The 40,579-nt window shown below is 33.7% G+C and carries 40 protein-coding genes, 3 tRNA genes and 1 pseudogene; 20 read left to right on the plus strand and 24 right to left on the minus strand.

Annotated features, from left to right (window positions below; genetic code table 11):
• The coding region (locus PWP26_RS08200) for a PAS domain-containing protein (RefSeq protein ID WP_367652118.1) at positions 1-174 on the minus strand (174 nt) is incomplete at its 3' end.
• Between the two features lie 149 nt (positions 175-323).
• Here PWP26_RS08200 and PWP26_RS04740 point away from each other — a divergent pair.
• On the plus strand, positions 324-3,776 hold the full coding sequence (locus PWP26_RS04740) for an AAA family ATPase (RefSeq protein ID WP_301399067.1): 3,453 nt from the start codon (positions 324-326) through the stop codon (positions 3,774-3,776).
• Here the strand turns inward: PWP26_RS04740 and PWP26_RS04745 are convergent.
• The 8 genes from PWP26_RS04745 to PWP26_RS04780 all read right to left on the minus strand — a co-directional run bounded on the left by PWP26_RS04745 (position 3,727) and on the right by PWP26_RS04780 (position 13,301).
• Positions 3,727-4,080, minus strand: coding sequence for a PilZ domain-containing protein (locus PWP26_RS04745; RefSeq protein ID WP_301399069.1), 354 nt, complete (start codon positions 4,078-4,080; stop codon positions 3,727-3,729). The two genes, PWP26_RS04740 and PWP26_RS04745, sit on opposite strands and share 50 nt — an antisense overlap.
• Before the next feature lie 12 nt (positions 4,081-4,092).
• Positions 4,093-6,741: a valine--tRNA ligase gene (locus PWP26_RS04750; protein WP_301399070.1), complete on the minus strand. Its 2,649-nt coding sequence runs from the start codon at positions 6,739-6,741 to the stop codon at positions 4,093-4,095.
• 51 nt (positions 6,742-6,792) lie between these two features.
• Positions 6,793-7,680, minus strand: a complete 888-nt coding sequence (gene argB, locus PWP26_RS04755; protein ID WP_273019006.1) for an acetylglutamate kinase — start codon at positions 7,678-7,680, stop codon at positions 6,793-6,795.
• Positions 7,681-7,698: 18 nt separating this feature from the next.
• Positions 7,699-8,040, minus strand: coding sequence for a cupin domain-containing protein (locus PWP26_RS04760; RefSeq protein WP_301399071.1), 342 nt, complete (start codon positions 8,038-8,040; stop codon positions 7,699-7,701).
• Positions 8,041-8,054: 14 nt separating this feature from the next.
• Entirely contained in the window at positions 8,055-10,136 is a 2,082-nt protein-coding gene (locus PWP26_RS04765) for an STT3 domain-containing protein (protein ID WP_301399072.1), read from the minus strand.
• A gap of 81 nt (positions 10,137-10,217) precedes the next feature.
• Positions 10,218-11,414, minus strand: a complete 1,197-nt coding sequence (locus PWP26_RS04770; RefSeq protein WP_051754465.1) for a lytic transglycosylase domain-containing protein — start codon at positions 11,412-11,414, stop codon at positions 10,218-10,220.
• Positions 11,389-12,168, minus strand: a complete 780-nt coding sequence (locus tag PWP26_RS04775; protein WP_273019004.1) for a sugar phosphate isomerase/epimerase — start codon at positions 12,166-12,168, stop codon at positions 11,389-11,391. The genes PWP26_RS04770 and PWP26_RS04775 overlap by 26 nt, the downstream gene beginning before the upstream one ends.
• 2 nt (positions 12,169-12,170) lie before the next feature.
• On the minus strand, positions 12,171-13,301 hold the full coding sequence (locus PWP26_RS04780; RefSeq protein ID WP_273010398.1) for a DegT/DnrJ/EryC1/StrS aminotransferase family protein: 1,131 nt from the start codon (positions 13,299-13,301) through the stop codon (positions 12,171-12,173).
• A 98-nt stretch (positions 13,302-13,399) separates the two neighbouring features.
• Here PWP26_RS04780 and PWP26_RS04785 point away from each other — a divergent pair, with 98 nt between their 5' ends.
• The 10 genes from PWP26_RS04785 (at position 13,400) to PWP26_RS04830 (ending at position 19,541) form a co-directional block, all read left to right on the plus strand.
• Entirely contained in the window at positions 13,400-14,194 is a 795-nt protein-coding gene (locus tag PWP26_RS04785; RefSeq protein WP_301399073.1) for a glycosyltransferase family 9 protein, read from the plus strand.
• A 97-nt stretch (positions 14,195-14,291) separates the two neighbouring features.
• The gene (gene yedF / locus PWP26_RS04790; protein WP_051754466.1) at positions 14,292-14,909 is read left to right on the plus strand and encodes a sulfurtransferase-like selenium metabolism protein YedF; all 618 of its coding nucleotides are present in this window, start codon (positions 14,292-14,294) and stop codon (positions 14,907-14,909) included.
• A gap of 69 nt (positions 14,910-14,978) precedes the next feature.
• A tRNA-Met gene (locus PWP26_RS04795) sits at positions 14,979-15,052 on the plus strand.
• 27 nt (positions 15,053-15,079) lie between these two features.
• On the plus strand, positions 15,080-15,286 hold the full coding sequence (locus PWP26_RS04800; protein ID WP_038061802.1) for an amphi-Trp domain-containing protein: 207 nt from the start codon (positions 15,080-15,082) through the stop codon (positions 15,284-15,286).
• A gap of 9 nt (positions 15,287-15,295) precedes the next feature.
• Positions 15,296-15,367: transfer RNA gene (locus PWP26_RS04805), tRNA-Cys, on the plus strand.
• A 24-nt stretch (positions 15,368-15,391) separates the two neighbouring features.
• On the plus strand, positions 15,392-15,766 hold the full coding sequence (gene queD / locus PWP26_RS04810) for a 6-carboxytetrahydropterin synthase QueD (protein WP_301399075.1): 375 nt from the start codon (positions 15,392-15,394) through the stop codon (positions 15,764-15,766).
• Complete coding sequence (locus PWP26_RS04815) at positions 15,726-16,394, plus strand: radical SAM protein (RefSeq protein WP_235181311.1); 669 nt, start codon at positions 15,726-15,728, stop codon at positions 16,392-16,394. Before queD ends, PWP26_RS04815 begins: the two co-directional genes overlap by 41 nt.
• A gap of 52 nt (positions 16,395-16,446) precedes the next feature.
• Positions 16,447-17,400 (plus strand): RNA polymerase factor sigma-32, encoded by a 954-nt coding sequence (locus tag PWP26_RS04820; protein ID WP_287568298.1) that lies wholly within the window; start codon positions 16,447-16,449, stop codon positions 17,398-17,400.
• On the plus strand, positions 17,360-18,946 hold the full coding sequence (locus PWP26_RS04825) for a lipopolysaccharide assembly protein LapB (protein ID WP_287568299.1): 1,587 nt from the start codon (positions 17,360-17,362) through the stop codon (positions 18,944-18,946). Before PWP26_RS04820 ends, PWP26_RS04825 begins: the two co-directional genes overlap by 41 nt.
• Complete coding sequence (locus tag PWP26_RS04830; RefSeq protein ID WP_038061790.1) at positions 18,939-19,541, plus strand: hypothetical protein; 603 nt, start codon at positions 18,939-18,941, stop codon at positions 19,539-19,541. The genes PWP26_RS04825 and PWP26_RS04830 overlap by 8 nt, the downstream gene beginning before the upstream one ends.
• Here the strand turns inward: PWP26_RS04830 and PWP26_RS04835 are convergent.
• The 6 genes from PWP26_RS04835 to PWP26_RS04860 form a co-directional block, all read right to left on the minus strand.
• Positions 19,527-20,768: a hemolysin family protein gene (locus PWP26_RS04835; protein WP_273010478.1), complete on the minus strand. Its 1,242-nt coding sequence runs from the start codon at positions 20,766-20,768 to the stop codon at positions 19,527-19,529. The genes PWP26_RS04830 and PWP26_RS04835 overlap by 15 nt on opposite strands.
• Positions 20,768-22,033: a hemolysin family protein gene (locus PWP26_RS04840; RefSeq protein ID WP_287568300.1), complete on the minus strand. Its 1,266-nt coding sequence runs from the start codon at positions 22,031-22,033 to the stop codon at positions 20,768-20,770. Before PWP26_RS04840 ends, PWP26_RS04835 begins: the two co-directional genes overlap by 1 nt.
• Complete coding sequence (locus PWP26_RS04845) at positions 22,034-22,864, minus strand: hypothetical protein (protein WP_038062913.1); 831 nt, start codon at positions 22,862-22,864, stop codon at positions 22,034-22,036. It abuts the gene before it with no gap.
• 12 nt (positions 22,865-22,876) lie between these two features.
• A complete protein-coding gene (locus tag PWP26_RS04850) occupies positions 22,877-23,479 on the minus strand; it encodes a DUF6657 family protein (protein ID WP_038062915.1) in 603 nt (200 codons plus the stop codon).
• A gap of 99 nt (positions 23,480-23,578) precedes the next feature.
• Positions 23,579-23,758 carry a universal stress protein gene (locus PWP26_RS04855; protein WP_353735822.1) on the minus strand — a complete coding sequence of 60 codons (180 nt, stop codon included), beginning with the start codon at positions 23,756-23,758 and terminating at the stop codon, positions 23,579-23,581.
• 67 nt (positions 23,759-23,825) lie between these two features.
• Positions 23,826-24,536 (minus strand): prenyltransferase/squalene oxidase repeat-containing protein, encoded by a 711-nt coding sequence (locus tag PWP26_RS04860; protein WP_287568301.1) that lies wholly within the window; start codon positions 24,534-24,536, stop codon positions 23,826-23,828.
• A 251-nt stretch (positions 24,537-24,787) separates the two neighbouring features.
• On the opposite strand from PWP26_RS04860, the gene nikR reads away from it, so the two are divergent.
• Positions 24,788-25,210, plus strand: a complete 423-nt coding sequence (gene nikR / locus PWP26_RS04865; protein ID WP_287568302.1) for a nickel-responsive transcriptional regulator NikR — start codon at positions 24,788-24,790, stop codon at positions 25,208-25,210.
• Positions 25,211-25,319: 109 nt separating this feature from the next.
• The gene (locus PWP26_RS04870; RefSeq protein ID WP_287568303.1) at positions 25,320-26,936 is read left to right on the plus strand and encodes an acyl--CoA ligase; all 1,617 of its coding nucleotides are present in this window, start codon (positions 25,320-25,322) and stop codon (positions 26,934-26,936) included.
• 39 nt (positions 26,937-26,975) lie between these two features.
• On the opposite strand, the gene rnr is transcribed toward PWP26_RS04870, so the two are convergent.
• Positions 26,976-29,072 carry a ribonuclease R gene (gene rnr, locus PWP26_RS04875; RefSeq protein ID WP_273010365.1) on the minus strand — a complete coding sequence of 699 codons (2,097 nt, stop codon included), beginning with the start codon at positions 29,070-29,072 and terminating at the stop codon, positions 26,976-26,978.
• 56 nt (positions 29,073-29,128) lie between these two features.
• Positions 29,129-29,410: a hypothetical protein gene (locus PWP26_RS04880; RefSeq protein ID WP_038060422.1), complete on the minus strand. Its 282-nt coding sequence runs from the start codon at positions 29,408-29,410 to the stop codon at positions 29,129-29,131.
• Positions 29,411-29,779: 369 nt separating this feature from the next.
• Between PWP26_RS04880 and gatB the strand changes: the two genes are divergently transcribed.
• The 5 genes from gatB to PWP26_RS04905 are packed head-to-tail and all read left to right on the plus strand — an operon-like array spanning position 29,780 to position 34,367.
• Positions 29,780-31,210: an Asp-tRNA(Asn)/Glu-tRNA(Gln) amidotransferase subunit GatB gene (gene gatB, locus PWP26_RS04885; protein ID WP_038060420.1), complete on the plus strand. Its 1,431-nt coding sequence runs from the start codon at positions 29,780-29,782 to the stop codon at positions 31,208-31,210.
• Positions 31,207-32,337 (plus strand): S-methyl-5-thioribose-1-phosphate isomerase, encoded by a 1,131-nt coding sequence (mtnA, locus tag PWP26_RS04890; protein WP_287568304.1) that lies wholly within the window; start codon positions 31,207-31,209, stop codon positions 32,335-32,337. The genes gatB and mtnA overlap by 4 nt, the downstream gene beginning before the upstream one ends.
• Complete coding sequence (locus PWP26_RS04895) at positions 32,327-32,950, plus strand: redox-sensing transcriptional repressor Rex (protein ID WP_038060418.1); 624 nt, start codon at positions 32,327-32,329, stop codon at positions 32,948-32,950. Before mtnA ends, PWP26_RS04895 begins: the two co-directional genes overlap by 11 nt.
• Before the next feature lie 32 nt (positions 32,951-32,982).
• A complete protein-coding gene (dut, locus tag PWP26_RS04900) occupies positions 32,983-33,423 on the plus strand; it encodes a dUTP diphosphatase (RefSeq protein WP_038060416.1) in 441 nt (146 codons plus the stop codon).
• Positions 33,420-34,367 (plus strand): FAD-dependent thymidylate synthase, encoded by a 948-nt coding sequence (locus PWP26_RS04905; protein ID WP_038060414.1) that lies wholly within the window; start codon positions 33,420-33,422, stop codon positions 34,365-34,367. Before dut ends, PWP26_RS04905 begins: the two co-directional genes overlap by 4 nt.
• On the opposite strand, the gene PWP26_RS04910 is transcribed toward PWP26_RS04905, so the two are convergent.
• From PWP26_RS04910 to PWP26_RS04925, 4 genes are all read right to left on the minus strand, one after another.
• The gene (locus PWP26_RS04910; protein WP_038060413.1) at positions 34,362-34,604 is read right to left on the minus strand and encodes an FmdB family zinc ribbon protein; all 243 of its coding nucleotides are present in this window, start codon (positions 34,602-34,604) and stop codon (positions 34,362-34,364) included. The two genes, PWP26_RS04905 and PWP26_RS04910, sit on opposite strands and share 6 nt — an antisense overlap.
• Before the next feature lie 122 nt (positions 34,605-34,726).
• On the minus strand, positions 34,727-35,254 hold the full coding sequence (gene infC / locus PWP26_RS04915; RefSeq protein ID WP_038060411.1) for a translation initiation factor IF-3: 528 nt from the start codon (positions 35,252-35,254) through the stop codon (positions 34,727-34,729).
• A gap of 74 nt (positions 35,255-35,328) precedes the next feature.
• A complete protein-coding gene (thrS, locus tag PWP26_RS04920; RefSeq protein ID WP_038060409.1) occupies positions 35,329-37,272 on the minus strand; it encodes a threonine--tRNA ligase in 1,944 nt (647 codons plus the stop codon).
• A gap of 36 nt (positions 37,273-37,308) precedes the next feature.
• Positions 37,309-37,383 (minus strand) — tRNA-Val (locus tag PWP26_RS04925).
• Between the two features lie 163 nt (positions 37,384-37,546).
• Between PWP26_RS04925 and lpxD the strand changes: the two genes are divergently transcribed.
• Positions 37,547-38,569: a UDP-3-O-(3-hydroxymyristoyl)glucosamine N-acyltransferase gene (gene lpxD / locus PWP26_RS04930; protein ID WP_038060407.1), complete on the plus strand. Its 1,023-nt coding sequence runs from the start codon at positions 37,547-37,549 to the stop codon at positions 38,567-38,569.
• Between the two features lie 34 nt (positions 38,570-38,603).
• On the opposite strand, the gene PWP26_RS04935 is transcribed toward lpxD, so the two are convergent.
• Together PWP26_RS04935 and PWP26_RS04940 are read right to left on the minus strand one after the other, a co-directional pair.
• Entirely contained in the window at positions 38,604-38,762 is a 159-nt protein-coding gene (locus PWP26_RS04935) for a hypothetical protein (protein WP_038060405.1), read from the minus strand.
• 24 nt (positions 38,763-38,786) lie between these two features.
• Positions 38,787-39,305 carry a flavin reductase family protein gene (locus tag PWP26_RS04940; protein WP_051754469.1) on the minus strand — a complete coding sequence of 173 codons (519 nt, stop codon included), beginning with the start codon at positions 39,303-39,305 and terminating at the stop codon, positions 38,787-38,789.
• A 192-nt stretch (positions 39,306-39,497) separates the two neighbouring features.
• On the opposite strand from PWP26_RS04940, the gene PWP26_RS04945 reads away from it, so the two are divergent.
• Positions 39,498-40,400: a GGDEF domain-containing protein gene (locus PWP26_RS04945; RefSeq protein WP_051754470.1), complete on the plus strand. Its 903-nt coding sequence runs from the start codon at positions 39,498-39,500 to the stop codon at positions 40,398-40,400.
• Here PWP26_RS04945 and PWP26_RS04950 read toward each other — a convergent pair.
• Positions 40,390-40,579 (minus strand): annotated as a pseudogene (locus PWP26_RS04950) (tRNA-specific adenosine deaminase); the annotation flags it as partial. The gene PWP26_RS04945 and the pseudogene PWP26_RS04950 overlap by 11 nt on opposite strands.

The raw sequence follows: 40,579 nt of genomic DNA on the forward strand, positions 1-40,579 counted from the left end.
AATATCCAAAATACTCATCCTGTTTAACTCTTCTAAGGAATATCCGGTAAGTTCTAAGAAAAACTTATTAGCATAAACTATGTTTTCCTGATAAATCAGCACCCCTACCGAAGGAGCCTCTAAAATAGCCTCGGCGATATCTTTTAAATGAACCTCTTTTTCATTTACAACCATGAAACCTCCTATTTACTTCTTTAAACCTATCCTTCATCTATTCTTTAATGTACTCTTTCTTGAAAATTTTGTAAACATTTAAGCAGAAAAACTAATGAACCAATCAAGATAGATGGTGCAATTTCTTAAATCGATGATATAATACACCTGTGTTTCTAAAGAAAATAGAAATCTACGGTTTTAAGTCCTTCCCTTATAAAGTTACCATTCCATTTTCACCAGGAATTACAGGGATAGTAGGGCCAAACGGAGCTGGAAAAAGTAACGTCCTTGATGCAATTAAATGGGTCTTAGGGGAACAAAGTCCTAAAAAACTCAGGGTTAAAGAGCTTTCAGACCTTATCTTCGCAGGTAATGAAGACAAAAAAAAGGTGGATTTTGCTGAAGTAAGGATGACCATAAACCATGACCCTCCAGTATGGGAAAAATACAAAGATTTTCCGGAGGTAGTCATTACCAGAAGATTTTACCGAAACGGAGAAAGTGAATTTTTTATTAATCAAAAGCCTTGCCGACTTAAAGACATCCAGTTTTTGTTTTTAGAATTAGGGATCAACACCCAATCTTATAGTATCATAGACCAGGGAGAAGTATCTAAGTTTATAGAACTTTCACCTAAAGAAAGAAGAATATTTTTAGAAGACTTGGCAGGGGTTTCTAAGTTTAAAATCACCGAAGAAGAAACCAAAAAAAACCTAAAACTTACTGAAGAAAACCTAATCAGATTAAACGATGTGTTAAAGGAGGTAGAAAATCAATATCATCATCTTAAAAAACAAGCTGAAGAAGCCAAACAATACCTTAATCTTAAACAAAGGTTAGAAAAACTAATAGCAGAAAAAAACCTATATCTTTGGAAAAAAAACCATCAAGAAAAAAAGGAAATAGAAACTAACATCTTAGGTTTAAAAGAAGAAATCTCTCAAACGGAAAAACAAATAGAAGTTTTAGAAACCGAAGAGCACGTTCTTTCTCAAAAACTTTTAGGTTTAGAAAATACCATAAGAAGCTTGAGAGAAGAGCTTGAAAGTAAAGAAAAAATCTATAAAGACTGGGAAGTAAGATTTGGCAACCTACTAAGAGAAGAAAGAGACCTTGTGCATAGGATTGACAAAGAAAAAGTAAAAGAAGAAACTGAAAAAAGGCAGTTAGAAGCCTTAGATAAAGAAAATCATAACATAGAAGAAACCCTAAACAAACTAAAAAACCAGGCAGAAAAATTAAAAACTCAGTTAGAAAAACTCAAAACTCAAAAAGAAACACTTAAAAACCTGTATGAAGAAAAACTATCTGAATTTAAAACACAGGAAGAAACTTTTTTCCGGTTGCAAAAAGAGGTAGAAAAATTTAACGAAAAAAAACATCTTCTTGAGAGAGAAATTCAAAATTTAACCAGAGAAAAAGAATCCGCTAAAAAGTTTTATCAAAATTTAAAGTTAGAAAAAGAAAAATTAGAAAAAGAAAGTACTTTATGGAATAATTTAATCGATGAAAAAGAGCAAAAACTAAAAAAATTAACCAACGAAGAAGAACTTCTATCTAAAGAAATAGAAAAACTCATACAAAAATCCAACCAGCTAAAACTTGCTGCCGAAAACTTAAAGGGAGAAAAAAAATCTATAGAAGAAAGAATTTTATTAATCAACAGGTTATTACCTAACAAAGATAAAAACTCTTTTAAAAACTTACCCTTTCATGTTGATTTTTTGCCAAATTTTTTGAATGTAAAAGAAAAGGAAGATTTGGACTTATTAGAAATAGTGTTTAAAGAAGATCTAAACGCTCTTTTAATAGAGGGAATCCCTCATATCAAAACAATCTCAGGATACGTAAAAGAAAATACCCCCCTTTTCCTTAAAAATCCAGAGTTTATAAGGTTTTTTGAAATAAAAAAAGAGGGAGAGCTTACAGAAGCACTTTTAGAAAGTTATGCCAAAAATCCTCGTTTTATCTATGTTAAAAAAGAAGGTTTACTTTTTACTCCATTTGGGTTTATTTATGTTTTAAAGAAAAAAAATGAAGGTAAGATTCGTCTTCAAAAGGAATTAGAAGAACTTTATCAAGCAAAAATACAGGTTGAAGATAGACTTAAAGCCTTAACGTTAGAAGAACAAAATCTAAAAGAAAGGTTATCTTCTTATCAAACTAAACGCAATCAATTTTTAAATGAAATAAAAAAGCTAAAAGCTGAGATAGAAAACATACAAAAACAAAAACAAAATTTTCAACTTTCATGGGTAAAAATCGAAGAAAAAGAAAGCAATGTTAAAGAAAGACTGAATCAAATCAGTCAAGAGATTAATAGACTTAACCAGGAAAAAGAAGAAATTGAAAATCAGTTCCATCTCGTTAAAAATGAATTAGAAAAAAATAAAGAAACCTATCAAAAAACCAAGGCAGAAATAACTGGTTTAGAAAAACAAATTAAAGACATAGAAACTTCGTTAAACAAACTTCTCCAAGAAACAATCCAAATAAAAACCAAAAGAGATAGCCTTTTACAAAGAAAAACAGAGATTCAAAAACAGACTGAAAAACTAAAAAATAATCTAAAAACATATCAAAATTCTATAGACCTCCTTCAACAACAACTCCTACATATAAAAGAAAGATTAAAAGAAGTCAGAGAAAAAAAAGATTCTTATTTAAAAGAGATAGAAGGTTTAAAAAAAGATTTAGACAAAGTTAATCAACAAAAAATTGAAGTAGAAAAAAACTTACGTTCTTTAGAGCAACAAAAAAAACAAAAAGAAAAAGAGATTAAGAACTTAGAAACCCAAATCTATAACTTGGAAATAAGGCTTACTGAGAAAAAACTTTTGTTAGAAAATCTAAAACAAGCTTTAGAAGGAGTAGAGTTTGATCCCTTTTCTCTTGAAAATGAAGAATTAGATAATAAAATAGATTTAAATCTTTTAGAAAAAGAAATTCAAAAGTTAAAAGAAGATTTAAAAAATTTTCAAGAGATAAATTTAGCCAGTATCAAAGAATTTGAAGTAATTTCTGAAAGATACCATCAACTTCTTAATCAAAAAGAAGATTTAGAAAAAGGAATCGCAAAACTTCAAGAAATTCTCGAAAATCTCAAACAGCTTTCTAAGGAAAAAATCCAAACTACTTTACAAGAAGTAAACCAAAAGCTCTCTGAAATTTTTTCCCTGATTTTTAAGGGAGGAGATGCTCAACTTATCTTTAATGGAGATGACCTTTTAACCGCGGGACTTGATTTTCAAGTTAAAATACCAGGAAAAAACATAAAACATCTAAACATGCTTTCCGGAGGGGAAAAAGCTCTGTGTGTATTGGCAATTTTGATAGCTTTTTATCTGGTAAAACCAGGACCATTCTGTATTTTTGACGAGGTGGATGCACCACTTGACGAAAAAAATTCTCTTAAATTCATCAGGTTATTAAATCTTATAAAGAAAAATTCTCAAATTATCCTTGTAACCCATAATCCTAACGTGATGAAAGAAGTAGATACCCTATTAGGGGTAACCATGGAAGAAAGGGGAATTTCTAAGGTTTTTATCATAAAACCCTTTGAAAGGGTTAACGAAGATAGGTATCAAGAAGATTGGTTAAAGCATGCTCAGAGATAAGAGAAGTTAAAGTTTCTCTATCTTTCATAGGCATTTCGATAAATTTTACCCCAAATTCTGTGTTAAACCTTTCGGTTTTTACCCACCTAATTTCTGCTTTACATTTGATAGAACTTTTCCATTTTATCAATAAGTTGATAATATCTCCTTCATACAAAGGTATATCTCTATCAGTTTTTAGGCGAGCACCTTCTATGCTTAAATCTAAAATCTCTACCGGAAAAACCTGCCCTTTCTCTGTAGCAACCTTACCCTCCAAACGAATCTTATAGCGGGTATAATACCTTTTATCTTTTTCATACATAAAAAACTCTTTTCAGTTTTTTTGCAGGTCTTCTATATAACGCAAGACGACTTTAAGCCTATCCATAAGCTCTTGATAGGTTCCTCTTTCTTTTTCCACTACCTCCTTAGGTGCTTTTTCTAAAAATTCCTGGTTGTTAAGTTTTTTTTCTATTTGTTTTAACTTAGACTCAAGTTTTTCCTTTTCTTTGGTTAACCTTTGCAACTCTTTTTCTAAATCTATAAGGTTTTCTAAGTTTATTAAAACTTCCCCTTTAGATAAAATATAGGATACTTCTCCTTTACTTTTAATATGTTGTTTTACGCCCTCGATTTTCTTTACCTTAGCCAAAAACTCTATTACCTCTTTTTCTTGAGATAAAAGATTTAAATATTGATCTTCAGAACAATGATAAAAAACTTCTAGATCTGTCTTAGCCGTAAGACCGTATTCTGCTTTAATATTTCTTATCCCAACCGTTAATTCCTGTAAAAGTTGAACTCTTTTTTCTGCCAACTCATCTATCAAATCTTCTTTAAAAACAGGGTAATTAGTTTTTATTATATGTTCTGTATCTTTTTTTGGCAAGTGAGCCCAAATCTCTTCAGTAACAAAGGGAATAAAAGGATGAAGTAATTTTAGACAAGTAGTTAAAACCTCTAACAATACCTTTTGCGTTTGAAGTTTTGTTTCTTCTTTTTTAAGGTAAACTTTGGCTACTTCTAAAAACCAATCGCAAAATTTACCCCAGAAAAAGTGATAAACCTCCATAGCTGCCTGATCAAACTCAAATTCTTCCAGTTTTTCTCTGACCTTTTTAACCGTTCTCTGAAGTTCAGAAAGTATCCATTTGTGCCACAAAGGGAGTTTTGAAGGTTCTATTTCTACTTCAGCGGACTCTCTTTCAATGTTCATAAGGACAAACCTACTTGCGTTCCATATCTTGTTGATAAAGTGTTTAAACCCCTCAATCCTTGCCTCAGAAAGCTTTATATCCCTACCTTGAGCAGCAAGGGCTATCAGGGTAAACCTTAGGGCATCTGCCCCATATTTTTCTATCATTAACAAGGGGTCTATCACATTCCCCCTGCTTTTACTCATCTTTTGACCTTTTTCATCCCTAACCAAAGCATGTATGTAAACTTTTTGAAAAGGTATCTGACCCATAAAATGAATTCCCATCATAATCATACGAGCTACCCAAAAGAAAATGATATCAAAACTGGTAACCAAGACAGAGGTTGGATAAAAAGTGGTTAAAGTTTCTGTTTTTTCAGGCCATCCCATCGTAGAAAAAGGCCAGAGAGCTGAAGAAAACCAGGTATCAAGCACATCTTCATCTTGATAAACCTTTTCAGAATTACAAACAGGACATTTTTCTACGAGTTCTTCCTTACTGACGATGGTTTCCCCACAGTCTTTACAATACCACACAGGTATACGATGTCCCCACCATATTTGACGAGAGATACACCAATCTCTTATGTTTCTCATCCAATCAAAATAAAGATTCGTCCAGTTTTCTGGTATAAACTTTATAAACCCATACTCTACAGCTGCTATAGCAGGTTGAGCCAAAGGTTTGGTAGCCACAAACCACTGTTTAGAAACCAAAGGCTCTATTACCGTATCACATCTATAACAGTGTCCTAGTATAAGCTTATAATCTTCCTCTTTTTCAAGAAACCCCTGAGTTTTTAAATCCTCCAATACCTTTTTTCTCGCTTCATATCTTTCTAGTCCTTTATAAGGCCCAGCTTCTTCTGTCATAAAACCATCTTCACCTATTACCTTTATTAAAGGCAGGTTGTGTCTTTTTGCCATTTCAAAGTCAGCAAAATCATGAGCTGGAGTAACCTTTACCGCACCTGTTCCAAATTCAGGGTCTACTGCCTTGTCTGCTATTATCGGTATTTTTCTTTTTATTAAAGGAAGAACCAAAAACTTACCGATTAATCCTTTATATCTTTCGTCGTCAGGATTTACAGCAACCGCGGTATCCCCTAACATGGTCTCAGGTCTGGTGGTTGCTACCACCACAAAACCACTACCATCTTCTAAAGGATACTTTAAGTACCAGAGTTTTCCCTGAGTTTCTCTCATCTCTACCTCTAAATCAGCAAGAGCAGTGCCACAACGAGGGCACCAATTTATGATATAATCCCCCCGATAGATAAGACCTTCTTTCCAAAGGTTTACAAAAACCTCTTTAACTGCCCTCGAAAGACCTTCGTCCATCGTAAACCTTTGGTATGACCAACTACAACTTGCCCCTAACTTTTTCAACTGGTCTATGATGATGTTTCCACATCTTTCTTTCCATTGCCAAACCCTTTCTATAAATTTCTCCCTTCCTAAGGCTTGTCTGGTCAAACCTTCTTTAGCGATTTCTTTCTCTACCACGTTTTGGGTAGCTATTCCTGCATGGTCAGTCCCCGGAACCCATAAAACATCGTATCCATCCATTCTTTTATAACGTGCTAACACATCTTGTATGGTGTTGTTTAAGGCATGACCTATATGTAAAACCCCTGTTACGTTTGGAGGAGGGATAACTATAGAAAATTTTGGTTTATTCTTGTCAAAAGATGGTTCAAAATACCCTTTCTCTTCCCATACTTTATACCATTTGTTTTCTACTTTTTTAGGATCATAACTTTTGTCAAGGTTCAACTCGATCAAAGCCCTTCCCTCCTTTTCTCGTTTTCTTCTATAGTCTTACCAACCCAATTACTATTGTTCAGTAAAAACTACCTGAGTCCCTACACCTTCGTCGGTAAAAAGTTCTATGATTAAGCTATGAGGCACTCTTCCGTCTATGATATGTACCTTCTTGACCCCCCCTGTTAAAGCCTTTTTGGCACTCTTTAACTTAGGGATCATACCTCCTTTTGCGATACCTGTTTCTATCAATCGGTCTATATCTTTTATGGTTAATGTAGAAATTAAGTTCCCTTTTTCATCCTTAACTCCTTCTACATCAGAAAGGTAAACCAATTTTTCGGCTTTAAGAGCAACAGCCAAGGCTCCTGCCACTAAATCTGCGTTTATGTTATAAGCCTCTCCGTCGGGTCCTATTCCTACTGGAGCAATAACCGGAATAAAATCATTTTCTATCAAAGTAAAAAGGACCTGAGGATTAACCTCTTTTACTTTCCCTACTCTTCCTATGTCTATGATTTCTGGAGGTCTATCTTCCCCTCTGTATTTATAAACCTTCATTTTTTCTGCAACGATAAGCTCTCCGTCTCTTCCAGAAAGTCCTACTGCCTTTACTCCAGCTCGGTTTAACAAACTCACGATGTTTTTGTTCACCGTCCCTACCAGCACCATCTCAACCACGTTCATGGTTTCTTCATCTGTAACCCTCTGCCCTTCTATAAACACAGGTTTTAACCCCATCCGTTCCATAACTTGATTAATCTGAGGTCCTCCTCCATGGACTATCACAGGACAAATCCCTACATATTTCATCAAAGCAATGTCCTGAGCAAAGTTTTGTTTAAGAGATGGATCTACCATGGCATGACCGCCATATTTAATAACCATGATTTTTTTATAAAACTCTCTAAAATAAGGTAAAGCCGAGATAAGTATCTTTGCCTTTTCTAATATTTCCATAATATAAACTCCTCCTCCTTACCAAAGAGCAGGGGCATGAATAATGTAACATCTCATAGGAACTTCTCCTTTTACTTTTAAACCATGCTCCTCTTTAGGAAGTATGGTTACGATATCTCCAGCCTTGATAGGTTCCCACTTTCCGTTAATAAAAATTTCTCCTTCTCCTTGAAGCACAAAGATGGTATCAGCCTCTTTTTCGTGGGTATGTATAGGGAGTTCTGTTTCACCAGGAATTTCAAGAATGGTTATACTTGCTTCACAACATACGTCTTTGGTAACCACAAAACCTATTTTTACCCCATCAAACTTAGGATGAGGTTTCATCTCAACATCAGCTATGTTAATTTTAATTCCCATCTACCCCTCCTTCATTACTGTATTTTTTCTTTTACTTTATAAACTACCATATGAGGAAAATCATCTAACACCAACTCAAAATAAGCAGGATCATAACTTCTAAGAAGATACATCTTATTAAATAAGGTTTCAGCTAACATAGGATTAAGGATAAAAAGGGCGGCGTGATTCTCTTTAAACTTTACTATCTCAACTATTACTCCATTTTCAAAAAATTTCTTTTCTATCATTCCTTTAGGGTCTTTTACAACTAACTTTCTAATAGGAATACTCTGGTTACCAGCAGTGACAACTCCTACATTTAGGTCTAATTTAGCGCCTATATCCTGGCAATCAAGCACGTTGGCTGTGGTCATAGAGCATTTTTCAGGAGCTATGATGTTTCCATGAATTCCCTGTTTTTTATCAAAATCATAGCTACCAAAATAATGAATCCAGGCAAATTTGGGTATCAAGTCTTCGGTAAAAACCCAATAAACAGGATGTTTTATGTCTTTACTAAAGTATCCTTCTTGAACCTTTTTAACCAGTTCTTTGGCGGATATCCCCTTTTTTAATTCTTCGGCAATCCCTTTTAACCCATAGTTGGTAATAAAAGAGGTAATGAACCAGGCTTCTTTTGGGTCGCTGGTAGTAAAGCTTCTTGCAATAAAATAGGTTTTAGGAGAAGCCTGTGAACCTCCGTCATGAAAGGTAGGTCTTCTTGAATAATACTGAAAAGCATAACCATAGTCCCACCAAGTCCAGATAGCCGAACCTTGAGGAGTTCTTTGTTTTAGATAATCCATGTCCTTTACGACAGGAGTAAAAACCTTAGGATAGCTTGCCCAACTTATCACAGGTTTTTGTACCAAAAACAATAAACATAAGAATAAGCTTCCTATAAGGTTTACTATAATAACCTGTTTTTCCTTTTGCTTAAAAAGGTCTAAATACCCAAGGGCTTTTTCAAAAAGAAAATGTACCAAAAAACCTATCCCAACCCCTATAAAAGGAGAGAGATACATAATAAACCTTGCACCTGAGACAAAAGATAAAAACCCAATCCCTAAGAAAGGAAGTAGAAAGATTAAGTTTTTAAAATAATAACCAAAGCATAAAATTACCCCTATAATTCCTAAAATCCCTAATATAGGACTATAAACAGCTGTTTCAAGAACTTTATCAAAGCTTTCTCTTTGCAACTCAGAGATAGACATAAAAACATTGGGAAAATCTTTAAAAAGTTGTTCTGCGCTGGTAGTAGTTTTGATGTTAAAAACAAGGGTTTTTACCTGTATAAAAAGATGGTAAGGGCCTTCGTAGATATACCAGATTTGAGGAACAATTAGGATAGCTAAATAAAGATAATCTTCCTTCGTGAGTTTTAGCTTTTTATCCCATAGATATCTTATCAGAAACATAAAAATCAACACAAAACACAGATTAGGATGACCGTACCAAAGATAATAGAAAAGAGCTACCAGAGAGGCAAGGCTAATCCATAAATACTTTACCCTGTTTTTAACGGATGAAAAAAACTTATAAAAAAAATAAGCTGCTAAAAAAGGTAGGGTGAGATTAAGAACATCCTGGTCCAACCTCATGAGATTGGTCCTTCCCCAATACATAGGAGAAGCAATGGCTACCAACCCCCCGAGCAAACCTGCATAGGGGCATCCAAGGTCTTTAAAATAAAAGAAAAGTGGAAGCACTACCGAAACAGCTAAAATTGGGATTAGATAAAAAGTTAAAGTCTCAAGAGAAAGATTAAACCATTTTGAAAGATAAGCCCAGGTCACACTAATAAAAACACCAGGTACCTGATATTTAGCATAAAATACGTTTTTTTCATCCAGTTTGGCTGAAGATGAATTATCTGGGAATACTCGATAGTGGTCTATCTCTCCAGTTCTGAAAACCCCCTGTTTGATGTCTTCAGCTAACCTCGCAAAATAGAAAGAATCATATTCGCTGTAAATAGGCTTATCTTTGTAGTAAAAAAGGGCTTGATTAGAGTGCCAAAAATTTTTGTCTTCAAATCTTATATAAAGTCCCCAGAAAACAACAACGAATAGCAACAAAAAGGGATAGTAAATCTTTAAAAATTTATCCATTTTAACTCCCCAAGATAAGTTGATAAACTGATAAAAATTATATTAAAAAATTTGTGAAAAACAAGAACTTGTTTGTTTATATCATCTTTTTTTCGATTTTTTGGTATGTTGAGAGGTAGATTTGGCTTTTTTCTTTTTATTAGAATTTTCTTTAGAAGACTTGATTTGTTTAGACTTCTTGGAAACCTTTCGAGGTTGTTTATTTCGTGTGATGGACAAAGATTGATTTTGAGTTGAGTTTTCTAAAATTAAATCTTTTTCTGACAATTCAGAATTAGCAAGGGTTACGATATAAAAAGTTCCGTCTGTAGTTGTTTTTTCTATCAACTTTAATTTTAGACGATTTAGGTTAGCCTGTATTTCCTTTTTTTTGTCTTGAGGAACTTTGAGTAAATAGGGTTTACCCGGTGGTGTTATCTGTCTTCTAAGCTCTGCGTTCATCATCAAAAGCAGGTCATAGGTTATCTGTCCAGCTACAGCAAATACCTTAAGGTCAACCCCTCCGTTAACCTCCATCTCTTCATATTCCAAAGCCTTAGGCTCTAAGGGTTGAAATCCGTATTTTTGGGGATTTTTAATGATAAAGGTAATAGCCATCCACTGAGGGAGATAAGCCGCTGTCTCTAAAGGGAGGCTACCTGAGTTTAATAGTTGCCAATAATCTATAAAGTTTTTAGCCCTTAAAATCCTTAAAAGCCTACCTTCTCCAAGGTTATAGCTTGCTACCGCAGGCCTCCAGTCTCCGAAGATATCATAGAGTCTTTTCAAATAACGCGCTGCCGCATGGGTAGACTTGATAAAATCTTTTCGCTCATCTACCCAGTAGTCTATTTTTAATCCGTAAAATCTACCGGTTTTTTCCATAAATTGCCAGATTCCAACCGCCCCTGCCCTTGAAATCGCAAAGGGATTACAACCACTCTCTATAAAAGCAAGATAAACAAGATCCTCAGGGACTCCATACTCTCTAAAGATAGTTTTAAAATAAGGAAGATAAGGACTACAGCGTTTAAGCCATCTTTCAGTAACTTCCCTTTTATCCTTGGTAAAATATTTTATAAAATAAGCTACTTGATCGTTTATGTCTTGAGGTAAATTTTTGATAACCTTAGGAGGAAGTTCTTCTAAAACTTCATAAACCTCTTCCTCTTGTGGGTTGATATTTTGAGGAAAAGCAGGTAAATTCCAGCTTAACCCAAGAAAAACCATTAAAACTATGGTTGAAAACCACCTAATAACTACTTTAAACCTTTTACTCTTGTAATTTTTCCCCTTCATCGGTTAGAACCTTCAAGTTTAGATAGGTATCTTCCTCGTTGTGAGCTTCTGAAGTCAAGATTGGAACTATCTTTTTCTCCTTTAAAAACTTAAAAATGGCGTTAAACTTCAATACCCCTTTCCCTAAGGCTAAATGGTCGTCTTCTTCCCCTAAGTTATCATGGCAATGAATTTCTTTCAGATATGGATAAAGGATGTCTAACCAATCAAGTTCGTCCTTTTTAGAAAACACCCTTGCATGTGCTGGGTCAAAACACCAGCCAACCCTTCTGGAAAAAGCTTCAAAAATAGGTAACATAAACTCAGGAGTAGGTTCATAAACATTTTCTAAAGATAGAGACAACCTTTCTTCCTGGATAAATTCCAATAATTTATTTAAATTTTCTATAAATATAGAACGCCATTCTTCTTTTAATTCGTGATAATTATAGGAATAACCAGAATGAAGAACAAGGTTTAAGGGTTGGAAAAGAGAGGCCCTTTCAATGGCAAGAAAAATCCTTTTCAGGCTAACCTCTCTTATCCACAGGTCAGCAGACCCTATAGAAAGGTCTATAAAAGGCAGATGAACGGTAGTTAAAAGCCCTTCTTCCTTAATCAAGTTAGCAACTTCTTTAAAGGTATGGTAAGAGTAATTATCCAAAGAAAAAGCGTTTAAAGATACTTCTACGTTTATTCTATTCTCTAAAACTAAAGAAAGATACTTTTCTTTTAAAAGGTTAAAAGGAATGGAAACAAAAACCAACGGTCTCATTTTTATCCTCTTTTAAAAAATTCTCTTACCCAGTAGACTACATAGTCTATTTCTTCTGAGGTTAGATATGGGAAAAACGGAAGGCTTAAAACTTCTTGGGCAACTTTTTCTGTTACAGGAAGCATACCTTTTTTAAAACCTAAATCTTGATAGACTGGTTGCAGATGTAAAGGATGTTCATAATAAATCCTGGTTGTAACCCCTTTTTCCTTAAGAAATTCCTGTAGGTCCTTTCTATAAGGAGTCCTTACAGTAAAAAGAGACCAGCTTGGGGTATAGGTTTTAGGAATTTTAGGTAGAAAAAGCTCAGGCTCAAGATCTTGCAATCCTTTTATATAAGCTAAAGCATATTTTTTTCTGAGGTCTAATTCTTCCTTAAAATATTTGAATTTTACAAGCAAAATAGCACAATGGATTTCATCTATTCTTCCGTTTATACCGTGATATTCATAAAAATAAGGTTTGGTCTGTCCATGTTCTTTTAAAATTCTAACCCTCTTTTCTATCCCTTCGTCTGCAGTAAAAACCATCCCGCCATCTCCAAAGGTGGAAAGAGGTTTGGTAGGATAAAAGGAAGTGGCAGAAGCAACCCCAAAGGTTCCAACATATCTATCAAGTATCTTAGCCCCAAAGGCTTGACAAATGTCTTCTATAAGTAAAATCCCTTTTTCTTGGCAAAACACTTCAATCCTTTCTAAATCAGCAGGAATACCAAATAAACTTACTACTATGGCTCCAGAGACCTTTTTACCTCGTTTCGTAATATAAAGATAAGCCTCTTTTAACGTTTCTAAGGAAACATTAAAGTTAGATTCTTCTATGTCAACAAAATAAGGAATAAGTCCAGCCCGTACTACCACCTCAGCAGTAGCAATGAAAGTAAAAGATGGTACTAACACATAACTTCCCTGAGGTAGGTCTAAGGCCTTGAGTATTAAGTATAAACCCTCTGTCCCTGAAGAAACTCCTATAGCATAAGGAATATCTAAAAAAGAAGCTAAAGTTCTTTCTATTTCTTTTGTATAAGGTCCATTCAAATAAACCCCACTTCTTAAAACGTTAATAACTTCTTTCTCTATCTCTTGTCCATATTTTTGATATCCTCTTTTTAGGTCCAAAAAAGGAATCTCCATTTTTCTCCCCTTTACTTAAAAATCTTAGTTATTATACTTTATCTGATTAAATTAAACAACCCTTGACTAAACGATCCCAAAAACCTTGACTTTACTTAATGAAAAGATTACTTTTTTACCGGAGAGGAGGATTAGGGGATACCCTTCTTACGTTTCCAGTTCTTGAGGTTTTTAAAAATCAAGGTTATAAAATCACTGTCATAGGAGTTAAAGCCTATTATCAATTAGCTCAAAAAGTAGGATGGGTAGATGAGATCTATGAAGACTTTTATCCGCAGGTATTAAACCAACCCTATGATTTAAAAATTTTCTTCTCTAAAACAGAAGGGTTCGACCCTTTCCCTTCAGAAAGAATATGGCTGGTAGACTATTACTTTAGTTGTTTAAACCTACCTAAAAAGTTTTCTCAAATTTTACCTCTTAAAGGATCAACTGAAAGCATACTAAAAAACAAGGTAGTTCTTCATCCAGGAAGTGGTTCCTCTAAAAAAATCCCCGATTTTTTGCTTTTTTCGATGATAGAAGAATTTTTAAACGAAAAAAATATTGATTATATTTACATAGTAGGAGAGGCTGACAAGTGGATAAAGGATTTTACCTCAAATTTTTGGGAAGTAGAGGACATTGAGGTTTTAGCTAAAGCATTAAAAACCGCTCGAGGATTTATAGGGCTTGACAGTGGGATATCACACTTAGCAAGTTATTTAGGAGTAAAAAGTTTTATCTTTTTTGGCCCCACAGACCATATTGTATGGCGTCCGATAGGCCCTAACCATACCATCATAACCTTAGGGTTAAAATGTAGTCCTTGTTTTCCTAAGACCTGTTCTGAAAGGCCTTGCTTAGAGCCTCAAAAGCTTTTCTTTAAATTTTTAGAAAAGGCCGATTTATAGAGATTTTTAAAATAATTTTATTTATTTTTTCTATTAGATGGTTTAGGCTAAGGTGTTAAACTTAGAAATTTGAAAAAATTTTAAAAGGGGGCATATGATGAAAACGTTAGATGTAAAAGGGCTTCCCTGTCCTCAACCTGTTATTCAAACAAAAGATTTTTTAGAAAGTTTAGAAGAAGGAGAGGTTTTTCAGATAGTTTTAGACAGTCAAACGTCAGCTAATAATGTAAAAAAATTTTTAAATTCCCAAGGGCACAAAATCATTTCTGAGGTAGAAAAAGGAGAAGAAATTTTATTGGTGGTAGAAAAAAAAGGTTCTGAAGTAAAGGTAAAAGATGAAGAGCTTGCTCATTTTTCATGCGAAACAAATTTAGAAAAAAAAGAGCTTTTTGTTATTCTAACCAATGATGTAATCGGTAAAGATGAGGCTTTAGGTAAGATATTGATAAAAGGCTTTTTTGAGACCATGCTTGTACAAAACCTTTTACCAGACAGAATGTTTTTTATGAACAAAGGGGTATTTTTAACTACAAAGGACGAAGAAATAATATCTTTACTAAATGAGATTGAGAAAAAAGGGGTTGAAATCTATTCTTGTGGTACCTGTTTAAAATACTATGGTTTAGAAGATCAACTCAAAGTCGGGAAAAGAGGTGGCACAGACATCTACTTAGAAGGGATGTTTTATTTCAAAAAAACCGTTTGGATAGGTTAAATTACCTCTAAAAAGGCCTTGACAACCTTGGTAAAGATGTTTAAATAATATAAAAAACTTGTTAAATATGGCGGCGTAGCTCAACAGGTTAGAGCATGTGGCTCATATCCACAGGGTTGGGGGTTCGAGTCCCTCCGCCGCCACTAAATTAAATCCCTTGAGGAAAGGCTATGAAGGATAAGATTGAGGTAAAAAAGATTGCCACTCCTCAAGAAGCAGCCCAGCTTCTTAGGCAAATTGCCGAGGAAGTAGAACAAGGTAAGGTAAAGATTGAACAGGTGGAAATAGATTTGCCTGCCAATTTTGAATGTGAACTGAAGTATAAGGTTAAAGAAGACAAAAAAGAATTTGAAATAGAGTTTACTTGGAGGAGTTAAGTTTTAGCTGGCGGCGTAGCCAAGCGGTAAGGCGACGGCCTGCAAAGCCGTGAATCCGGGGTTCGAATCCCCGCGCCGCCTTTACTTTTTATATCACTTTTAATTATGTTCAGATTAAAAGTACAAGATTTTTTTTCTTCAGCCCACTTCTTAAGAAACTACGAAGGTCCATGTGAAAAACTTCATGGACATAATTGGAAGGTAGAGGTGGTAGTAGAAGGAGAACGTTTAAACGAGCTTGATATGCTCATCGATTTCAAAGAGCTAAAAAAAGCCCTAAAAGAAACTTTGAAAAGCTTAGACCATCGTCTTTTAAACGACCTCCCCTATTTTTTGGAGGTTAACCCTTCATCTGAAAGGATTGCCCAATATATCTTTCAAGACCTCAAGAAAAAACTTTCTTTATATACAAACTTAAAGATTAAAGAAGTAACTGTTTTTGAAACAGAAAAGGCCTGTGCCACCTACTTTGAACCTTAAAATCTCTGAGACCTTTTTCTCTATCCAAGGGGAAGGTCCTTTTGCAGGTTATCCTACGTTTTTTGTAAGACTTTTTGGGTGTAACCTAAAATGTACATGGTGTGATACCCTTTATGCAAGAGAAAGTGATAAATACCAAAGCATAACCTTAGAAGAGATAATTAAGTTATGGGAAAACCACTATTCTTCAATCCCCTACATCGCTATCACAGGTGGTGAACCCTTGCTTCAACCAGAAGTCTATCCTTTAATAGATAGGTTTTTGAATAAAAAATGTATAGTTTGCATAGAAACCAACGGAAGCCTCTCTCTTAAGCACCTTCCTCCTCAAGTGATTAAAGTTATGGACCTAAAAACTCCCTCTTCTGGAATGGCAGACCACAATCTATATGAAAACATCGACTTTCTTAGCTCAAAGGACGTCATAAAGTTTGTAATACAAGACAGAAAAGATTTCGAGTTTGCTTTAGATAAAATTAAAACTTTTGACCTTATCTCTAAAACCCAAGTGTATTTTTCTCCGGTATTTGAAAAGCTTTCTCCTAAAGAACTGGCGAACTGGCTTTTAGAAGTTAAACTACCTATAAGATTACAAATTCAACTGCACAAACTTTTAAACTTAAAATAAATCTATACGATTTAAATTGTAGATTTTATTTTTTTGTGTTAAAATAATCACTATGAAAGAACAAGATTTAAATGTCTTAGAACAAGAAACAACCGAAGTTTTATCTCAACTTCCCGCAATCGTCGAAGAAAGTCTCCCCGCTAAATTTGACCCTCTGCAAAAATATCTGAAAGAAATCAGTAAATATCCGGTACTTACCAGAGAGGAAGAAGAACAGATAGCTAAAGCTTATTATGAAACTAAGGACCCTCGATTAGCTTATAAATTGGTGGTCTCAAATCTTAAATTAGTGGTAAAAATAGCCTTAGAATTTCAGAAATTTTGGGCTCACAACTTCTTAGACCTTATCCAAGAGGGTAATCTTGGGTTACTTCAAGCGGTAAAAAAATTTGACCCTTATAAAGGGGTTAAATTTTCTTATTATGCCTCTTTCTGGATAAAAGCTTACATTCTTAAATACATTATGGATAATTGGAAACTTGTTAAAATGGGAACTACACAAGCTCAAAGAAAATTATTTTATAAACTTCGCAAGGAAAAAGAAAAACTTGCAGCCTTAGGTTTTGAGCCAACTTCTGTAGAGATAGCTAAACGTTTAGGAGTTAAAGAAAAAGAAGTAGAAGAAATGGAACAGAGAATGTTTTCTCAAGACCTAAGTCTTGAAGCACCGATAGGGTACGACTCTGAAGATACCTTAGCCAGTTTTCTTAAAGATCATAGACCTACTCCGGAAGAAATCTATGCCAAAGAAGAAATGCTTTCAAAGTTTAAAAAGCTTTTAAAAGAGTTTGCCCAAACGCTGTCTGGTAAAGATTATGTTATCTTTCACGAAAGACTATTTACCGAAAACCCTAAAACTTTAAATGAACTTTCTCAAAAGTTAGGGATTTCTAAGGAAAGGGTTAGACAAATAGAAGAAAAAGTTATTAAAAACCTTAAAAAATTTCTTGAAGAGAGGCTACCTGATGTTCAATATTATACCCTGGCATTTCCAGAAAATTTTTAGTTTATCTCTAATATTCGTTCTCTCCTGTCTTTTTATTCCTGCCTGTTCCTTCGCTTATAATCACAAAGGCCTAGCTTATTACTATTTTCTTTTAGCTTTAAGACAGGAAAATCCGGAAAAAACAGAACAATATTTAAAAAAAGCCATAAAACTTGACAAAAAAAGCCTTTATCTACAAAAACAGCTAATTTTATATTATCTTCAAAACAAACAATTTAAACAGGCAGAAAGTTTGGCTAAAAAGCTTCTTTCTAAGTATCCCGATGAAAAAGAACTTACCTTAATTTTAGCCAAAGCTTATCTTTTTGAAGATAGACCTTATAAGGCAGCTAACCTACTTGAAAACCTCCTGGAAAAAGAACCCAAAAATGAAGAGATTTTAAGTTTATTGATAAACATTTATCTTGAAAAAAAAGACTGGAATTCTGCTTTATCTCACTTAGAAAAATTACTAAAAATAGACCCTAATAACTATGTTGCTTGGTTGTTTAAAGGTAGGGTTTTAAAGGAATTAAAGAGGATGAAAGAAGCTAAAGAAGCTTATCTAAATGCTTTAAAAAATTCTTCTGATAACAGAATGATTTTGATGGAAGTTCTAAAATTTTTAGAAGAAAATAAAGAAGACCAACAGTTAGAAGAAATTTTAAAGGTGCTTATTCAAAAATATCCTACAGATGAGGACCTTATCAAGCTCTTGTTAGGTTTTTATCTAGAAAGGGGAGACTGGGAAAACTCTGAAAAACTCCTCAAAAATATTCCAGAAGGTCTAAAAGATAAACCTGAAATGCTTTTTTTCTTAGGTTTTTGCTTAGAGAATCAAAAGAAAATAGACGAGGCTTTGGAAATTTATAAAAAAATTTTGCCTAAGAATGAATGGGGATTAGAGGCTTCTAAGAGAATAGTTTTTATCTTGAGAAAAAAGGATAGAAAACAAGCTTTAGATTATTTCAAAACCTTAGAAGAAAAAACCAAAAAAGATAAATCATGGTATAAGCTGTTGATAAGCTCAGCAGAGGCCTTAGATCTTTGTGAAAAGGGAGTGTATTACGGAGAAGAAGCCTTCAAACTATATCCAGATGATTTAGAGATAATCCTTGGTTTAGCGTCTAACTATGCCTGTTTAGAAAACTATCAAAAGGTTTTAGACCTTACCCTTCCATGGTTAAGTAAAATGCCAGAAAATCCTCATGTTTTAAATTTTGTGGGATATAGTTATGTTGAGTTAGGAAAAAATCTTGAAGAAGCAGAAAAATTGCTTTTAAAGGCCTTACAGTTTAAACCTATTGACCCTTACATCCTTGATAGTTTAGGCTGGTGTTATTATAAAATGGGGAAAATTGACCTCGCTTACCAGTATTTAGAAAAGGCAGTAAACAACTTATCTGAGGAAGAAGCTGTTATCCTAGAGCATTTAGCTGACCTGTTGGTAGTGAAAAAGGAAACATCAAAGGCTTGTAATCTTTATAAAAGAGCCCTAAATGCCTCCTTTCATCTCAGAGATACTGAAAGGATAAAAAATAAAATAAAAACCTTAGGTTGTGAATAAAGCTTCTGCTCTAACTAAAGTTATCTTTTGGTTACACTTACCCTTTTTCTTGGTTGCTTGTAGTAAAAAACCTGTCTATTTTTTGTCTGAAACCCTATCTGATAGCATCTACACCGGGAACGTATGGATTACGATAGAGATTAATCAAAGAGAAAAACAAGAAATTAATACAGTTTACGGAGATTTTCAGTTAAGTGCTAAGTTTTTTTATCTAAGGCTAAAAGACCCCTTTGGGACAACTTTAGGGGTTTTGGTTTGGAATACAGAGGAAAAAGAACAAATAAAAATATACGACATATACCATCAAAAAATACTGGTTATTTCTTTTTCTAAAGGTTTTAATCCTAAAGACCTTCCTCAACATTTTTTGGGAATAAAAGAACAGGAAAAAACATGGGAAGTTCCTAATCATGGTATTATAAAATATAGTTTTGACAAAAATTCTGGACAAGGAAAAGTTAAGTTTGAAGTGAAAGGTTTTGAAGTATCTTGGAAGTTTAGAAGTTTAAACTCTGTAAACAAACTCCTTTGGGACCCTGCGTTGTATCAAAAACTTTTAGAAAAAGAGGCTCAAAAAGAATTAATTCAGTTTTGATTTTTCCTTTTTGATAGGTCTAATTTTTATCAAAACTTCTTCGACCGTTTGGGGACTAGCCTTTAAAATTTTAATTTCTAAATTATCATAATAAATTACCTCCCCTTCTCCTGGAATTTTTCCTGTAACAGAATAAATAAAACCATTTAAAGTCTCATAATCTCCTGAAGGAATAGGGATCCCCATTTGTTGCAATTTTTCTATCTCTATAAAACCTTTAAATTTATAAGTATTTTCATTAATCTTTTGATATTCGGGTACATAATAATCTAGTGCGTCTCTAAACTCTCCCAAAACCTCTTCCACCAAATCTTCTATGGTTACAATTCCTGTAGTAAGCCCATATTCATCCACAATAACCGCTATTTCCATACCAGACTTTTGAAGGGTTGAAAGAACCTCATGAGCCCGCGCAACTTCAGGAAAAAAAAGAGGAGAATAAGCGATATTTTTTAAGGGTTTTTCATCTTCTAACAAAGTTTTACCTAATAAATGTTGCACTTTTACGATATATTTTATGTGATGAATATCTCCTTCATAGAGTGGTATATAAGAAAAATTATATTTTTTACTAAATTCTATAGCATCCTTTACGGTGGCTTCTATGGGTAAAGCCTTTACTTGACTTATCGGAATCATAACCTGAGAAACCTTTTTCTTTGCAAAATCTATGATTTTATGCATTAAATCTTTTTCTGTAAGGTCTATTTCTTCTTCATATCTTATAAAATTAAGAAAAACTTCCCTAAATCTGGTTAAAAAAATGGGATTTTTTTCTTGAGGTTTAAGCAATTTCTGGGCTAAAAAAGTATTGATATAGACTAAAGGCCAAAAAATAAAAGAAATGACATAAACCAAAGGGAGTAAATAAAGAATCAGAGGATAAGCAAACTTTTTACCGATGGTCTTTGGTATAATCTGTCCAAAAACTACCATGGAAAAAGGAAGTATAGTTGAAGATACTACTATTCCTATGTTTCCAAACTCTTTGATTAGAAAATAAGAAGTAAAAACACCGTTGCCTGCGATACAAAAGGTAATTCCCATAAGGGTTGTGGTAAAAAGCCTTTCAGGGTTTTCCCAGAACTTAAGATAAATCTTGGCTGCCCTTTCTTTTGTAGCCAACTTTTCTATGAAATATCTTTCTACAGAAATAAAAGAAATCTCGCTACAGGCAAAAAAAGCCTCCCCTAAGATAAAAAAAAGAAAAGAAAAAACACCCAGCATCAAACCTCTCCCTGGGGAATTTTTTCTATCTCAACCCAAAGAATTTTTCTTCCTTTAACCCTTTTTACCGTAAACCTGTATCCCCCATAAACTATGGCCTGGCCTTCTTTAGGAATTTCTTTAAAAAGAGATAACAAAAACCCATTTAGAATCTTGATATCTTTTAAGGCTTCTTCCTCCAATTCTAATCCTAACATAGACTTTAAGTTTTCCATAAGTACTTTTCCATGAACTAACCATTTTTGGTCTCCTAATTTCTGGATAAAATCTACTTTAGCTTCTTTTTGTTCGTATATTTCTCCAAAAAGGACCTCTAAAACATCCTCAAGGGTAACTAAACCTTTAACCATACCATATTCGTCTACCACGATGGCGATTTTTAGATGTTTTCTTTGAAATTCAAAAATTAAATCTCTTACTTTGAAATTTTCTGGCACATAAAATACCGGTCTTACTAAATCAGAAAGCTTCGTTTTTCCTAAAAGCTCAGGAGAAAAATTTTGAATTATATCTTTTACATAAAGTATCCCTATGATATTATCTAAAGAATCTTCATAAACAGGAAATTTGTTGTAGGGCATATATTTAATCTTTTCTAAAAATTCTAAGGTAATATATCTATCTTCAAAAGCCACCATTTCAGAACGCGGAGTTAAGATAGCAGAAACAGATATTTTCTCAGAAAGAAATAACCCTTCGATAAAAATTTTCTCCTTCTCAGTAATTTTTCCTTGTAAATAAGCTTTTTCGATAATATAGACTATAATTTGCTCTACTTGAGAAAATGTTGTAGAATAGATTTTTTCTACTGGGAACATTTTTTCTAAACTTTGATAAATGAACCTATAAATTTTCCTAACCGGCCAAAAAATACAATACAAAGTATAAATGATGTATATTACTTTAGTTATAAGCCAATCTTTAGCTTTAAAACCTACTACCTTAGGGAAAAAATCTCCCATCCAAAACATCAAAAAACTTAAAACAAAAAAAGCTATGGCCTTCCCTTTATCAGGAAAAAGAGAAGAAAACAACTTAGAACCAAGGAAACTAGCAAAAAAATCAACTATTTCATTTCCAGCAATAAGAACTACCAATAAATCCTCTGGTCTTTTTAGCAGATCCAAAAGCTTTTGAGAAACCCCTGAAATCCTCAAATTTGCAAGCTCTATCCTAGAGATAGAGAAAATAGCTGCTTCGGAATACGTTAAAATCATCGAGGTCAACAAAAAAAATAAAATAAGAAAAAAATAAAGCTCGATCATTTATGGTTTTATATATAATACAAGAGAGCTTTTTCGATTGGTATTTAAAGAAATTGAAAAACCTAAAAGGTCGGGTATTGTTGTCTTAAATTCATAAACTTGGACCTCCTCTTCATCCCTTACATAATAGGTATGTTTTTCTTGCCATGAATCTAGTAACTCCGAAGAAGTAATCATTAGCCCGTCTAACTTTGAAGTATGACTAAAATCTATATAAGGACCTAAAGTCTGCCAAGCTTTCATTCTTTGTTCAAGATTAGGTAAACTTTCTTGAAGTTCTACAGAGGATGAGATTAAACGATTTAACTCTTCTAAGGGTTTAAAAGAAAAGTCCTCTCCTACTATTTTTTCTTTAAACACTTCTTGATATTTTAATTCTAAACTTTCTAAATCAACTCTTATTTCATAATTAGAAACATCCAATTTTTCAGCTAAAATAAGAGTTATAATCTGCGACTTTATTATAAACTTATCTTCTTTTAATCTTTGGCCCCCTTTTATAGCGGATAAAAGATCTTCCAAAGAATTTTCAAATACATCTTTAAACTGACTAAAATATCTCAAATTTTCTGGAGTTCTGAAGTTATACCCCCATTCCTCTAAACTTTTTACCTCTTTTTTGACTTCTTCAAGGTCAATCTCTAAGTCTGGTTTAAAACCTAAAAAAACAACTTTTTCTTTTAAATCTGTTTTTTCATGATAAAATTTAAGCCAATTTTCCTGAGTGGTACCAAGGTCTAACACTAATAACTTTTCTATTAATCCTATAATTTTTTCAAGATGTTTTCTGCCTAAAAAAGTTTGAGGATATAATAATACCTGATAACCCATATTTCCTTTCTTTTAACTGACGATTTTATTAAAAATACCTTTTAAATACTCTAATTGCCTGTTATATTCTTCGTCCAGTTTTTCTTTAATTTTTCTCCACTCTTCTTTAAATTTAGGATGATTTTCTGGATCTACATGTACCTCTGCCCCTAACTGACTGGATAAAGCCTGTTCGATCATTTCTATTTCTGCAGAAAAACGTTCAACCATTTGTTGATAAATAGTTTCTTTATGGGTATTATACTGAATTAAAAGTTTTTCAATTTCTTTTAAAAGTCGATCCATATCAGGCATTTTATCAAACAGTAGTTTTAAGCCTTTAAGAGCCTTCTTACCATCTTCCAGCTGATCTTCATTCAAAGGTAAAACTATATTTCTTAAAAAGACTTGCACCATCCCTTTAAGGATGGCTTTTTTTTCTTGAGGTTTTCTATCTTTAAGCATTGTTTCTAATCTTTCGTGAAAATCTGACAATTCTTCTCTCAAAAATTTAGCCGCAAGCCTTTGAGCCTCCTCCTGTAGTTCAATTAGTTTTAATTCTTCTTTAGAAGCCTTTCCTATTTTTTCTGCTTTTTCTAAAGCAATCTCAAGAGTACTTCTTATTTCATCCGGCATAAAACTCCTCCTCTCGATAGAATAAAACTGTTTATTTAAAAAATTAACATCTAAAACCTTTTTCGGCAAGAGAAAACTTAGGAAGCTAAAACTATAGTTTCAAATTATTTGATAATCAAAACTGAACAGCCGGCTTTTTTCCATCACTCTCTCTGCTGTACTTCCCAAAATCCTTCTTCTTATAAAAGAATATTTACTGGGACCTAAGATGATTAAATCAACATCATTTTCCTCTGCTACATTTACAATAACTTCTGCCGGTTTTCCATACTTGATCATAGGAGTTATTTTTATGTTTTTATCTTTCGAGATATCTTTCGAGAGTCGTTCTATATCTTTTAGTAGTTCACGATAATATTATAATAAATTCTTTAATTTGATTTAAGTTTTCAGGCTTAATTTCTAATAAAGAGTAAATTTTTAATGCATAAAAAGTATTTTCTAAGTAAGAGGTGGTGCCAGGATAGAATCCATAACCTCCATCTGGATTAAAATCTTCCTTAAGCCATTTTAATACCTCTTGAATAGGGAAAGACCTATCAACCTGATAGTTTTTCCAAAGCCAAACTAACTGATAAGCCTCTTTTATGTTTTCTAAACCCCAAGTTAGATTAAAATTTAACTCTATTTCCTCCAGATCGAGACTTCTAAGTGATTTTAATATATAGAAAACTTTTTCTAACTCATGGTTTTTTTGACTAAAAGAACAGAATAACTCTTTACATCTGTTTTTTAAGAAATATAACGATTTATCATCTTGTAGATTTTGAATTATTTTTATAAGATAGTAAATCATTTTATAAGAATGGATTGCATATTTTATAATATTAACCACATTTTTTCTTGACCAAAGTTTTAACCTCTGATCGATTAAAAGTTTAGAGTTAATGGAAGGATCGAATTTTTCTAAAGCTTTAAGAATTTCTAAGGCATAATACGTATCTTCTATGGTAGGGGGAAGATAAGGGGTTGCTCCAAAACCCCCGTTTTCTCTTTTTCTCATTTTTACAAACTGATATACCTGTTTCCAAATATTTTCTTTTAAAGAAATTTTCATACTATCTTAATTAAAAAATCATTTTAAACATTATATTTACACAGGACGATCTTGTCCAGATTTTTTCTTTGTAGTACAAAATAAAATTTTCATCGTCATTTAATATTTTTTTGGGGTTTAATTTTATTTTTGAAGAAAAATTTTAGCCTATCTTTACAAATTGTAGGTTTTTGTTAGTATAAAACTTATTATACTTGTCGATAAATTTGAATAAATAAGCTACATAAATCTTAATAAAAAGGGGGAATATTATGGAAGAGTTAGCACGTTTTGGAATTTCTATTCCTAAGGAGTTGCTTAAAGCCTTTGATGACTATATAGAACGGAAACATTATGCCAACCGTTCTGAAGCTATCAGAGACCTTATTCGTCAGAAACTAGTAGAAGAAGAGTGGAAAGAGTCTAAAGAAGAAGTAGTGGGGGTGATTACCTACCTTTATGATCATCACAAAAGGGAGCTTACCGATAAATTAGTAGATATTCAACACGAGCATTATGAAAAAATTATTACAACCCAACACCTTCACGTAGACCACCACAGATGCTTAGAAATAATTTTGGTTAGAGGTAAGGCTAACGAGATCAAGGATTTAGCAGATAAAATTCAAGCCCAAAAAGGTGTACTTCATCTAAACTTAGCTCTAACTACTTTAGGAAAAAGTATTCCTTCTTAATTTTTTTATTTTATTTTTGTGAAATTTTTATTTTATTTATTGTCTTTTAGTGTTTTTTTTTATATTCTCTTTTTTTCAGAGTATTTGAGAAATTAGGTGGAGGAATTTTATGCAAAAAGAGTTACAATATTATTATGAAGTAGTTAGAAATTTTAAGCTACAGGTTCCTGAAAAATTTTCATTTCCTTTAGACGTGTTTGACAAATGGGGTAGCCTTCCTGCATTAATTTGGACAGATGGTAAAGAAGTAAAAAGATTTACTTTTGAAGAGCTCACTGCTCTTTCAAGTAAATTGGCAGGAGGTTTAAAAAATTTAGGGATCGGTAAGGGAGACAATGTTTTAATGTTTTTACCTAATAGGTATGAATGGTGGATTACAGTATTAGCTTTAATGAGACTAAACGCTGTTATCGTTCCTTCTACCGTGATGTTAACGGTAAAAGACTTAGAATATAGACTTAAATCTTTAGAAATTAAGGCTATCATTTCAGATGAAGAAAATGCTAAAAAAGTAGAAGAAGCGGTGAACCTCACCAATTCCAAAGCTATTCTTATTAACATCGATGATATTCCTGGCTGGGAAAAGTATAGTGAGCTTTTTAAGTTTGACCCTTTTGTAGGAGAAAGGACTTTTTCAGAGGATACATCTATCATCTTTTTTACTTCAGGTACTACAGGACCACCTAAAATGGTAAGACATACTCAAGTTTCCTATCCTTTAGCCCATGTTATTACTGGAAAGTTTTGGTTAAACCTAAAGCCTGGTATAATACACTGGAATCTATCTGATACAGGGTGGGCTAAGGCTACTTGGTCAAGTCTTTTTGGCCCATGGAATACAGGAGCAACCGTTTTTGTAAGGCGTAGAGGGAAAAAGTTTACTCCTGATATTATGATAGAAACATTGAAAAAATTTGAAGTAACCTCCTTATGTGCTCCGCCTACCGTTTACAGAATGTTAATCAAAGAAGTTCCCTTAAAAGAACTTTCTTTCCCTACAGTTAATCATTTTGTTTCAGCAGGAGAACCACTTAATCCAGAAGTAATAGACATATGGAAAGAAATTACTGGGAAGTATATTTATAACGGTTATGGGCAGACAGAAACAGTTAATACCATAGCTATGTTTCCTTTTATTCCTATGCGTAAAGGTGCTATGGGACTTCCTACTCCTGGGTTTGAGGTAGAAATAGTAGATGACAACGGAAAAATTTTAAAACCCTATGAAGAAGGCAACATAGCCATCAAAGTCTTTCCTGAGAGACCTGTGGGGCTTTTTAAGGAGTACATAAATGATGAAAAAGAAATGGCAGCTGCCTTTAAAGGTGAATGGTATTTCACCAGAGATAGAGGATATAAAGATGAGGACGGCTACTTTTGGTTTTTAGGAAGAGAAGATGATATAATCATAAGCTCAGGATACAGGATTTCTCCTTTTGAAGTAGAAAGTGTTCTTATCAAACACCCGGCAGTAAAAGAATGTGCTGTAGTAGCAAGCCCTGATGAAATAAGGGGAGAGGTGGTCAAAGCCTTTATCGTTTTAAAAGATGGTTTCAAACCTTCTCCTGAATTAATAAAAGAATTGCAAAATTTTGTGAAAACAGAAACCGCTCCTTACAAATATCCACGTAAGATTGAGTTTGTAGAGGAGCTTCCTAAAACTGTTAGCGGGAAGATCAAACGAAAAGAATTAAAGTTAAAAGAATTTGGACTTTGGCCTAAATAAAAGTTCCTTTAAAAAGCTTGCTTAGGGGACTTAACTCCTCTAAGCAAGCACAAAATTAATATAAAACCTTCTTAAATCTACCTCTTTTACTCTGACTGTTACAGATTGTCCTATTTGAAAAACCTTGCCTGTTTTCTGTCCTATCAAAGCAATTCCTTTTTCATCTAACACATAAAAATCATCTTCAAGATCGACTACCCTAACCACTCCACTTACCATATACTCTAACAGGTCTACAAAAAAACCAAAAGCAGTAACTCCAGTAATAATTCCGTTAAAAGTCATTCCTATCTTATCCTTCATGAAGAAACATTGAAATCTCTTTAAAACCTCTCTTTCTGCTTCTTCGGCGGTTCTTTCTTTCTCAGAGAGATGTTTACCCATTTTTTCTAATTCTTCTTCTTTGTAAACAGGTTTTTTTCTTTTTAAAGCAGCTTTTAAAGTTCTGTGTACTACTAAGTCTGGGTATCTCCTTATAGGAGAGGTAAAATGACAGTAACAGGTAGAGGCTAAACCAAAGTGACCTAGGTTTTCAGGTGTATATTTAGCCTGTTTTAAGGACCTTAACAGTAGATGATTGAAAAGATAAGCATAAGGTTTTCCGCTAAACTGAGAGATCAATCGTTGAAAAAACTGAGGAGTTACTTCCTCTGGAAAAGTTACTTCTATTCCATAAGAAAGGAAAATTTCAGACAATTGTTTTAATTTGTTTATGTCCGGTGTTTCATGAACTCTATATAAAAATGGATAGCCCTTTTGAGTTAAAAAACTTGCCACCGCTTCATTAGCTGCGATCATAAAATCTTCTATCAACATATGAGCTAAATTGCGCTCTCTTTTTACTATGTTTTCAACCTCTCCTTTGATGTTAATTATTATTTCTGGCTCAGGCAAATCAAAATCTAAACTACCTCTTTTTAGTCTTTTTTCTCTCAAAATAAAGGCAAGCTCAGCTGCGGTATCGAGCATAGGATAAAGGTCTTGATATTTTTCAATGGTTTCTTGGTCGTGATCAACGACCATCTTTTTTACCTCTGTATAGGTCAGCCGAGCATGGGAATGAATTACTCCTTCATAAAATTTTTGGTTAGTCACCTCTCCATCGTGACTAAAATCTATCTCTACTATCATAGCTAATCTGTCTACATTAGGATTTAAACTGCATAAATGATTGGAAAGTTTTTCGTGAAACATCGGAATAACCATTGTAGGAAAATAAACACTAGTTCCCCTAAGATAGGCTTCTTGATCTAAAAAAGAACCTTTTTTTACATAATGAGCTACATCAGCAATAGCTACCCAAAGTTTATAGCCTTTTTTAGTCTTTTGAACACAAACTGCATCGTCAAAATCCCTTGCGTTTTCACCATCTATAGTTACAAACGGAATTTTAGTCAAATCTGTTCTACCTTTTTTATCTTCTAATATAACTTCTTCAGGTAACTTTTGGAGTTCAGCCATCAATTCTTCGGTCCATAAATGAGGAAGGTCATAAGTATATACTACGGCCCAGGTATGAGATTCGAGATTAAGAGGGTCTCCCAAATCTTTAATTATCTCCCCTACCGGAAATCCATACTCTGAGGTAGGTTGAATAATCTTTGCGACTACTAAATGGTTTACTTGAGCTTTGTTAAGCCTTTTTTTTGGGATATAAATCTCAAAAGGTATTCTTGGATCTTCTGGCTCTACAAAATAAGCTTTTTTTCTCTTTACTAAGTATCCCACTAAATTTTTTCTTTTTCTTTCAACTACTTCGATAATCCTGCCTTCAGGACCTTTTAAACTTACCCTATCTATCCTAACTAACACTATGTCTCCATCTAAAGCTTTTCCTATAAAACGAGGAGGGATAAAAATACGCTCTTTTTCTGTCTCTACAAAGCCATAGCCATCAGGATGAACCCTTAACCTTCCTTTTAAAAAGGACACCTGCTCTGGAAGTGCATACTTTCTCTTCTTTAATTTGATAACCTTATTTTGGGCCTCTAAAAATTTCAAAACCTCTCGAACTTTCGGTCTTTTTTCTTTTGGAAGATTTAGAAGATGGTAAATCTCTCTTAATAACAAAGGCTTTTTCACTGATTTTAATAAGTTAAGAAGGTCATCTTGAAGTTTATCTTTGAAATGGTGAATTTTATTACCTTTTTTTTTAGTTAAACCTTTCTTATTCTTTTTAGAAGGCATTTAGATTACTTAAGGTTTAAATACTGAATAGCTTTTTCTAAGTCTTCTTCAGGCACGGTTACATGAAGACCTGACTTTGGGCCTTTTCTTATATAAAACCTTAACTCTTCTGCTGTTTTGATGTTTTTCTCCTTTACTATGTTAGGTAGACTCCTACTTCCTTTATGACATTTTAAACATTTAAAATCTTCAGCGGCAAGTTCTAATTTATGATAGGAATAAGCAACCAAAAGACTGCCTAAAAAGATAACAGGTAAAATGCTAATATCATAAAATCTAACTTTCATAACCTTTCCTCAAAAATTTGTCTACACATCTAAGACTTCTTTTAATTTTTATACTATAACATATAAAAATTTTTGTCAACTCTCTCCTATGAAGAATGTGTTCGGAAATTCTTTCTACTAATTTTTACATAACTATTTTCTTCCTAATCCCTTTTACCCCTTTTAAAATATAAAATTTTAAATTTTCATGAAACAAAAGATGATTGTTTTTTGTTAACTCTCTATTTTACTATAGAATAATTTGTTAACGAATCATAGACAAAAGGAAATTTTAAAAACATCCTCTACAGGTTAATATTGACACAGAATAAAAAAATTGTATGATAATTTTTATATTTTCATTATCAACTTCCGTTAAAGGGGTGGTTTATGGAATTTGAGGCAGTAATCGGGTTAGAAGTTCATGCTCAGCTTAACACTAAAACTAAGATGTTTTGTTCATGTTCAACCAAGTTTGGTAATCCACCTAATACACAAATTTGTCCAATATGTACAGGGCAGCCAGGGGTACTTCCAGTAATCAATAAAAGGGCTGTAGAATTTGCCATAAAATTAGGTTTAGCCCTTGGTTGTAAAATCAACAAAACCTCTGTGATGGCTCGTAAAAACTATTTTTATCCAGACCTACCCAAAGGATATCAAATCTCTCAGTACGAACTTCCCATAGCTGAAGGCGGAGAAATAGAAATAGAGATAAATGGGACAAGGAAAATCATACCCTTAGTTAGAATTCATATGGAAGAAGATGCGGGTAAACTAATCCATGATGAGAAACAACCCTTTTCTTATGTAGATTTTAACCGGTGTGGAACCCCACTTTTAGAAATAGTAAGTGCTCCTGCTATTTCTTCCCCTGAAGAAGCAGTAGCTTATCTCAAAACTTTGAGAAGGATTTTAAGATATTTAGGTATTTGTGATGGAAACATGGAAGAAGGAAGTTTAAGATGTGATGCTAATGTTTCGGTTCGACCTAAAGGAAGTGACAAATTTGGCACAAAAGTAGAACTAAAAAACATGAACTCTTTTAAACATGTAGAAAAAGCTTTATCCTATGAAATAAAAAGACAAATAGGATTACTCCTAGAAGGTAAAACTATAGTTCAAGAAACCAGACTTTATGATGAAGCTACGCAAACTACTCATCCCATGAGAGGAAAAGAAGAAGCTCATGACTACTGCTATTTTCCTGACCCTGACCTGATAGAAATCCAGATTGATGATGACATGTTACAAAAGGTAAAGAATGAACTTCCAGAACTCCCTCATGTGAAAAAACAGAGATTTTTAACTCAATACCAACTTACTTCTTATGAAGTAGAAATTTTGACAGAGGAAAGAGATTTTGCTGAATTTTTTGAAAAAACCTTAGAAATTTATCCTAACCCAAAGATGGTTTCTAATTTTATGTTAACAGAAGTTTTGCGTTATTTAAATCGAGACAACATATCCATTACTCAGTCAAAACTTACTCCCGAAAACTTAGCTCAACTTCTTAAGTTGGTTGAAGATAACCTTATTTCTATAACCATAGCCAAACAAGTCTTTCCAGAGGTTTACGAAAAAGGTGTTGATCCTAAAAAATTGGTAGAAGAAAAAGGGTTAATTCAAGAAAGTTCAGAAGAAAAATTAAAAATCATCTGCGAAGAAGTACTCCGAGAAAACCCTGCAGAGGTGGAAAAATATAAAGCAGGAAAGAAAGGATTACTTGGTTTCTTTGTAGGACAAGTTTTAAAGAAAACTCAAGGAAAAGCCAATCCTAAAGTAGTTAATAAACTTTTAGAGGAGTTGTTAGAAAAATGAAAAAGAAAAAAAACAATATAAAAGTCCCAGCTCAAACAGATGTAATCCAAGCCTGGATTTGGAATGAAAAAGGACTTTTTTTATTAGACCAAAGAAAGCTTCCTTTAGAAGAAAAATATGTTTTTTGTAACACCATAAATAAAGTTAGAAAAGCTATCAAAGAGTTAGTAGTAAGAGGAGCTCCTGCTATCGGAATATGTGCTGCCATAGGATTCACCATAGGGTTTAAAAACTTTTTAGAAAAAACTAGGACTAAAAAATTTTCTATCCAACGTATCAGCGAAGAGATAGGAAAGCTTAGTCTACTTTTAGAAACAGCAAGACCTACAGCTGTTAACCTTAAGTGGGCTGTAAACAGAATGAAAGGGGTTTGTGAAAAATTTCTTAAAGAGGTTGAAAAAGAACCGATGACATTAGAAACTTTAAAAGAGCTTTACTTTATTTTAGAAAAAGAAGCTTTAAAAATTTGGGAAGAAGACATAGAGGGAAATCTATCTATGGCAACCTTTGGGAAAGATCTTATTCCTGAGGGAGGGGTTCTTACTCATTGTAATACCGGAGCGTTAGCTACTGGAGGTTATGGAACAGCCTTAGGGGTGATAAGAGAGGCTTATAAACATAAAAAAATCTTTGTGTTTGTAGATGAAACAAGACCTTTTTTACAAGGGGCAAGACTTACTGCTTGGGAGCTTAGTAAGCTTAACATACCTTATGCTATCATCACAGACAACTCAGCGGGGTATCTTATCAAAAAAGGAGAAGTTAAAGCTATCATAGTAGGGGCTGACAGGATAGCTTTAAACGGAGATACAGCTAATAAAATAGGAACCTACAGTTTAGCTGTTCTTGCCCATTACCATAAAATACCCTTTTTTGTTGCTGCTCCATCCTCTACATTTGATCTAGAAATCTCCTCAGGAGAAGAAATCCCTATAGAAAAAAGGCCTTCGAAAGAGGTACTGTCTTGTGGAAAAACAAGGGTTGCTCCTTTAAATGCTAAGGCTTATAACTTTGCCTTTGACATAACACCAGGGAATTTAATTACAGCTATCATTACAGAAAAAGGGGTGATATATCCTCCTTACAGCCAAAATATACCAAAAATCATAAAAAGGAATGAAAATTAAGGACCTACCAGAAAATACCTTAGAAAGACTGATTTTTTATCTTAAAATCCTTGAAAATCTTGAGGATAAAGGTATCGGTTCTCTTTCTTCTGAAGAATTGGCAGAACTTGCTGGAGTAACCTCTGCTCAACTAAGAAAAGACTTAAACTTTTTAGGAAGCCTTGGCACTAAAGGTGTAGGCTATAACGTTAAAACTTTAAAGTTTAATCTAAAAAAATTTTTAGGACTTTCCCAAGAATGGAACCTAATATTAGGAGGTATCTCTCCTTTAGGAATATTTCTTTTAGAAAATAAAGAACTTCAGAAAGAAGGTTTCTACTTTATGGCAGCCTTTGATATCAGAGAGGAACACATAGGAAGGATCTACAATGGAATTTCTGTTTACAACTTGGAGCAGGTTTCCTATGTTTTTAAAGCGATTAAGGTAGACATAGGAGTTATTACAGCAGAAGAAAACGCAGAAGTTTACATAAAAACTTTTTTGGACCATGGATTAAAAGCTATTTTAAACCTAACAAAAATCCCATTTTTTTCCAGGAATGATTCAGTTCGGATAGAAAACCTTTCGTTTAGCTTAGGTTTAACTAAATTATCTTATTTTTTAAGTAGATAAAAATTTTAATCGTAACCGTAAAAGGAGTTAATATGAAGGTAGAGGTATGGAAAAAAGATGAAAGAGCAAAACTTCCTGAAAGAAGCACCGAAGGTTCAGTAGGATATGATATTTTTGCTTTGGAGGATTTAGAGATTTTACCAGGAGAATTTAAACTTATAAGAACAGGTTTAGTAATGAAAGCCCCCTACCCTTATGCCCTTTTAATTTTTCCTCGTTCTTCTCTTTTTAAAAATAAAGGACTTATCTTTCCAAACTCAGCAGGAATTATTGACTTTGATTATTGTGGGGCTGATGATGAAATAAAGATACCTGTAGTCAACATAACTCAAAAAGCCGCTTTTATTAAAGCTCATGAGAAGATAGCTCAAGCCATATTTATCCAAGTGGGATTTCCTGAAATAGTAGAAATTAAAGAACCACCTCAAAAAACTTCCAGAGGTGGTTTTGGGTCAACAGGTGGCTACAGATGAGGCTTTCGGATTTAAGACAACTTCAAAAAGATTTTATTTCTGTAGTAGTTAAAAATTCTGATATTAAAGCTATAACAGATTTTCTCTTCTTTAGCTATTTAGGAGCAAGAATATGTTACGCCTCTTCCCATCCTTTGGCTCTTTTTTCTGAAGAAAAGTTTAAAAACTTTGAGACCTTTAAAAATTTTCTTCTTCATCTAAAAAAATTGGAACATTACAGTGTTTTTGCCCATACTCCAGTTTTCGTCAACACAGAAAACATAAAAGTTGAAGAAAAACTTCTTCTCGCACAGATTTACTTTAAGGTATTTTGGGATGAATCTAAAAAACAAGCCTTATTTAATCTTAGACATCTTGCAGAAAATCTTTCAGAGGAACAATTTGCTAAACTAATAGAAAATCCTCCTGACTTAACCTCGATTGAGATTGTTTATTTTAAAAATAACCAAAACTTATATCAAGGTCCTCTTTTAGAGTTCCCTAACCATCTTCTTGAAGAAGACCGTACAAACTTTTTTGCCGTCCCTGAAGTCATTATCATAAAACAACTGAAACCTTATCCCTTTAACTGGATTGGAGTAATCGTTCATAATTTTTCAAGAATCTTTAGTCATCAGTTCGTAAGGCACACCTGGCTTAATTTCAATCAGCGTTCTCATAGGTATACTGAAGTAGACAAATTTATCGTACCTAAAAATTTTAACGACTACCATGTTAAAACCTACCAAGAAATTATAAAATATACGATGAAGTATTACAGAGATTTTATGAAAGACCTAAAAAAAGAGAGTGCAAGGTTTTTAGTTCCTCAAGGTGTAACTACCACTCTTTTAGCCACCGGGCCAGAATTCGTATGGGAAGATTTTATCAACAAAAGGGCGATACCCCAAGCTCAAGAAGAAATAAAAACTTTAGCATTTCTTTTAAAAGAACATCTTTTATGAATCATTAGAACTTTTTTGAGAACCCTCTTCTTTAGAATTACTTTTCTGGCCTTTTTCTTTACGGGCATAATCTGTAACATACCATCCAGAACCTTTTAAAATAAACCCAGTATTTCCGATAAGCCTTCTTAACTCGCCTCCACATTTTTCGCAAGTTCTAAGAGGGTCTTCAGTAATTTTTTGCCAAACCTCAAACTTATGTCCGCAAGCTAAACATTCATATTCATAAATAGCCATAAGCACTCCTCCTTCTTCAAAAGAATACAAAAATTTATTGATGAACTTACAGAAAAAATTCGTTTGAAAAATATAATACCGACTGGTAATTTTTAAAGAGGATTAAAGTTAAAAATTAAAAGCTATTTTTTTACCAAAGGAGCCAAGATGGTTATCAGTTGTTTCCCCTCTAACTTAGGAGGACTTTCCACCTGAGCCTTATCCTTTACTGCCTCAAAAATAGCCTGCAAAACCTTATCTGCCATTTCAGGATGAGCTATCTCTCTTCCTTTAAAAACAATCCTTACCTTTACTTTATTTTTGTCTTCTAAGAACCTGATAATATGTTTAATTTTTACTTCCAAATCATGCTTATCTGTTTTAGGACTAAGTTTAATTTCTTTGGTTTCAATCTGAACCTGTTTCTTTTTAGCTTCTTTAGCTTTTTTAGCCTCTTGATATAAAAATTCTCCAAAATCCATTATTTTACATACAGGAGGATTAGCAGTAGGTGCTATTTCTACCAGGTCTAAACCATAATCTTCGGCATATCTTAACGCTTCGGTTAACGACACAATACCTATCTGTTTACCATCTGGACCTATCAGTCTTACTTCTTTAGCTTTAATCTGTTCATTAACCCGATACTTTTTCTTCAAGTCTTTTTGCATACTACAACTTTCCTCCTAAGTGAATTTTAATTTTTGGAGATGTTAAAACCTTAACTTTATGACGAAGAGAAAACTTAAGACCTTTCATTAAGTTGATAATAAGGCTGATTTTCAGTTTTTAATTTAGAGATAAGATCTTCCAAGGAAAGGTTGTTTAAAACCTCTCCTGTACGTGACCTAAGGCTTACCACTTGATTTTCTTCCTCTTTATCTCCAAGGATTACCATGTAAGGCACTTTTTCTTGTTGAGCTATCCTTATTTTATAGTTAAGTTTCTCACTTCTAAAATCTCTTTCTACTCTAAAACCAGCGTTTTCTAAAGCTTGAGCTACTTTTTCTGCATAAGGTATAGTTCTATCAGTGATAGTTAAAACCTTTACCTGTACAGGTGAGATCCAGAAAGGGAAAGCACCTGCATAGTTTTCTATCAAAATCCCTAAAAATCTTTCTAAAGACCCTAATAAAGCTCTATGCACCATAATAGGACGATAGAATTTATTGTCTTCTCCTACGTAGACCAAATCAAATCTTTCAGGCAGGTTAAAATCGACCTGAATGGTAGAACATTGCCAAAAACGACCCAGAACATCCTTAATCTTAAGGTCTATCTTAGGCCCGTAAAAAACCCCCTCTCCTGGGTCTATCTCATAAGACAATCCTTTTTTTTCTAAGGCTTTTTTAAGGGCTTCCTCTGCTTTATCCCAAACTTTAGGATCTCCTACAAACTTTTCAGGTCTGGTAGAAACAAAAATCTTATATTCATGGAAACCAAATACCTTCAAGAAATAAATCACCAAATCAAGAACGTTGGTCAGTTCCTCTTCAAGCTGATCCTCTCGACAAAAGATATGGGCGTCATCCTGAGTAAATCCCCTAACCCTTAAAAGGCCATGTAAAACCCCACTTCTTTCAAAACGATATACGGTGCCAAGCTCACAAAAACGTATAGGAAATTCTCGGTAGCTCCTTCTTTTTTGGTTATAGACGTATATATGAAAAGGACAGTTCATCGGTTTTAACTGATAGGCTCTATTTTCAAGCTCCATAGGAGGAAACATATTTTCTGCATAAAAATCTAAATGTCCAGAAACCTTCCATAGGTCTCTTAAAGCTATATGAGGGGTATATAATAACTGATACCCTCGCTTAAAATGTTCCTCTTTCCAAAAATTTTCTATCAAGTTTCTAACAACCGCCCCCTTAGGTAACCATATAACTAATCCAGGGCCTATCTCTTCTTCTATCGTAAAAAGCTCAAGCTCTTTTCCTAACTTCCTGTGGTCTCTCTTTTTGATTTCTTCAAGTCTTTTCAGATGTTCCTCAAGCTCTTCTTTACTAAAGAAAGCAGTTCCATAAATACGCCATAACATAGGATTTTTTTCATCGCCTCTCCAATAAGCACCAGATACAGATAGGAGCTTTACGGCCTTAATGTCTCCTGTTGAAAGAACGTGGGGACCTTTACAAAAGTCTACAAAATCTCCTTGAGAATAAATAGAAACTGTATCTTCGTTAATCTCTTTTATAAGTTCAAGTTTAAACTCTTCTTTTAACGAAGAAAACAACTTTTCAGCTTCCTCTTTACTAATCTCCCTTCTTTCTAACGGTAATCTTTTTTGAATGATTTCCTTAACTTTTTTTTCTATTTTCTCCAGGTCTTCCTCATTAAAAGGTCTTGTATAATAGATATCATAGTAAAAACCATCTTCTATCGCAGGGCCTATACCCAACTTTGCCTCTGGAAAAAGTTCCTTTACTGCTTGAGCAAGCACATGGGAAGCGGTATGTCTCAAAAACCATAAAGCTTCCTTGTCGTCAGGATAGATAGGAATAAGCTCCACCAACTCACCGTTTCCCAAAGAGCTGGTAACAGGAGTATGCCAATCTAAGTACTCTTCTTGAAACTTAAAACCTACAGGAAGTTTTTTGACAACTTTTTTGATTTCAGATAAAATTCTTTTTAAAGGTTGACCTGGCTGAAGGTCAAACTCCCCGATGTCCTGAATAACTATTTTCAAACCTAAACCCTTTTCTCCTCAAGGTTTCAACAAAAATGGTAGGCGCGGGCGGGATCGAACCGCCGACCTCTTGCGCGTCAAGCAAGCGCTCTCCCACTGAGCTACGCGCCTACAGTTTAATTAATCCTTAAAATAACAAAATTTTGGTTTATGTCAAGGTAAAAAATAAAAATGTACCAAAAAATTTTAGCCTGTTTATACAATTTTAACGTCCCCCTCTGGATTTTGTCATAAAGGATTGTATTTTTAAAATAAAAAACACGGAGGTGAAAACTTGAAAGCTTATAAACTATCTTTTATAGCCAAACAAATAAACGGAGAACTGATAGGAGAAGACCTTGAGATAACAGGTGTTAATGCCATTCCTCTTGCTAAAGAAGATGAATTAATTTTTATAGACTCTTTAAAAAAAGTACCTCAGGCTAAAGCCTCTAAAGCAAAGGCTGTGCTTTGTCCTAAAGGTTTGGCCAATCAATTAGAAGAAAAATCTGTGGTCGAGGTAAAGGAGGTTAGGTTAGCCTTTGCTAAGATTACTGAACTTTTTAAAAAAGAACCTGCTATAAGATGGGGAATAAGTGAAAAGGCATTTATAGAAGATGGGGTAGAAATAGAAGAACCGGTTGCTATTTACCCTAATGTATACATACAAACTGGAGCAAAAATAAAAAAAGGGGTGGTCCTTTATCCAGGAGTTTTTGTAGGGTCCTTTTGTGAAATCGGAGAAAACACCGTAGTTTATCCTAACACCGTGCTATACCCCTATTCTAAAATAGGAAAAAATTGCATCATCCATGCAGGGGTCGTCATAGGAGCTGATGGTTTTGGTTTTGCTCAGGAACCTTTAGATGAAGGCTATAAAAACGTTAAAATCCATCATTTTGGAGGAGTCTTGATAGAAGATGATGTTGAAATAGGTGCTAATTCTACAGTTGATAGGGCTGTTTTTGGGTTTACTGTTATCGGAGAAGGAACTAAAATTGACAATTCTGTCCAAGTTGGGCATAACGTTAAAGTAGGAAAACAAAACATTTTAGTTTCTCATACTGCTATAGGAGGGAGTGCTGTTTTAGAAGATTTTGTGATGATCGCAGGACAGGTGGGAATAGCTCCTTCAGCTAAAATTGGTAAAGGCGCAAGAGTAGCAGCTAAATCAGGGGTTGTAGGGGAAGTCCCTCCTAACACCGAGGTGGCAGGAATACCTGCTATAAAGGCAAATGTATGGAAAAGAGCTATAATTATTTTTGAAAAGCTTCCTGAACTATACAAAGAGCTTAAAAAATTCCTAAAGACTTTTTAGTTTCTTCCACAATCCTGTGGACGTCTCCTAAACATCAGGTCTTTTTGGGATTTTTAAGATGACATTCACATTGGCCCTTTCTTTTTTTATCCATGATAAACTCTAAAATTTCAGAACGTCCTTGGTTTTCTTTTACATCTCTTACGATATCCTCTTTAGTAAAACCAAAACAATAACACACCAGTTCTTCCATATCTTTTATCTCTCCTTTTTCTCCTTATTTCACCATATAAACCTTTTTATCGCAGAAAACAAAAAATCTTCCTGTTTTATGTAAGGGTAACTTCCAAAACTCTTTAAAACCTTCTTCGTCAAAATCTTTAGCCTCCCAAAACAAAACCTCTCCTATGTAAAAAACATGATCTCCTACCTCGATGCCCTCTAACACTTTACATTCAAAAGTTGCCATACTCTTCTCTAACAAAGGTAACTTAAAGTTAGGACTTGGTTTAGTTTTTATGGCAAATTTTTTAATTTTATCGATTTCTCTTCCCTTGACAGAACCTACTTTAAAAATAAGCTCATAATCTTCTGTTATATTTACCGAAAAAGCTTGATACTTATCGATAAGCTCTTTTGTATAATGTTTAGTTGCACAGGCAAAACCTATGGTAGGAGGTTCTACAGAGATAGGAGTTATCCAGGAACAAGCCATAAGATTAGTTTTTCCTTGTTCTACATTTCCGCTTCCTACAATTACAGCCGGTCTTGGATGAAGAGCCCTGTAAAATTTCATATTTAGCCCCCTTTAGTTTTTTAAGCTTATATTTTAAACACTGGTTATTTTATCTTACCAAAATAAAAAAACAATAACTAACCCACCGGGTCCTCAAACCTGATTTTTTTTGCTATTTATTATTGACAAAAAAAATTTTTAAGCTACTTTTCTACTATTAATTATAAAAAAACAACATTTAGAGGTAAATCCATGTTAGTAAAAGACGTGATGATCGATGACGTCTTTAAGGTTGACCCTGAAAGTAGCCTATTAGAATTGGTTTCTTGTTTTATAGATAAAGAGATCGGAAGTGTGGTTGTAGTAGATCAACAACAAGAACCCATCCAGATTATTACTCTAAGAGACCTGCCTAAAATTTTCTTATTTGCCCCAACACCTTCTAACGTAGAAGAAATTCTCCAGACTTTAGGTAAAGACAAGAAATCTCTTATAACTGTTAAAGTTGGAATGCCCCTTATAGAAGCCATAAACCTTATGGCCAGGTTTAACATAAGCCATCTTCCGGTAGTTGATGATAATTCTAAACTGGTAGGTCTTCTAAGCTTAAAAGACATAATAAAGTCTGTACCTAGCATGATGTATATAGACCATCTTACTGGGCTAAACAACAGACTTTACCTCGATTTACTAATCCCTAAACTTAAAAGAACTAAAGGTCCTATTGGTTTTATTATGGCAGACATAGACAACTTTAAAAACATAAACGACCTCTATGGACATCTGATAGGAGATGAAGTTTTAAAGGTAGTTGCCCAAACCTTGAGAAAAAACGTAAAAATAAGTGATGAGGTTATAAGATACGGAGGAGAAGAATTTCTAATCATCCTATACAGGTGTGATTTAGATAAGGTAAAAATGGTGGGAGAAAGGTTGAGAGAACGGGTTATGAAAATAAGTTTTGAAACTAATCCTAATCTAAAGGTTACGATTAGTTTAGGAGGGTGTGAATACAGAGGAGAAAAAAACATAATGGAATACATTTCTTTAGCTGATCAAGCGCTTTATCAGGCAAAACAGTTAGGTAAAAACCGGGTTGAAGTTTTAAGATTAGAGGAAAAACAAGAGTTTTGTGAAATAGGCCCTATTTTATAGTCTCTCTTTTTAGTCTAAAGAATTCTTTTAAAAGTTGGGCTGCTTGTTGTTTCAATAAACCTTCTTTCATTTTAATCCTGTGGTTTAATCTTAGATCACTGATTATTTGATAGAGGCTAACACAAGCTCCTGTTTTTTCATCTCGGGTAGCAAAGATCAATTCTTCTATTCTTGCAAGC

Source organism: Thermodesulfobacterium sp. (assembly GCF_030445475.1).
Classification (GTDB): domain Bacteria; phylum Desulfobacterota; class Thermodesulfobacteria; order Thermodesulfobacteriales; family Thermodesulfobacteriaceae; genus Thermodesulfobacterium; species Thermodesulfobacterium commune.

Bases quoted from the DNA above. Each gene is read 5' to 3' on its own strand.
- PWP26_RS04745 (WP_301399069.1), bottom strand. From the start codon at position 4,080: ATGTATGAAAAAGATAAAAGGTATTATACCCGCTATAAGATTCGTTTG.
- argB (WP_273019006.1), bottom strand. From the start codon at position 7,680: ATGGAAATATTAGAAAAGGCAAAGATACTTATCTCGGCTTTACCTTAT.
- PWP26_RS04760 (WP_301399071.1), bottom strand. From the start codon at position 8,040: ATGGGAATTAAAATTAACATAGCTGATGTTGAGATGAAACCTCATCCT.
- PWP26_RS04765 (WP_301399072.1), bottom strand. From the start codon at position 10,136: ATGGATAAATTTTTAAAGATTTACTATCCCTTTTTGTTGCTATTCGTT.
- PWP26_RS04770 (WP_051754465.1), bottom strand. From the start codon at position 11,414: ATGAAGGGGAAAAATTACAAGAGTAAAAGGTTTAAAGTAGTTATTAGG.
- PWP26_RS04775 (WP_273019004.1), bottom strand. From the start codon at position 12,168: ATGAGACCGTTGGTTTTTGTTTCCATTCCTTTTAACCTTTTAAAAGAA.
- PWP26_RS04780 (WP_273010398.1), bottom strand. From the start codon at position 13,301: ATGGAGATTCCTTTTTTGGACCTAAAAAGAGGATATCAAAAATATGGA.
- PWP26_RS04785 (WP_301399073.1), top strand. From the start codon at position 13,400: ATGAAAAGATTACTTTTTTACCGGAGAGGAGGATTAGGGGATACCCTT.
- yedF (WP_051754466.1), top strand. From the start codon at position 14,292: ATGAAAACGTTAGATGTAAAAGGGCTTCCCTGTCCTCAACCTGTTATT.
- PWP26_RS04800 (WP_038061802.1), top strand. From the start codon at position 15,080: ATGAAGGATAAGATTGAGGTAAAAAAGATTGCCACTCCTCAAGAAGCA.
- queD (WP_301399075.1), top strand. From the start codon at position 15,392: ATGTTCAGATTAAAAGTACAAGATTTTTTTTCTTCAGCCCACTTCTTA.
- PWP26_RS04820 (WP_287568298.1), top strand. From the start codon at position 16,447: ATGAAAGAACAAGATTTAAATGTCTTAGAACAAGAAACAACCGAAGTT.
- PWP26_RS04825 (WP_287568299.1), top strand. From the start codon at position 17,360: ATGTTCAATATTATACCCTGGCATTTCCAGAAAATTTTTAGTTTATCT.
- PWP26_RS04835 (WP_273010478.1), bottom strand. From the start codon at position 20,768: ATGCTGGGTGTTTTTTCTTTTCTTTTTTTTATCTTAGGGGAGGCTTTT.
- PWP26_RS04840 (WP_287568300.1), bottom strand. From the start codon at position 22,033: ATGATCGAGCTTTATTTTTTTCTTATTTTATTTTTTTTGTTGACCTCG.
- PWP26_RS04845 (WP_038062913.1), bottom strand. From the start codon at position 22,864: ATGGGTTATCAGGTATTATTATATCCTCAAACTTTTTTAGGCAGAAAA.
- PWP26_RS04850 (WP_038062915.1), bottom strand. From the start codon at position 23,479: ATGCCGGATGAAATAAGAAGTACTCTTGAGATTGCTTTAGAAAAAGCA.
- PWP26_RS04855 (WP_353735822.1), bottom strand. From the start codon at position 23,758: ATGATCAAGTATGGAAAACCGGCAGAAGTTATTGTAAATGTAGCAGAG.
- PWP26_RS04860 (WP_287568301.1), bottom strand. From the start codon at position 24,536: ATGAAAATTTCTTTAAAAGAAAATATTTGGAAACAGGTATATCAGTTT.
- nikR (WP_287568302.1), top strand. From the start codon at position 24,788: ATGGAAGAGTTAGCACGTTTTGGAATTTCTATTCCTAAGGAGTTGCTT.
- PWP26_RS04870 (WP_287568303.1), top strand. From the start codon at position 25,320: ATGCAAAAAGAGTTACAATATTATTATGAAGTAGTTAGAAATTTTAAG.
- PWP26_RS04880 (WP_038060422.1), bottom strand. From the start codon at position 29,410: ATGAAAGTTAGATTTTATGATATTAGCATTTTACCTGTTATCTTTTTA.
- gatB (WP_038060420.1), top strand. From the start codon at position 29,780: ATGGAATTTGAGGCAGTAATCGGGTTAGAAGTTCATGCTCAGCTTAAC.
- mtnA (WP_287568304.1), top strand. From the start codon at position 31,207: ATGAAAAAGAAAAAAAACAATATAAAAGTCCCAGCTCAAACAGATGTA.
- PWP26_RS04895 (WP_038060418.1), top strand. From the start codon at position 32,327: ATGAAAATTAAGGACCTACCAGAAAATACCTTAGAAAGACTGATTTTT.
- dut (WP_038060416.1), top strand. From the start codon at position 32,983: ATGAAGGTAGAGGTATGGAAAAAAGATGAAAGAGCAAAACTTCCTGAA.
- PWP26_RS04905 (WP_038060414.1), top strand. From the start codon at position 33,420: ATGAGGCTTTCGGATTTAAGACAACTTCAAAAAGATTTTATTTCTGTA.
- PWP26_RS04910 (WP_038060413.1), bottom strand. From the start codon at position 34,604: ATGGCTATTTATGAATATGAATGTTTAGCTTGCGGACATAAGTTTGAG.
- infC (WP_038060411.1), bottom strand. From the start codon at position 35,254: ATGCAAAAAGACTTGAAGAAAAAGTATCGGGTTAATGAACAGATTAAA.
- PWP26_RS04935 (WP_038060405.1), bottom strand. From the start codon at position 38,762: ATGGAAGAACTGGTGTGTTATTGTTTTGGTTTTACTAAAGAGGATATC.
- PWP26_RS04940 (WP_051754469.1), bottom strand. From the start codon at position 39,305: ATGAAATTTTACAGGGCTCTTCATCCAAGACCGGCTGTAATTGTAGGA.
- PWP26_RS04945 (WP_051754470.1), top strand. From the start codon at position 39,498: ATGTTAGTAAAAGACGTGATGATCGATGACGTCTTTAAGGTTGACCCT.